Origin of the sequence: Deinococcus frigens DSM 12807 (assembly GCF_000701425.1) — a bacterium.
GTDB classification, from domain to species: Bacteria; Deinococcota; Deinococci; order Deinococcales; family Deinococcaceae; genus Deinococcus; species Deinococcus frigens.
Genome location: NZ_JNIW01000010.1, coordinates 1 through 57,671, shown reverse-complemented (window position 1 = coordinate 57,671; position 57,671 = coordinate 1). Strand labels below are relative to the sequence as shown.

Sequence of the window (57,671 nt, the reverse complement as noted above, 5' to 3'; positions counted from 1 at the left end):
CGCACCAGCACCTCGATCACGTACAGGCTGATCAGCGCGAAGGCCGAATACATCCAGTGTTCCAGATCACGGCTGGGATCGTAGGGCAGGCCGTACTTGGTCAGCCCGCCGCCCACATTGACTGCGCTGGGCACCTTTGCGCCGCCCAGGGCCAGGATCACGCCGGTCGCCACCGGAATCAGGGTCAGTACCCAGACGATCCGCAGCCACACCGTGAACGAATTGCTCACCATGCCCTTGATCGCTGGGGCGATGCTCCACAGCAGCAAAATCAGCGTGGACAGGGCGTAAGGGGTGGGAAACAGCAGGGCCAGCGAGGAGCCGAACTGGTAGCCGTGAATGGCGCGGAGCAGATCCATAGGCACAGAGGGTAGCGCGGCGGCGGGGCGCAGAACTGCAAGGGGAGACCAGCTCTGAGCAAACAAGCTCCATGCAGGCCAGTTCTGGGCGGAGTCTGACCGTTCCCGCTTTATTTGTCGTCGGGCAGGTCCACCAGGGTCAGGCCGGGCAGATAGCTGCCAGGTTGCAGCGGAGCCGACTCGCCGCTGCGGCGCAGGCGCAGGCCGTTTGGGACCTCTACCAGCAGGATGCGGGGACTGCTGACGGTCACCCTGAGGCCCTCTAGGGCGGGCGCGCCGAAGACCATGCCCAGGTCGCTGGGACCCGGCGGCAGGGTGACGGTGTGCTGGCCATAGGGTCCGGCGGCGCGCACACTGGCCGCGTCCTGGTGCAGGGTTTCGTGATGCACGGCTTCATGATGCAGGGTGAGGGGCTGGCCCAGCCCGGCCAGGGTGCCCAGCGCGGGTTGCGGAGCGCGGCCAGCGCGGCCCACCGCGACGCCCAGCAGCGTGCCGGGCCGCACCACGTCCCCGGCCACGATCAGCCGCGCGCCCTGGCTGACCTCTAGATCGGCGGGCACCCGCAGGATGCGCAGGCCGTCGCGGTGTTGCTCGGCGCGCAGGCCGCTCAGGTGCGGCACGCGCGCCAGTTGCCCCAGATCGAAGGGACCGCCCAGCGGGATCGGCACCGGGGTCACCTCGCCGCCCGCCGCCACCAGCGACAGCAGGCGGCCCCCGCTGTACTCGATGCCCTCCACCGCAGGCGGCTCGACCCGCAGTGCGGTCTGCATGCTCAGCGCGGGCCTCGGGCTGACGCTCGCCGCCGCCGATCCGCGCAGGAGCCGCCGCCCGCTGCCCGCCGCGCCGCTCTGCCCGCCCCCCCCACGCCTGCGCCGGGCCAGGAGCCAGAACACCGCGCCGCCGATCAGTGCCAGCAGCACCAGCGCCCGCAACCACTCCAGCCCGGCGATCAGGGTGGCCCAGCGGCCCACCCGGTCCTGCCGCTCCTGATCCTGCTGAGCCTGGACCGGTGACTGCGGCTCCTCTGGATTGGTCTGAGCTGTGGGTGCGGCAGCATCCGGCGCACGGCCCCCCGTATGGCACACAACGGCGGGCAGGGCCACCTCCACGCCGCCGGGCAGGGCCAGCAGCGGCGTGACTGTCTGACCCGGCCTCAGGGCAGCGTTGATGAACCGAACGGTAAATTCCCGCGATCCAGGCAGGCGCGAGATCACGGCCCGCAGCCCCGGCGGTAGGCCGTCCACCCTCAGGCCCTCCAGCTTCACGCCAGGGTCGGCCCGGTAGCGCAGCGCGGTTTCCTCGCCCTGGGCCAGCGCCCGGTCTGCACCGGGGTTGAGCAGCGTCAGGGGCGGCGTGGTGTTCAGGCGCAGCAGGACCTGCTGGGGCTTGGGGGCCACGCTGCCGGGCGTCGGCCCGCTCCCTGATGGAGAGGTATCGCCGGGCGCGCAGAGCAGCGCCGCCGCGCCGTAGGGGAGGTTGCCGCGTGCCGTCAGCCCCGCCCTGCCATTCTTGACCACGTCCGGGACCAACCGGAGGCCCAGATTGTCGGGGGCCGCCAGCCGGACCGGCGTGCCATCGGCGAAGGGCACCGGGACCGCCGTCAGATCGGTGACCCGCCGCAGCCCGCTGCTCAGGCCAGGGCCACCCAGCCGGGGCAGCTGACCCAGCGGCACGGTCTGGCCGTCGGCGTAGTCGCTGGCGCTGAGCGCGCGGCGGGCGTCGGCGGGAATCCCGGTGCCCAGCGCCAGGTAGTGCAGGCGGTCAAAGGGACCGCGCTCCGCGAAGGCTGCCAGTGCCTGGGCCGCCGTGAAGGGCCGCAGGTCGTCATTGTCAATGCCGTCGGTCAGCACGTACACGGTGGTCACGTACTCACTGCGGCCCGTCAGCGGTTCCAGGGCCGCGCGCAGGCTGCGGTACAGGTAGGTGTTGCTGCCGTCGGCCCTCAGCCGCTCCAGCGCGGCATTCCACTGCGGCGTTCCGGCGGGGCGGTCAAAGCCCCGGCGCGTTTGCAGGCCCGCGTCAAAGGTCAGCAGTTCCACCCGGTCCGGCTGCGCCTGCCGCACGTGGCGGTTTAACTCGGCCCGCACCCGCCCGAAGATGTCGGCCCGCCCGTCTCCGATGCCGCGCATGCTGCCGCTGGTGTCCAGTACGAACACCGCCCGCGTGCGCGTGGGCAGCGGGCCGGTGGGCAGGGCGCAGGCAGTGGGCGGTGCGGGCGGTGGTGGATTCGGAGTCGCTTCAGCCGCCGTACCGGAGGCGGCCACGCTGAGACCCAGTGCGAGAAGGAGGACGGTGACGGGCTGCATCTGGCCCCCATTGTGCCCCGACACGGGCCGTGGGGGGCCGCGCCGGTCTGTTCTGGGACAGGTCGGAAGCTGGAAAGTGAAGTTCAGGACGCCAGTTGCTCTTTCAGAAAGCCCATCAGCCCTTTGATGTGCTGGCGGTCAAAGCGGAAGTCCACGCCCGCCGCACGGTACAGCTCCGGCACGCCCGCCGCGTTGCCCAGGCGCAGGGCGGCCTTATAGCGCTCCAGCGCCCCTGCCGCGTCCTCCCTGGCCTCGCGCCAGATGCCCACCGCCGCCAGGGAGCACATGGCGTACTCGATGTAATAGAAGGGGGCCTGAAAAATATGGTAATACTGCCAGCCCTTGGCCCGGACGCCCTCGTCGATGCCGTCCCAGTCGAGAAACGGGTGGAAAGTCTGATCCAGTTCCAGCCACTTGGCGTCCAGCTCGGCGATGCCCACATCCTGCGGTGCATCGGCGTACAGCCAGTGCTGGAAGGTGTCCATCTGCGCCGCCCACGGCAAAAAGGCCACCACGCCCTGAAGCTGGCTGCGGCGGTAGCGGGCCAGTTCCTCAGCGTCAAACACGTGGCCCAGGTGGTCCAGGGTCAGGAATTCCATGGCCATGCTGGGAATTTCCACGAATTCGATGGGACTCCAGCGGTTCCAGACCAGCGGCTGCGCGTCGCCGCTGTAAAAGCCGTGGAAGGCGTGCCCGACCTCATGGAACAGCACCTGGAGGTCGTGCGCCGTGCCCACCACGTTCATCAGCACGAAGGGTTCGTTGTGGACCGGGAAGTACTGGCAGTAGGCGTGCGTCATCTTGCAAGGGCGCGATTCCAGGTCCAGCAGGCCGCCCGCGCGCATCTGCCCGAAGCGGGCGGCCAGATCGGCGTCCACCCCCGCAAAGGCCGTCTGTGCCAGTTCCTGCAACTCCTCGCCCGTCATGAACGGCCTGAGCGCCTCGCGGCCCGAGGGGTCCAGCAGGTTGCTGCGGGTGTAGTCCCAGGGGCGAATGCTCTGTAGCCCCAGCTCGCGCGCGATGCTCTCCATCAGCTCGGCGGCCAGCGGCACCACCTCCTCGCGCACCGCGTCGTGGAAGGCGCGGCAGTCGGCGGGGGTGTAATCCACGCGGTCCAGTTGCTTCCAGCGGAAGTTGCGGTAATTGCCTTCGTCGGCGTTGAGTGCCAGTTGCTGGCGGGTGTGGATCAGGTCCAGCATCACGGCGTCCAGCTCGGGGGCCACGGCCATGTTGCTGACCGTCAGCGCCCACCACGCATCCTCGCGCACGGCCCGGTCCGGGCTATCCAGGCGCTGTTTAGCCTGCGGGATGGTCAGGTCCTGGCCGTCCAGCATGACCTGCTGATTCCCCGTGATCACCGAGTGGCGGTTCTGCTGCTGCTGGTGCGTCACCTCCAGTTCCACGTTGGCCTCGCGGAATAGCGCGGCGGCGTCGCGGAACCGGCGGTAGTTCAGCGCGAAATCCGGTGCGGGCGCAAAGTCCGGCACGGCCAGCAACTGCTCGGTCAGCGCCTGCCCGGTGCGGCTGGCCGGGGGCATCACCTCGGCCACGAAGGTCTGGTAGCGCCCCTGCACGGCCTCGTCGTCGGTGTGGAGGTCCGCGTGGGTGGACAGCTTGGCCCCGGCCTCGTCCAGTTCGGCGTCCAGCGCGCTCCAGCGTTCCAGCCAGGCCGGGACATCCTTCGCCGTCAGTTTGGCCTCCAGCAGCGCCTCGTAGCGCGGGCGGTACATCTCCCAGCCTGCGGCAACTTCGGAAACCTGCAACTTGTTCTCAACCTGATCCAGTGATGCGGTCATGTTGTGAATTCTAGCGTGTGGCAGGCGTCAAATCGCCGTCCGAATGGCTGAGCGGCTGGCCGTCTGCCAGGGCACCATTACCGTCGTCACTCCGAGGCGTCGGCCCCGCGTTTGCCCGGCCCGCCCTGGCCCTCCGATTCGGAGGCGCGGCGCAACTCGCCTGCTGGAACATTCGTCAGCATGCCCTGATCGCTGTAGACATCCACGGTTCCAGTCAGCGGGTGCAGTTTGGTGACCTTGCCGCACGCGCCGCTGCCGGTGTGGCAGACCTTGGCGTTCTTGCGCGGCAGATCGCGCAGCAGGTCCTGGTACTGGCTGTGCTCGAATTGCAGGCAGCACAGTAGCCGCCCACACGGCCCCGACAGCTTTTCTGGATTCAGTGGAAGCTGCTGATCGCGCGCCATGCGGATGCTGACCGGCGCGAAGTCCTGAAGGTGGTTGGACGAGCAGTTCTCGCGCCCGCATGCGCCCAGCGCGCCGATCATCTGCGCCTGCTCGCGCGGGCCGATGGCCGCGAAGTTGACGCGGGCGGATGTCCGTTCGCGCACTTCGCCGATCAGGCCCGTCAGCTCGATGCGCTCGTCGGCGCTGTAGCTGACCGTGACCAGGCTCTCGTCCAGCGTGAATTCCACCGCCACCAGTTTGACCGCCAGCCCGCGCTCGCGCGCCCGCGCCCGCAGCAGCCATTTCAGGTCCTCGCCGGTGCGGTGCAGCTCGTCCCAGCGCGTCAGGTCTCCCGGCGTGGCCGCGCGCAGCACCGCGCCGTAGCGCTCGGTGTTCTTGGCCTGTCCCGGCCCGCCGCGCACGGTGGCCACCTCCGGCCCGCGTTTGCCCTGCACCACCACCCGCGTGCCCACGGCAAAGGTGTCTTCACTGAGCATGGGGTGAAGGCGGGGGCTGCGCTCGAAGCGGACGGGAAGGACGACCATTGGCCGCAGCATGCCACGCCGGGCGGCGGGGCGTCGGGAGTTGAGGCACAAATCTGAGCGCGGGAGAAGGCTGGGCGCGGAGGAAATCATTGTCCGGCCCACCCTCTGTGCACGGATTCCGTCTGGGTTTCTGGCCTGCCCGGTGGCCCGCTCACCCTGGTGCCCCCTAATCCAGTCGGTGGCCGCGCTGGTACTGCGGCACCATCTCCAGCGCCACATCCAGACGCTTGGCGGCGTGCTGGGACCAGTGGGGATCGCCCAGGAAGGGGCGGGCCAGGGCGATCAGATCGGCGTCGCCGTTTTGCAGGATGCGCTCGGCCTGCTCCGGGGACTCGATCATGCCCACGGCCATCACGTCCAGACCGGACACCGCCGTCTTGACCGCCGACGCGAAGGGCACCTGGTAGCCGGGGCCGGGGGTGATCTGCTGCTCGGTGGTCAGGCCGCCGCTGCTGACGTCCAGCACGTCCACGCCCTCGCGGCTCAGCAGGCCCGCGAGCTGCACGGTCTGCTTCAGATCCCAGCCGCCCTCGGCCCAGTCGGTGGCGCTGAGGCGCACGAACAGCGGTTTGTGCATGGGCCAGCCGCCGCGCACGGACCGCACCACGTCCAGCACGAAACGCGTGCGGTTTTCAAAGGAACCGCCGTACCCGTCGGTCCGCGAGTTGGACAGCGGCGACAGGAACTGGTGCAGCAGGTAGCCGTGCGCCGCGTGGACCTCGATCACGTCGAAACCCGCCATCTCGGCGCGCTGGGCGGCGGCCACAAAGTCCTGGGTCACGCGCCCGATGTCGGCCACCGTCATGGCGCTGGGCGTGGGAAAGCTGGGCGCGAAGGGCTGCGTATCCGGCCCGATCACCCCCCAGCCGCCGTACTCGTGCGCCACCACGCCCTTGCCGCGCCACGGGGCGTAGGTGCTGGCCTTGCGCCCGGCGTGCGCCAGTTGCGTGCCCACCAGCCCGCCGTGCGCGTGGATAAAGTCGGTCACGCGGCCCAGCGGCACAATGTGATCGTCGGACCACAGGCCCAGGTCCTCGGGGCTGATGCGGCCCTCCATCGATACGGCGGCGGCCTCGGTGAAGATCAGACCCGCCCCCGCCAGCGCAAACTGGCCCAGGTGAACCAGGTGAAAATCGTTGGCCAGACCGCTTTGCGCGCTGTACATGCACATGGGCGAGACCACGATCCGGTTGGGCAGCGTGAGGCGCTGAAGCTTGAGCGGCTGAAACAGCTTGGGTGAGGCGTCGGGCATGCGGTCAATCTAGAGGCGCGGCGCGGCCTGCGCCAGATGGCCGATGCTTAGCCTCCGCCCATGCTTCAGAGTGGTGAAAATGCAGATTCGGACGACGCTGAATGAAATCACGCCCGCCGCCCTGACCGGTTTTTTCGAGGGCTGGCCCAACCCGCCGATGCCGGAAACGCTGTGGCGCATCCTCTCCGGCTCGTCCCACATGGCCCTGGCCGTGGAGGACGGGCGGGTGATCGGCTTCACATACGCCATCAGCGACGGCGTGCTGAGCGCCTCCATTCCGCTGCTGGAGGTTCGGGCCGAGTGGCGGGGGGCCGGTGTGGCCTCGCAGTTGGTGGACAATCTGCTGGCGCAACTGGACGGCCTGTACATGATCGACACCGCCTGCGACGACGATCTGGTGCCGTTCTACGAACGCTTAGGCATGACGCGCGGCAACGCCATGATCCGCCGCGACTACGCCCGTCAGAACGGACGAGGGCAGTGAAAGTCTCCTGGCCTCACACCGGAGTGTAGGCAGGGCCGCTATCCTGCGGAGTCATGTTGAGCGTTCTCCCCGCCCTTACTCCATTCACCGTCCTGGCCCTCTATCAGTTCCGCGCCGTGCCGGACCCTGCTGCCCTGCGCGCCGAATTGCTGGAACGGGGTCAGGCTTCCAGGTTGTGCGGCACGCTGATCGTCGCCCCGGAAGGCATCAATGGCACGGTGGCCGGGTCATGCGCGGCAATTGACGGGCTGACCGCCTTCCTCCAATCAGCGGGTTTTAATCGGCTTGAAGCCAAGGAATCCAGCAGTTCCGAACAGCCGTTCAAACGTTTCAAAGTGCGCCTCAAGTCCGAGATCGTGACGCTGGGCCAGCCCGTCGAACCCACCTCCCAGGCCGGGCAGTACGTGGAGGCGGGCGACTGGAACGCCCTGATCGCTGACCCGGATGTGGTGGTGGTGGACACCCGCAACCGCTACGAGGTCAGCGCCGGAACCTTTGAGGGCGCGGTCAACCCCGAAATTGACAGCTTCCGCGAGTTCCCCGCGTGGTTGGACGCACACGCCGACGAGCTGGCGGGCAAACGCGTCGCCATGTTCTGCACGGGCGGCATCCGCTGCGAGAAAAGCACCAGCCTGCTGCGCGAGCGCGGATTTACAGATGTGCTGCATCTGCGCGGCGGCATCCTGAAATATCTGGAGGATGTTCCCGAAGAGAGCAGCCGCTGGCACGGCGAATGCTTTGTCTTTGATGGCCGCGTGACCGTGGGCCACGGCCTGCGCGAGGGCGGGTCCGCGATGTGCCACTCCTGCGGCTGGCCGCTGGGCGCGGATGAACGGGCGCACCCGGCCTACGAGGAAGGCGTGAGTTGCCCGCAGTGTGTGCAGGCGACGACGGAGGCCCAGAAGGCGGCGTTCAGGGATCGGCAGCGGATGTATGACGGGCTAAAACCAGTAGACAGATAAGACAGGTTTAGACTAAGCTAAACCCATGTTGCCTCTCGTTTACGTTCGCCATCCAGACAGATTGGCGGCGCGGCATCCCACTCTAATTAAGACGATGTTGGAAATGAATCGTGCTGGACACGCGCCAGCGGTGACAGAGTGCATCAGGATGTGCCGTGACTTACGCAACGAGGGCCGAGTCAGCCGCTATGCCAAGCCGCTCAAATATCTTCCTGGAGCCTGGGAACTCAAGCCCACCACCAGAGGCGGATTGAGGGGAGGAGCGCGGGTGTATTTTTTCTGGCTGACCGATGGACGACCTGTACTGGCCGCCGCAGAATACAAAGCCCCCGGAGCGTCGCCCAACGACAACCTGCTGGATGAACTACTTGAAATAGCCGAAGCCGTGAGAAAAGGAGTGTTGACCCCATGACCAGCCGAGCCAAAGAACGCGCCGCCCGTATGCAAGCCCTCTTGAATGACGATGGAACGATCACGCCCGCCGCCCAGCTTCCAGACGGCCTGCTGACCCAGGAAATCCAATTAGAAGCGGAGTATCTGGAAGCCCTAACCGCCGAGAGCGTAGGCGAGGGTCTGGGCGCAATTCGCCGTGAGAGTGGACTGACGGGCAGCGAGGCCGGGCAGAGACGGGGCCTGAGCAAAGGCCGCCTGTCACAACTCGAATCCGCCGCATCCAACCCGCAGCTTTCCACGATTACTGAGCAGGCTGCCGCATTGGATTACGACGTGACCATTGTGTTTACGCCACGGGAAAAGGGACGGCGAGAGGTGAAGGTTAAGGTGGGCCAGTAAGCGAATCTCACTCGAATCTCGATTTCACCTGTGATGTGCGCTGCCGGGGTTTTGGCTTGAGAATAAGGTCAACTTCACCAGGTTTTTTTGATTGGTCTCCATATAAACGTGTTTGCGTTTTCCCCAAAACGGGGCGCTTGACCTTCTTTATACTTTTCCCTGGAAAAGCTTCTTCTAAAGCCTTGATGGTAGATTCAAGAGTGAAAACACGCGCATCCGTGCGAACAACAACATGAGCGCGCTCATGCATTAGTTTTGCGGATTCGCCAAAAACCTTACTCAACAATTCTTGATATTGAATTTTATTATCGTAACGATCTTGATATTTACCGGCAGAATATTTTGGAAGCTCAGGTCCACCTAACATCCATCGCCTCAGCCATTGATCATAGTTATAATTTATGATTCCGTAATATGGAGGGGATGTAAGAAGTAAGTGAAATGGCCCTATTTCAGCAGTTTCTTTAAGTATAGATGTACTATCTCCATTTAAGGCCATTATTTTGGATTTATTTGAAAACAATCCATGCTTATAGCGCCATTCGATTTTTCGACGGAGAATAGCATAAGCATCTTTTTCAGCCGGATGCATATCCTTTGCTTTCCACCAGTTAATAGAATAGGCCGGGGCCATCGATTTGGTCTGCCTCATTTGATTTGAAAGACTATCTTCTACATTACCATGTAGATCTACAAGAATGATCGCCATTAAGGTACGATCAACGTGATCATCTTTCCATTTCAGTTCAGATCGAGCAATTAAAAGAAATCGAAGGACTTCATCACAGAAACACCATTTATAAAATTCAGGCATTTGCTGAAGTTTTGTGCCCTTACTTAATCTGTTAACTTCTTCAAGTCGTTCCAATAGCAGTAATTTATCGCACGGTTCAGTTTTGACTTTGGCATATACCCAGGCAACCGGATTTATTTCTACGCCTGCCGCATGCCTTTCAAGCATTTTTGCAGCAGCAAGTGTTGTTCCTCGCCCCATGAAAGGATCAAGGACGGCTTGTCCCGGCTTTGTATGTTGTTCAATAGAAGCCTGGGCGAATTCCAGCGGGAACATGGCATACCATGGGCCAAGTTTTACCCAACGCTGTAATTGTTTCCGCTGAAGCATAATTTCATGCAACATCTGACTCATATAGGTCTATCCAAATGTTCGCGAACGAGCTGTTCAAACATCCGGTCTCCCATCTGGACAGGAATAGCCGCATGTGCATGGGCAGCCAAAAGTGGCAGGACTGCATCGGGGTAGCGCATACTTATAAGGCCGTCGAGTAAATCTAATACGTCGGGCAATCTTGGGTACTGATCAGCGAGCGCCTGGGTACGATCCTCACAATGCTCTGAAGCCATAGGAACCATGCCAACGATCATCGCGCTATTCATAGTCTTATACAGGAAAGGACGCCCATAATATGAATGAATGCCGTGGATCGTTGATTCATCTCCCCTAGCAATATTTTGGCGAATATACTTATTATCCAGCAGCAGCACTTGGCCGGGCTGAATACGTCCTCTCAAGCGCTCAAGAGGATCAAGCTCATCGTCTGCCCAATCCATCTTTTTATCGTAGACATCTGGTTCACCAAAATTCATCTTACGAGATACCACATTTTTTCGCCGTGCCTCGTCGAGATGAAGCCAATGTTCAAAAAATTGACCAGTTTTTTCGATACCGATCACAAGCATGTCTTGTTTAACATGCTTTTGCGCGAGCTTGTTAAGGCGTTGCAGCTCTAATTTGATACGCTCACCAAACCACGCAGCATGTCCAAAAACGGCCAATGGCCCATCAAGAATAAAACCAGTATCTTTAAACGCTCCCCAATACTCTTTCTTTTCAATATATCTCAGATAGTTTAATAAGGTCAAATGTTCCATTAAGCTGCGAGTCTCACCAACACTTTCTCCATTAGGTGAATTATCGTAATATCGCTCGTGGATGCGAAGTTGATCAGTTGGATAAACTTTATATTTACCACAAGCACACACGCCAGAGGGAAGATTTGGTGTCTGGGTTTTGTCATCACAAATATCCATTAATGGACATGACAGGCGGTCAGAAGCAGGTTTTAGTGCAAGCACAGCAAGGTAAGTATCAAGGAGAGATTCGCCATCTTTAATAGGATTTCTTGTTCTTAGGAGTTCATGTAGCTCATACCGAAAAGAAGTACGAGCATCGGGTAAGCCCTTACGGAGAATATTCGATGTAGGCAGCACGCCAGTCATAGCGTATGCCTTCTCTATATCCGAGAAGGTTACAGGATTAATGCTCTCTGCACTCGTCTCTTTATAAAGCTTCTCCATATCAATCATGACAGTAGCAATACTCACAAAACCTGCACTTGCACCAGGATAACCATTAGTAACAGGCACAGGCCGATTAGAGCCGTCAATGGCAAAAACCTGCCCAGGCTTCCAATTCGCGCGCTCAACGTTAATAAGAGTTGGCGGTAGCACTACTTCATTTTCTCTTATTTCGCAATTAGCCAACATTTCCTTAATTAACTCATTCTCCGCAAAATCCATCAAAATGCCATGTTTGGCGAATTCACCATCATAGGGCATTACTCACCAGCCTCCTTACCGTCAGGAATGGAGAGTTGAAAGCGCTTTATCTGTACAGGGTTGATGTAAGGATTAGAAAGCGTTTTAACCCTCAGGAATCCACGGTCTTGCGCCCTGAGAATAGAATCCTCAAAGTTGGCGAAATCGTAGAACTTTTTCAACTCGCGAGTTTCGTCTGTATTGTTGAGATGCGCGATAAACCAGTTGGCAGTGTTTTTCAGAATATTTTTCTGTATAGAACTAACTTCTTGGGTAGCGTATATGAGTCCAATACGATATTTGCTTCCTTCTTTAGCAGTTCTGACCCATATATCACGCAGATCAGCATCACCACTACTTGGCAAAAGATTGTGAGCTTCTTCTACATAAATAAGGATGTCTGTTGGATGTTTTCCCGACGTAAACACTCTTTGATTGCCATAAAAAATCGCTTGCACTATTCGCCGCGCAGCGGCATCATTGAGTGGAGGATCACCAGCACTTTGATCGACGATTACAAGTTTACCATCCTGTAACTCTTCATAAATCTCTTGAGCATAGTCGCGTGTATTCGTCGGCTCATGATTCTCCGAAAGTCTAGCAATTGCTTTTATACCATTAGGATAGCGGAAAATCTCAAGGAGACGAGTCAAATTAGTATCCGCCCAATCTTCTCGCCCAGGCTTTTCCTTTACGTATTCAGCATTAAATGTACTGTAAGTATTGGCTTTATCACCGATAAATTCTCTTAGGGCCGCGAATGCTATCTGAAGCTGAGGCCAACTAAGTACACTTCCAGGCGCTGTCGATAAAATATTTGCCGCCCTCTCGTAAGAAGTATTACCTGATTTTTGCATGTATTCAATGAGCTTTTTGTTGAATAGACCAGTAAGAACAGCACCTGTCGGATTCTCAAGCGATTTGGGAGCAGCTAAACCAGCACTTCTGAGTAATGTCCTATAAACAAGAATGTTTCTCCGATATCGCGTCTGAGCGCTTCGTGAACGGATGTCTAATGGTACAGACAAATCTACTTCGAGAAAATTCTTAACATACAAAGAGGTGTATTCTGAAAGAATCTTTTCGAGAATTATTCTACCCGCCATGAGCATGTCTAAGTCTTCAGAAGTTTTCTCAAAATCATTCCAATCTCTTACGTCATTTCCAAAAGCATTAACTTGCAACAAACGCCGTCTTGGATCAGTATCAGGGCGAGTGAGTCCATAGGTGACAACATCGTCGATATTTCCATCGTGTTCTAAGTAAACATTCTTAAGTGCGTTTTCGGCAGCTCGCCCACTCCCTTGAGTATTTTCATTAGCATATTCACCGTTATAATCCATAATCAACTGCCCGACACGTACAGAGTTATTTGCATCAAGACGAAGACGATAAATAGCACGCGCAATGATTTTTGTCGTATTTGATTTACCAGTTCGACTCATTCCAAATAATGCCGTGCGCTGCGCCAGAAGATCAATAGGAGCGATTGAAACAGCTACGGTATCTACACCCTGCATTGTCCTATTAGAACTAGCATATCGAACATTTCCAATTTCAACAGAAAAATCTTGAAGCGGATGTTCGGGCGATAACGCAGTATCTCGGAAATTAACGATAGTACTTAGCGCCGATTCAATCGGTTTGTAAACTTTCATACCACTATTTGGGTAAAAATTACTAATATCTGTTCCAAAACGCAGATCACAACCGCCACTGTCGTTCTCACCAAGATAAAAAGTGCCAACAATTTCACAGTTCAAGCCTGCATAACTTAGTTCATTGCGAGTGTAACCGTCCATGACCTGCTGAGTATCCCAGTGATACTCACGCCCAGTCGCTCGCCTCGCTGCCTCAGCCCGAACGATGGTATCCATGTTATCGCTCGGCAATGGCGCAGCTCCAAGAACGCGCAACAGGATGACCGAGCTTGCCTCATCTTTCGGATCGAACATTTGACCTGGGGTAAGCCGAGAGGCGATCAAATATCCCAGGTGGGGGATGCCTCCGACAGTGCGACGCAAGTGGTCATGGATTAACACGGTGATATTGCGGTAATCCATCTTCAATGTTTCGCCAACGTACTGCCCCTCCTGAAGAAGATGGGCGAGTGGTGCGATGGAGACCTTCTGCGCTTCTGCCTGCTTCTCGGATCGTTTTTGCTCATAGCCAGCCATGGGAGATGTTTTAGTCATTCTGGAACCCCTAATGTGGATTTTTCAGGAGTGTATACGATCTACCAGATTCGCAGGTAAAGATTTGCGGAGCTGATCCCGTTTCAACTCCTCACCCAAAGTACCCCAGCAATTCAATAATCATCCGCGCGTAATCGTCCGGCTTGATGCCCCGTTTCTCCATCTTCACACTGGGTGGGAAGGTCTGCACCTCGGTCTTGTGGGGAAATCGCTTGAGTCCGGCGGCGTCGTAGTCCAGCGACTTGTAGGCGAACGTCACCTGCAACTCGGTCATGGTCTCGCCGATGCTCAGCACGCGCCGGGCGGCAGCCGTCAGCCTCAGCTTGGCGAGGTCAATGAAATTCTGTTCCTCCGGGTCGGGCGGGCCGTATTTCTTGCGGAGATCGCGCTCCACCCGGCTGATCGCCTGCAAGGTGCGTGCGTCCGAAAGGCGGCCATAGGTGGCAATCCGCGCCTCGTCGTCACCGCCGAAGTAGGCGGGCGTCAGGCGGGCGTTGATCGGCAGGTCAATGGAAATGTTGACCGGAGCCTGAATCTTCTCGCCCTTCAGCCGCGCCACCGCTTCAGAAAGCATCTCGGTGTACACGTCAATGGACACGGCCTGCACATGCCCGTGCTGTTCCTCGCCCAGAATGTTGCCCACGCCGCGAATTTCCATGTCCTTCTCGGCCAGCAGGTGTCCGCTGCCCAGGTCTTGCAAATCGGCAATGGCCCACAGGCGGCGCTGCGCGGTCTCGGTCATGCGCGGCGGGTAAAACAGGTAGGCGTAGGCGGTCTGCGCCCGGCGGCCCACCCGCCCGCGCAACTGGTAGAGCTGCGCCAGGCCCAGCCGGTCCGAACGCTCGATCAGGATGGTATTGGCCTCCGGGATGTCCAGCCCCGTCTCCACGATGGTGGTGGACACCAGCACGTCAAAGGCCCCTTCCTCAAAGCCCAGCATGATCTCCTCCAGCTCCTCCTCGTTCATGCGCCCGTGCGCCACGCCAATGCGGGCTTCCGGCACCAGATTGCGCAGATACAGGCTGCGTGCGCCGATGCTGGCAATCCGGTCATGGATGTAAAAGACCTTGCCGCCGCGCTCGATCTCGCTGATGATGGCGTCGCGCACGGTGCTGGGGTCAAAGGGGGCCAGCACCGTCTGGATGGGCTTGCGGCCCTTGGGCGGCGTCTGGATGCTGCTCATGTCGCGCAGGCCCACCATGCTCATGTAGAGGGTGCGCGGAATCGGGGTGGCCGAGAGTGCCAGGGTGTCTACAGCCTTGACGCCTTCGGGAATGTCCAGCTTGCCTGCCGCCACGTCGGGCATGCCGCGCAGGGCACGCAGTTTCTCCTTTTGCGACACGCCGAAGCGGTGTTCCTCGTCCACGATGATCAGGCCCAGATTCTTGAATTCAATGTCGCCGCTCAGCAGGCGGTGCGTGCCGATCAGGATGTCCACCTTGCCCGCCGCCAGATCGCGCAGGATGGCCTTTGAGGACTGCGGCGAGGTAAAGCGCGACAGCCCCTCCACCTGCACGGGCAGGTCTTTGAAGCGTTCCACAAAGGTGGTGGTGTGCTGCTCGGCCAGCAGCGTGGTGGGAACCAGAATCGCCACCTGCATCCCGTGGCCCACGACGCGGTGGGCGGCGCGCAGGGCCACTTCGGTCTTGCCGAAGCCCACGTCGCCGGAGATCAGGCGGTCAGCCGGGTTGGGTTTCTCCAGGTCCTTCAGCGTTTCCTTGAGGGAGGTGCGCTGATCGCTCGTCAGCTCAAACTGGAAGTTGTCCTCAATCTGTTTTTCCCACTCCGGCAGCGGGGCAAATTCGTTGCCAGGGGTGACCTGCCGGGCGGCGTACTGGACCAGCAGCTTGCCCGCCACCTCCTCCGCGTTCTTGCGGGCCTTGTCCTTGGCCCGCGCCCAGTCCTTCTTGTCGAAGCTGCTCAGCACGGGCGGATCGTCAGTGGTGCCAGGATGACGCCGCAGCACGGGCAACTGCTCGATGGGAACGCTCAGGCGTGCGCCCTTGCGGTATTCCAGATTCAGATAATCACGGGTAACGCCCAGCACCGTGCGCGTTTCCAGGCCCTGAAACTGGCCGATGCCGTGTTCGGGGTGAATCAGGTAATCGCCCACATGCAGGCCCAGTGCGTCCGTGACCGGGCGGCCCGACAGCCGCTTGCCCCGCAGCGCGGAGCCGCCCTGGAAGCCGTAGATCAGGTCTTCGGTAATGACCACGGTGCGGTGTTCGGGGATGACAAAACCGCCCTCTCCGCCGCCGCGCAGAAAGCCCAGGCTGCCCTCTTCCACACGCGGAAGTTTCAGCCAGGGAATCTCGTGGGTGTTCAGCAGTTTGTCGGCCAGATACGCCGCCGTGCGGTCATGGCGCACCAGAATCAGGACCCGGTAATCGGCCCCCCGCCACCCGGCCACATCGTTTTCCAGATCACCCAGGCGGGCGCGGTAGAAGGGCAGGGTCAGCAGGCCGGTGTCCAGATTGGGCAGGGGCAGCGGGGCGCGGCCAAACGACGTGACCTCGCGCCCGGCCAACTTGGGCCACAGCGTGTCGGTCAGCACGCCCAGGCTGGAGGCGTAGAACTCCGGGGAGTCCAGAAAGACGCGGCCTGGCAGCAGTTCCAGGCGGGTGGCGTCCCACTTCGTTTCCGTCAGGTAGTCGGCGGTGGGTTCCAGGGTGAAGGTCTGGGCCTTCTCGCCGGTCAGCTCGCCGGGGGCCAGCAGGCGCAGGGTGTCCAGCTCGTCCCCGAAGAATTCGGCCCGCACCCAGATGTCGCCCTCCGCATCGGCGGGGCGGCCTGCGCCGGGGGACAACCTGAGTTCCAGGGTGTCGCCGCGCAATTCGTAGCCGGGTTCCTCGCCGCGCTCGTAGCCCAGGCGTTCCAGGCGGGTCAGGAGTGCCTCGCGCGGGTAGTTGCGCCCCACGCGCAGGCTCAGGGCGTGGTCTTCGGGATGGGCGGGAAACAGGTCCAGCGCGGTGTTCACGTCCAGCACCACATGCTCGTGCATGCCGTCCCAGTCCCGCAGGCCCGGATTGACCGTCACCGGCGCACCCAGCGCCCCCGCCGAGGCGTAGTTGCCAATGCGGTCAGCGGTGGTCAGCAGCACCGCCGGGCCAGGAAAGGCCGCGAACAGCGCCGCCCGCGCCACCTGCGGGAGCAGCAGCAGATTGCCGGGCGGGGCGGCGGGCAGCAATTTGGAAAGGTTGGGCGCGGAGATGGTCACTGGAAGAGTTTACGCTTGTGGCCTGGGGTTAACCGGAAGCGAAATGGCTTATGGGGTCAGGGGGTTAGGATTTGCAATAACCTGTGCAAGACATGACCACGCCTACCAATTACGTCAATTACGCCGAATTGATACAGCGTTGGCAGAGCTTGCAGACTTGCGTCCCCGACTTGCTCACCCCATCATGAACGACGACTCTTTGCAGCGGGCAACGGCGGCACTCAAAGCACTGGACGCCGAGATGAGCGCCAGTAGTTTGCGCCCGCATCCACTTGAAGACCTGGCAAACACCGTCATGAACCGCATCGTCGCCTACGAGGCCATCCATTACCCCATCCCCGATGTGGACGCCGCCACCATCCTCAAAGTGTTTATGCAAGACCGCCACCTGACCCAGCAGCAACTCGCACGCGGCGCGGGCATCAGCCAAAGCACCATCAGCCCACTGCTGGGGCGCAGGCGGGCATTCACGCTGGAGCATCTACAGAAGCTGGCCGGGTACTTTGGGGTCAAGGTGGGGCTGTTTTTGCCGAATTAGCCGGGCTGTTTTAACCCGGATTGGCCGACAGCCAGACCTGTGCCAGCATCAGCAGGCCAAAAATCAGGAACAGCATCACGGGCATCCAACGCCGGAGCCAGGTGCGGGTGCTTTCTTTCATTCTCAGTCCACTCTACAACCCCTTGACGGCGTCACCCATCTTCATCGTCTTGCCGTCACGAAGGTGCTGGACGTCGCCGTGCCTGGATGCAGCCGTCTCTCCAGGCCGCCCATCTGTAGTCAGCCTGGCCGGATAGATCAGCACAAACCCCCTCCCAAGCTGAGAGAGGGAACTGAGGCCGCCGATGCTCTATTTGCCGCCCTGGCCCCACTCGACCGGCCCCTGATCGCCCTTAATCAGCAGCACTGGCACCGGGGCCTGCTGGGCCACCGCCTGCACCACACTGCCCAGTAGGGCGCGGCCCAGACCGCTGCGTCCGTGGGTGGTCATCACGATCATCTGCGCGCCTTCCTCGCGGGCCACGTCCAGAATGGCGCGGGACACATGGCGGCCCTGGGCGCGTTCCACCATGATCTTGCCGTCCGGCACGCGCTCGCGCAGGACGCGTTCCAGGCCCGCTTTCAGCTCGTCCATGCTTTCTTTGGGGTGGGCATGGCGTAGGCGTGCTCGCCGTAGGCGGCCACCAGCGGATCGGTCTGGATGCTCAGGACGGTCAGTTCGGCCCCCAGCGCCCCCGCCAGGCCCTGCGCATGGGTCAGGGCGTGCTGGCCCAGTTCGCTGCCGTCGGTGGTCACGAGAATTCTGTTCATCGGTAGGGTGGTCATGGTGGTGCCTTATGCCGCCAGCCTCGGCCCAGTACATTACGGGGGCATTACGGCGCACCGCTTCTGGAGCGGGTGCAGACGCTAGCCTGGGGCGCATGATCAAGCTGCTGTTCGTGGGAGACGTGTTCGGTCAGCCGGGCCGCCGGATGCTGGCGGCCCGGTTGCCGGACCTGCGCCGGGACGTGGATTTCGCCGTCGTGAACATGGAAAACGCCGCCGGAGGCTTCGGCATGCACCGTGAGGCAGCGGAAGGCGCACTCCGGGCCGGGGCCGACTGCATGACGCTGGGCAACCACGCCTGGCACCACCGCGACATCAACAAATTGATGCAGGACCCGGAGAATTACCCCATCGTGCGCCCGCTGAACTACGCCGATCCAGACACCCCTGGCGTCGGCTGGCGCACCTTCGATGTACAGACACATACGGGCCAGACTGAGCGCCTCACCGTGGTCAACCTGCTGGGCCGGGTGTTCATGGAGCAGGTGTCCAATCCGTTCAGCGCCATCGACACCTTGCTGGAGCGTGACGATCTGGGCAGCGTGTTCGTGGACTTCCACGCTGAGGCCAGCAGCGAGAAGGCGGGGCTGGCGTGGCATCTGGACGGGCGGGTGGCCGCCGTGATCGGCACGCACACCCATGTTCCCACCGCCGACTCGCGCATTCTGCCGCTGGGGACCGCCTTCCAGACCGACGCCGGATTCACCGGCCCACACGACAGCATTATCGGTTCGGACCCGGCTGGCCCGGTGGCCCGATTTGTCACCGAACGCCCCCACCGTTTCGCGGTGGCCGAGGGCCGCGCCGAACTGAACGCCGTGTATGTCCAGATAGAGGCGGGCCGGGCGGTGTCCATAGAACGCTACCGTGACGTCGAGGAAGCGCACGAGGAAGACGGGGTGTAGGGCCTGTGATCCCCCTTTGCCCACACCCGGCGCTGACCCAATTCCTGACCACCACCGGAGGCACCATGGGCATCAAGAGTGACGTGAACTTGCTGGGCCGCACGCTGGGCCAGGTGCTCAAGGAGCAGGAAGGCGAGGCGTTTTTCGATCTGGTAGAGCGTACCAGGGCATTGGTCCGCGAGGTCCGCGCTGGGGGGAGCGACGCGGAGTTGAGAACTATGCTGGCCGCCCTGTCCGGCGACGATGCGGGCCGGCTGGCGCGGGCCTTCACCTGGTACTTTCAACTGGTCAATCTGGCCGAGGAATACGAGCGGGTGCGTTCGCTGCGCGCGGGCGAGGGCGTGCGCTCGCAGAGCCTGGAAAGCGCGCTGGCTGCCCTCAAGGAACAGGGATTAAGTGCGGCGGATGTGGAGGCCCTGATCGAGCGCGTCAACCTGGGGCTGACCTTCACGGCCCACCCCACCGAGATGCGCCGCCGCACCATCCGCCAGCATCTGGAGGCGGTGGCGCGCGACATCCCGCGCCTGGATGACCCGGAGGCCCAGGACCGGGTGGCCGCCCATGTCGAGGCGATGTGGGCCACGCCGGAACTGCGGCACCTGAAACCCACCGTGCTGGACGAGGTCAAGGGCGGCCTGAACTACATCACGGCGATTGCCGGGGCGCTGCCCGAATTGCAACGTGATCTGGGCCGGGCCTTTGTGAATGTGTACGGCCAGGAGTCGGACGCCCGGCTGCCGCTGAGTTTCTCGTCGTGGATGGGCGGGGACCGCGACGGCAATCCCTTCGTGACGCCGCAGGCCACCCGCGAGACGCTGGAAGTCCACCGCCAGCGGGCGCGCGAGCTGCTGCTGAGCGGCCTGAAGCAGGCTTACGCCGACCTGTCGCAGGAGGACGGCGATCCGGCCCAGACGGCAGGCCTTGAACCGTACCGCACCGAACTGCGCCAGCTCCACAACGCCGTGCGCGACGGCGAGGGGGTGGAGTTGTTGCCCCGGCTGGAAGCCCTGGACATCCGCCTGCGTGGGGACGGCCAGCGCCGCACCGCCGATCAGTTGCTCACGCCGCTGCTGACCCTGGTGCGCGTGTTCGGGCAGCATCTGGTCAGTCTGGACGTGCGCGAACACTCCGGGCAGACCGGGGCGGCGGTGGCGGCCTTGCTGGCACAGGCCGGGGTGGAGGCGGATTATTTAAGTCTGTCCGAGGCGGACCGTCAGACGCTGCTGACCACTGAATTACGCTCCCGCCGCCCGCTGTGGCCTGCTGGGGAACCGTTGACCGACGAACTGGAAACGGTGATTGGCCCCATCCGCGAGGTGCAGGGCGCGGTTGCCCAGAGTGGGCCACGCGCTTTTGGCCGCTACATCATCAGCATGGCCGAGAGCGTCAGCGACGTGCTGGAGCCGCTGCTGCTGGCCCGCGAGGTGGGCCTGCGGGTGCTCACCGTGCCGCTGTTCGAGACGCTGGACGACCTGCAACGCGCCCCGCAGATCATGACCGATCTGCTGGCGTTGCCCGAGTACCGCGCGATTCTGGGGGGTGACGTGCAGGAGATCATGCTGGGTTACTCCGACAGCAACAAGGACGCCGGATTCCTGGCCGCCAACTGGGCGCTGCACGAGGCCCAGCGGCAGATCAGCGACGTGTGCCGGGCGGCGGGCGTGCGCTGGCGCTTCTTCCACGGGCGCGGCACCAGCATCGGGCGCGGGGGCGGGCCGGCGTCCCGCGCGATCCTGGGGCAGCCTGCCGGAACCATCGACGCCGGGCTGCGGATCACCGAACAGGGCGAGGCATTGGCCGACAAGTACAGCCATCCCGTCCTGGCGCGGCGCAATCTGGAGCAGGCGCTGTACGGGCTGCTGCTGTCTGCCGCGCGTCCGGCAGATTCGCTGAAAGAGGAATGGACGGCGGCGATGGACACGGCTGCCGCCGCCAGCGCCACGGCCTACCGCGCGCTGGTGCATGACGACGGTTTCCTGCCCTTCTTCGAGGCGGCCACCCCCATTCACGAGATCGCCCGCCTGAACATCGCCTCGCGCCCGGTGCGGCGACCCGGAGCGCCCACGCTGAGCAACCTGCGTGCCATTCCCTGGGTGATGAGCTGGACGCAGATTCGTTCCAACCTGCCCGGCTGGTACGGGCTGCGCGAGGGCCTCCAGAGCATCGGGCCGGACGGGGCGCGCGAGATGTACGCGCAGTGGCCGTTTTTCCGCACGGTGATCGACAACGCGCAGATGAGCCTGGCCAAAAGTGATCCGCTGATCTTCGAGGAATACCTGCGCCTGCTGGGGCCGCACCCGCTGGCCGGGCAGTTGCAGGCCGCCTTCCGCGAAACCGTGGAACTGGTGCAGGCCGTGGTTGGTGCGGAGTTGCTGGACAACGAACCCCGCCTGCGCGAGAGCATCGGCCTCCGCAATCCGTACATCGATCCCATCCACCGCATTCAGGTGGAGCTGCTGCGCCGCGCCCGTGCCGAGGACGGCGGCCTGGACACCTTCGAGCGCCCGCTGATGTTGAGCTTGCAGGGGATCGCGGCGGGGGTGCGGAACACCGGGTGAGGGTGGTGTACGGTCCGGAATCCAGGAGCCTCACCGAGAGTGGGGGGACTGAATTTACTTGAGTTGTCGGGGTGGGCGCAGCCGAGGCGTCTTCAGTGGCAGACCCCGCAGGTGTCCTTGGAGTGGCACTGAGTCAAATTGAGCCTTATACACGCACTTTTCCCCTACCCTTGTGGGACAGGGAGAGAAAGCTGCGCGGCAGACTTGTCAAGCTCTGCGGGCGAGGAGAGCAGCGGCAGAAGAGTGAGGGGTCCACGGGGCAGACCGCCACCCAATTTGAGGTGTCAGGTCTCCTCGGACCCCCAGACCCCTAAACCTTGACCAGATACGCGCTGTCGATCACGTCCAGATTACGGATGGCCCGGAGCTGCTCAGCGCTCAGCCCCTCGTCCAGCGTCAGGGTAAACAGCGCCTCGCCGCCGCGCTGGGAGCGGCCCAAAGCCATCCCGGCAATATTGATGCCCCAGGTGCCCAGCAGCGTGCTGAGCTGCGCCACCGCCCCCGGCTTGTCCTGGTTGCTGGCGATGAGAATGTAGCCTTCCGGTTCCAGCTCCACGCGGTAGTCGCGCAGGCGGGTCAGGCGCGGGCTGCGGCCAAACACCGTGCCGCCCACCGTGCGGGTGCGGGCCTTGTCCGGCCCCTGGGTGGGTCCCTGGGTGCTGACCTTGACGATCACCTCGGTCTGGTAGTCGGGGCTGTCGGTCTGCTCGCGGACGGCCAGATTCAGGCCGCGCTCCTTGGCTAGGGCGCGGGCGTTGATCATGTTGGGGCGCTCGTCGGTGCTGCCGGACAGGTAGCCCACCAGCACGCTGGACACCACCGGGGCCGGGTCCACCGGAAATTCGCCCCGGAAGGTCACTTCGATGTCATATGCGCCGGGCAGCAGTTGCGCCTGGATGCGGCCCAGTTTCTCGCCCAGATCCAGATAGCCGCCCAAAGCTTCAAGGGTCTTGGGGTCCAGCGCCGGGGCATTCACCGCGCCCTTGCTCACGTCGCCCTGCAGGGCGGCCAGCACGCGCGAGACGATCTCCGCGCCCACGCGTTCCTGCGCCTCGCGGGTGTTCGCGCCCAGGTGGGCGGTGATGCCCAGGTTCGGCGCGCCCAGAAAGATGTGGTCCGCCGTGGGCGGCTCGTCCACGAACACGTCCACCCCGGCCCCGAACAGGTGCCCGCTGTGCAGGGCGTCCACCAGCGCCTGCTCCTCGATGATGCCGCCGCGCGCCGCGTTGACCACGATGGAATCGGGCTTCATGCGTGCCAGCTCGCGCGCGCCGATCATCCCCGTCGTCTCCTCGGTCAGCGGGGTGTGGACGGTCAGGAACTCCACGGCGTCCAGCAGCTCGTCCAGGGTGGCGGCGCGGGTCACGCCCAGACGCTCGAATTTGCTCTCGGGGACGTAGGGATCGTAGGCCACCACGGTCATCCGCAGGCCCTGCGCGCGGTCCGCCACCATGCTGCCAATGCGGCCCAGGCCGACGATGCCCAGCGTGCGGTCCTTGAGTTCCAGACCCAGGAATTTGCGGTCCCATTCGCCCGCGCGCGTCTTGCGGTCCGAGCGGGTCAGGCCGCGCGCCGCCGACATCAGGTGCATTACGGCCAGCTCCGCCGCCGAGACATTGTTGCTCTCTGGCGCGTTCAGCACCAGTAGGCCGCGCAGGCTGGCGTAGTCCAGATCGATGTTGTCCACGCCCACGCCGCCGCGCCCGATGACCTTCAGGCGTGGCCCGGCGGCGTCGATCAGTTCGCGGTCCACCTTGGTGCGGCTCCTCGTGATCAGCGCGTCGTACTGGGACAGGCGGCGCAGCGTCTCGGCGCGGTCCATGTTGCCCTGGTAGTCGATCTGAAAGCCGTTGTGGTCCAGATTGCCGGGGTTCATCTCGTCGCAGATCAGCACGCGCAGCACTTGTGGGGATTGGGTGGCGGGCGCTTGATCGGTGGGGGCAGGGGAGGGGGCGCTCATGCCCGCAGGGTACGCGGCAAAGGGGGAGGCGGTGCGCGGTTGGTCTAGAGGGTTGTGGGAAAAGAGAGGGGACGTGGGGCGAGCTGGGCGTCACGCTGGAAGGCGAACCCCTCAGTCTGCTTCGCAGCCAGCTCCCCTCAAGGGGAGCCAAGAGGTGCAGTGGATCTAGCCACGCAGAAAACACCTTGCCTCCCTTCTAAGGGGAGGTCCCCTGCAGGGGCGGACTTGCAAAGCTGCGAAGCAGAGGGTTTAAACGGGCAGGGCAACCCCACAACCGGAATTTAAGACTTCACGCCGCCGCCCCAGCCCTACGGCAAAGGTGGCAGCCCCAGCTCGGCCAGAAAGCGGTTGTGGTCATCTCTGGCCTGCCCAATCTGTTGCTCGATCCCTTGCAGGCGGGCATTCACGCCGTCCAGGTCAATGTCGGCCTCGGCCAGCGCCGTGCTGATGTAGCGCGAGATGTTCAGGTTGTGGCCGTTCGCGGCAATTTCGCTCATGGGAACGCGGCGCGAATATCGTTCCTCCTCCCGGCGATACTGATAGGTGTCGATGATCCTGTCGATGTGTTCGGGCCGCAGGCGGTTTTGCCGCTTGACCTTTTCAAAATGCTCGGCGGCGTTGATAAACAGCACGTCGTCGGGCATCTTGCATTTCTTCAACACCAGGATGCATACCGGGATGCCCGTGGAATAAAACAGATTTGAAGGCAGGCCGATCACGGTGTCGATGTGACCGTCTTCGAGCAGCTTGCGCCGGATGCGTTCCTCGGCCCCGCCCCGGAACAGCACGCCGTGCGGCAGGATAATCGCCATCGTGCCTTCGCGCGACAGGTACTGAAACCCGTGCAGCAGAAAGGCAAAATCCGCCGCCGATTTGGGGGCCAGCCCGTAATTCTTGAAGCGCATGTCCTGGCCCAGCGCCTCGGTGGGTTCCCAGCGGTAACTGAAGGGCGGATTCGCCACCACCGCGTCGAACTGCGGTTTTTTCGCTGGATTCTGCTCGCGCAGCGTCTCCCACTCGTTGGGCAGCGTGTCGCCGTGGTAGATGTGGAATTCGGAGTCCTTGACGCCGTGCAGCAGCATGTTCATGCGGGCCAGGTTGTAGGTGGTGATGTTCTTTTCCTGACCGTAAATCTTGCCGATGCCGCCCTTGCCCATCCGCCCGCGCACGTTGAGCAGCAGTGACCCCGAACCACACGCGAAATCCAGCACGCTTTCCAGGTGCCTGCGCGGCCCGCTCGCCGGGTTCTGGCTGTCCAGCGTCACGATGCCCGACAGCACATCCGAAATCTGCTGGGGCGTGTAGAACTCCCCGGCCTTCTTGCCCGAACCCGCCGCGAATTGCCCGATCAGGTACTCGTAGGCGTCGCCCAGCGAATCGCTGTCGGTGGAAAACCCGCGCAGGCCCTCGGCAATCTTGCCAATGATCGTGTGCAGCTTGGCGTTGCGCTCCGTGTACGTTCTGCCCAGCTTCTCGGAGTTCAGGTTGATCTCGGAGAAAAGGCCGCCAAAGGTGCTGTCGAAGGACTCGTTCTCTATGTACTTGAAACCCGCCTCCAGCACATTCAGGAGTTCATTCGAGTGCGTGCGGGCCAGTTCCGCGATATGCCCCCACAGGTGCTGGGGCTGAATCACGTAATGCACCTTGCGCCGCATCAGCTTCTCAAATTCGGCGGTGTCCTGCGGGTTGGCCGCGTACCACGCTTGCAGGGGCGTGCTGACGGGCGCACCCTGTAAGTTCAGCGCCCGCGTGGGCAGCTCATCCCCCAGCTCCCGCGCCGCCGCCGCCTCGTAGTTGTCAGATAAGTAGCGCAAAAACAGGAATGAGAGCATGTAATCGCGGAAATCGTCGGCATTCATCGCGCCGCGCAATTGATCGGCAATGCCCCAGAGGGTTTTGCCGAGCTGGTCATGGTTGCTGTGTGTTGCTGAATTCTGGGTTGATGTGGTCTGCGCTGCTGTGGTCTGGGTCATCTTGAGTCCTCTGGTTTCGTAGTGCCGGAACTGCCGTCTGACCTGACGCGAACCCTCGGCGCGAAGTACCGAGAAACCCTCGGTGGTTCTTGAACCGTTCGGAATTTCCGAACACTTGCCGATCTATCCAACTCCTGGGATGAAAAAATATGTCCGATATGTTCGCTGACGTTGGCTTTGCTGGATGCGAACAGGTCAACCATCTGCGCCTGGGTCAGCCACACCGTCCCGTGCTGCACATCCAGGCGCACCTGTAATTCGCCCGTATCGGTCTGGTCCACCTGAAGCGCCTCACTCATTCTTCCCCCTCAACTGGCACGGGAAAAAGCTGTTGCATCAGCCCCCGCTTGAAGGTTTTGAGTTCGGCTCTTTTGTCGCTGTGGGCCGCGATGAGGGCATCTAAGGATGCAAGGCAGTCGGCTATGCGGGTTTGTTCTGGAAGAGTAGGCAGAGGAATCTGAATACTCTGAATTGTCGTTAGATTCATTCCCGCTTTAGTACCACTATCAGTTGATGTATCAAAAGAGCGTTGAGACTTGTCAGAGGCTAAAAAATAGCTTATAAATTTGCCGGACACTTGCGAAGATTTGAAACGTATCAGCGCAATGTGTTGGTTAATATATGCGGGGGTGGGAAAATTATTATCTATGTAGCCAATGATTCCAATATCAGCAGTGATTGAAACAAGAACATCATGCTCCATGAGCTGTGTTCGCACGCCTTCGCTGGCCTCTTGCGGGAGGTTTACATATTTTGGGTCACTTAAATTTGGGTATATTGAGCTTCTAGTAAGATTTGTAATGCGAACAAAAAGATCGCCGCTAGCAGAATAATAAGCTGCCCATCCACGCGAACCACTTGTAACAAATGGCTTTAAGTCGCTAATCCGCTTCTCCTCCCAATCCCCCGCATCCTCAAACTCTGGAAAGCGCAGTCTCGGCGTGCTTTCGCCTTCGGTGGGGAACAACTGCTGCATCAGCCCCCGCTTGTGGCTTCGCAGGGCGTCCAGTTTCTGCGTCTGCGCGGCCATCAGAGAATCCAGGGATGAGAGGCAGTCGGCTATGCGGGTCTGTTCCGCCAAAGCGTCGTTATGTGTTGGGATTGGAACGGGCAAACTTGCATATTCTTTGCCGTTGATGCCCGGTTGACCGCTGCGTGACGATGTGACAACCACCCATTCCAGATAATTCTCAGTGGAGAGAAAATTAAATAGAAAAATGGAATTCAGCTTCTTTTTGTTCGGCCTAACTCTTATCAAAAATCCTGCGAATACGAGTCTGCCATCCTCTTTTCTATATCTATACGATTTACCTACGCTTGCACCTGTTCGCGCCAGAGCAATATCACCTTCGGCCAAATAATTATCTTCCGTAGGGATAATGTCAACAGATGCCTTCTTTCCTTGGATGAAATAGCCATCTTCGGATATATCAGTAATTCGCAAATATGCGGGCAAATCTTTTGAAAAAGGTACGGCGGGCGCGTTCACTCCGTAACTGGGATGGCCTGATAACAGCGTTCCCAACGCTTTCTCCTCCCAACCTCGCGCATTCTCAAACTCTGGAAACCTCAGCCTGGGCCGCCGCTCCCCCTGTTTGCCGCCCCTAGTCTTCATAAGCCTTCAACCCCGAAATGTCGCGCCCGGCGGCCCGTTTCTTCAGGATCGGAATCAGATCGGTCATCAGCGCCTGCTCCCGTGCGGCGCGGGCCTTCCAGCCCAGATTCAGCGGGGCCAGCAACTCGCTCAGGTGTTCGCCGTCAAAGATCAGGCGTTGCAGGGTGGTGTCCACAAAGGCTTGCAGGCTTGCTGGGGTCAGCCCGTGCGCCCCGGCCAGCGCGTGCAGCTCCGTGGCGTCCTTCTGGGTGCGGAAGGCGTCGTACCCGGCCATGACCTCGGTTTGACTCAGACCCTCGCCCGCCTTCAGGGTGTCCATGTAGGCAAGGAGGTCTTTCTTCTGGCCCATGAACTTGGCGTCAGAGGCAATCGCGCCCGCCATTTCCTCGCGGGTCACGGTTTCCTTGCCGGGGGTCTGCGCCGAGAAGTCGGCCATCAGCTTCATGATGTAGTCGTAGTCGATCAGCGCCGAGGCAAACAGCACGAATTCAAAGTCCAGCGCCTGCACTTCGGGCGGCGGGTCTTTGGCCCGGTCCTGCCTGTCTTTCAGGCGCTGGGCGGTGTCCAGGTACACGCCCCGGAAGGCTTGCAGCTCGTCGGGCGGCAGGATGGCGGCAATGGTGGCGCGGTCCTCGTCGGTCAGATCGGTGTACTGCGAGAGTTGGGTGGTCAGGCGCTGCACGTCCTTGAAATGGTTGATGAAGATGCTGCGGGCGGCGTCGCCTTTCAGGTTCTGCACCTCGTCGGGGGTGCATTTGAGTTTCTGTGAGCGCATGAAGTAGGTCAGATTGGTCACGGCCTCTTCCAGTTGTCCAATGACCACGGGGGCGGGGTCCACCAGCCACATTTCCCTGGCCTTCTCGCGGCCCTCGCCGGAAAACAGTTTGATGGCGTCGTCCACCGCCGCCTGTTGCCCCCGGAAGTCCAGGATGTTGCCGTAGGGCTTGGTGTCGTTCAGCACGCGGTTGGTGCGCGAGAGCGCCTGAATCAGCCCGTGGTATTTCAGGTTCTTGTCCACGTACAGCGTGTTCAGGTACTTGGAATCAAAGCCCGTGAGCAGCATGTCCACCACGATCACCACGTCAATTTTCTGCGCGTGCGGCAGGTCGCGGTTGGGGTATTGCTGGTCTTTAATGCGCTTTTGCACGTCCTGGTAATACAGGTCAAACTCGCCCACACTGTGGTTGGTGCCGTACTGGACGTTGTAGGCGGCAATAATGCGGGCCAGCGCGTTTTTCTTGTCGTCGGGCTGCTGCTGGTTGTCGGCGTATTCCTGGGGCAGGTCTTCCTGAATCTGCTGCACGTCCCGGTTGCCGTAGGCGGGCGGCGAGAACACGCAGGCGATGTTCAGGGGGCGGTACTCGCTGCCATCTGCCTTTTCCTGGGCGTGGGCCTGTCGCTCGGCCTGCATCGTCCCAAACAGCCCAAAGTACTCGGTGGCGTCGGGGATGGAAGCGGTGGCGAGGATGGCGTTGAATTTGCGCCCGGCGGTGGCGGCGTCGTGCTTGTCCAGAATGGCCCCCACCACGGCCCGCTTTGCCAGCGTTCCTGTCGCGGTGCGCTCGCCCTCGCCCTTGAAATAGTCGATGTGAAAGCGCAGCACGTTGCCGTCTTCTATGGCGTGCGTGATCGTGTAGGCGTGAAGCTGCTTCTCAAAAATGTCCTGCGTGGTCACATAGGAGGCGTCCTTGCCGTCTATCTGCACATAACGCGAATTGTCCGGGAAGATGGGCGTCCCCGTAAAGCCGAACAGTTGCGAGTGGGGAAAGAAGTCCCGGATGGCGCGGTGGTTGTCCCCGAATTGAGAGCGGTGGCATTCATCAAAAATAATGACCATGCGCTTGCCTTGCAGCGGCTCCAGGCGCTGGCGGTAATCGCTGCCGCTCCCGCCGTCCAGCGCCAGCCCCAGCTTCTGGATGGTGGTCACGATGACTTTATCGGCGTGGTCCGTGGACAGCAGCCGCCGAACCAGGCTGTTGGTGTTGGTGTTTTCCTCGACGCAACCTTCCTGAAAGCGGTTGAACTCCTCGCGGGTCTGGCGGTCCAGGTCTTTGCGGTCCACCACAAACAGGCATTTGTCCACAGCGGGATTGTCCCGCAGCAGCGTGGACGCCTTGAACGAGGTCAGGGTCTTGCCGCTGCCGGTGGTGTGCCAGATGTAGCCGTTGCCGCTGCCCTGCCCGATGCAGTCCACGATGTTCTGCACGGCGTAAATCTGGTACGGGCGCATCATCAGCAGTTTCTGCTCGCTGCGGACCAGCACCATGTAGCGGCTGAGCATCTCGCCCAGGGTGCATTTTGCCAGGAACTTGCCCGCAAAATCGTCCAGGTGGGTGATTTTCTGGTTGTCCTCGGCGGCGTGGCGGTAGATGGGCAGGTGGCGCTCGTCGGCATCGAAGGTAAAATGGCGCGTGTTGTTGTTGGCAAAGTACCAGGTGTCGCTGCGGTTGCTGACGATGAACAGTTGCATGAAGCACAGCAGCGTGCGGCCATAGCCGTTGCCCGCGTCATTCTTATAGTCCACGATCTGCTGCATGGCGCGTCTGGGGCTGATGTCCAGCGATTTCAGCTCGATCTGCACCACGGGAACGCCGTTCATGAGCAGCAGCACGTCGTAGCGGTGGTGGCTGCTGTGGGTGTTCATGCGGAGCTGGTTGACCACTTCAAAGGTGTTCTTGCACCAGTCTTTGATGTTCAACAGCGTGAAGTGCAGCGGCGTGTCGTCGTCGCGCAGCAGGGTGCTGCGTTCCCGCAGGGTCTGCGCCGCCGCGAACACGTCCGGCGTGACGATCTGCTCCAGCAGGCGCGTGAATTCGCTGCCGGAAAGGTTCACGCGGTTCAGCGCCTCGAAGTGCGTGCGGAAATTGCCTTCCAGCGCGGCACGGTCCCGGATGTCCGGGCGGTAGGTGTATTTCAGGTCGCTCAATTTCTTGGTCAGGAGCCGCTCTATCTCTTGTTCCTTCATCGTCACGCTCACTCCTGGTGGGGTGATGGGGCTGAGTTGATGGGAGTGGACTGCTCTGGAGTGCGGGGTCTGGAATGTGGAGGCTACCGCAAAGTTCCAGAATACGGTTGCAAGTGTGCCATGCCCGCTTAACCTCTCTGCTCCGCAGCTTTGCAAGCCCCCCCCTTCGGGGCACCTCACCTTAAAAGGGAGGCAAGAGTCGCGGAATTGCCCGGCCAGTCGGGTTCCTTGGCTCCCTTTAAGGTGACCTGGCTGCGAAGCAGACTGAAAGGTTTCCCTTCTGCTCGCCGCACTTCCAAGCCCCTCACGCTGACTTTGCAGTGGTCCTGCTCTGAGGTGCGGGTCTACATTACAGCGCCGCGTCCACCTTCAGCGCCGCCGCCAGCAGTGGTGCATATGTCTGGTCATCCACCTCGTACACGCCCAGCGTTTCCAGGTGCGGATTCTGAATCTGGGCGTCCAGCAGGATGAAGCCCCTGACCCTCAGGTATTCGGCCAGGCGAATCACGGCCACTTTGCTGGCATTGGTGACGCGGTGAAACTTGCTCTCGGCGATGAACGCGCCGCCCAGCGCCAGCCCCAGGATGCCGCCTGCCAGCTCCCCGTTCTGCCAGATCTCGAAGGAATGGGCCAGCCCGGTGTCGTGCAGGTGCCCGTACAGGTCCGTCAGTTCCGGGCTGATCCACTCGCCGTCCCGCTCCGGCGCACCCGGAAGATGGCCCCGGCAGCCCTCCAGCACGTCGTCGAAAGCCGTGTCCACGCGGACCTCGAAGCGCGGCAGTTCGCGGCGCAATCGGCGGGCAATATGCAGCCCCGCCTCCTCGGTCAGCGGCACCAGGGCACGGCCCGGCACGCTGTACCACTGCACCCCGTCGCCGTTGTCCATCAGGAACGCGCCGCCCGCATACCCCCGCGCAACTTCGCGGGTCAGGGGGTCCGGGTGCTCCAGGAAGTGGGCGGCGGCGGGCATGTCAGCCCCTGCATAGAGAGTGGAGCACGTCTATCGCCGCATTCCGGCTACCTCGCATACAAAATCGCCTGCGTACACCGGAACAGCGCCATCACCTTGCCCGTCGGCCCGCGCACCTCGGCGTCCCAGACCTGGGTGGTGCGCCCGGCGTGGACGCTTCTGGCCTCGCAGGTGATCGTTCCCTCGCGCGCCGTACTCAGGTGGTTGCTCTTGAGTTCGATGGTGGTAAAGCCGGTGGCTCCCTCGGGCAGCAACACCCGCGTGCCGTAGCCGCAACTGGTGTCGGCCAGCGCCACCACGCTCGCCGCGTGCAAAAAACCGTTGGGGGCCAGCAGTTCAGGCCGCAGCGTCAGTTCTGAGCGCACCAGCCCACGCTCCATGTGCGTGAAGCGGATGCCGATCAAGCCGGGCAGCTTGCCCTCGCCCTGCCGGTTCAGCTCGTCCAGCGTGGGGATGGGGTGGGAGGCGGGTTCAGACATGACGGTGAGAGTAGCAGCTCATCTTCGGGGCCACTTTATTTGGGCCACAGCCGGTCCACCCAGTTCGCCGGATTGGTGCCCTCACCGCGCACGCGCATTTCCAGGTGCAGGTGCGGCCCGGCGCTGAGGCCGGTGTTGCCCACCTCGCCCACCTTCTGGCCGCGCTTGATCACCTGGCCGGGTTTGACCGCGACCTTGCTCTGATGGAAATACAGGCTGGTCACGCCCGCACCGTGGTCGATGACCACCAGGCCGCCGCGCACCGGGTATTTGCCCGCCAGGATGACCCTGCCGTCGTTGACGGCCAGCACGTCAGTTCCCACCGGTGCCGGGTAGTCGGTGCCGAAGTGGTAGGCCACCTCGCCGCCCGGCACGTAGGTGCGCGCCTGCCCAAAGCTGCTGCTGGTGGCCTTGCCCCTGGCCAGCGCCGGGGCGAAGGGCCGGGTCCAGACCTGCGGGGTCCGCAGCGTATACGCCTTGTTCACGGCGGCGTCCTCGGCGGCCTTGCCGGGGTCCTGTAACACGCCGCTGATGCGCGGGGGCAGGTTCAGGTGCTGAATGGGCTGGTCCAGCCCCACCACCGAGATGCGCCCCCGGATCAGCTCGCCGCCCAGGCTGACTTCATAGACCACGGGCGTCGTCTTGCCCAGCACCACGCGGCCCAGCGCCACAAATTCGCCCGCCGCGCCAATGGGCCTCAGAACCTCGTTGGGCATCCGCACGTCCTCGCCCACCTCGCTGGGAAAACGCACGGTGGCCTGCCCGGCCCGCGCGCCGGACAGTTGCACGATAAACGCCTCGCCCATTTGCAGGCTCTGCGGCACCCGCACATTCACGCCCGCGATGCTGGCGCTGGGCGCGGTGGGGGAGAGCTGATCGGCGGGCAGCGGCGCGGGCAGCGCAGGTTTGCTCGGTGTGCCTGAAACCGGAGCCACCCCCGGAATCCGCAGTTCCTGCCCAATTTCCAGATCGGGGCCACTGAGGTTGTTCAGGCGGATGACCGAATTGACACTGGTGTTGTTGGCCCGCGCAATCGAATACAGGGTGTCGCCCTTCTTGACGGTGTAGGCCCCCGCCGCACCGAACAGCAGGGAAAGGGAAAGCAGGACGGCGGCACGGGGATTCATGCCCGGCAGAATAAGGGGAAGGTGTGAGAAAGCTGGCACGGCGGCGAAGGGCGGCGGTCCATCTCATCTCATCTTCAGGCGGCCCGTCTCCGAGACGGCCTGTCAGCGGTACGCGTCGTGAGATCTGGGAGCACAGACGGCCCTTTCCTGTCTGTTCTGGAACTGAACGCGGCGCGTATCACTTCCCTTCAACTGCCGCGCCAATGGCTGAATTCCGATTCGTGCCGCGATTATCAACCCTGCCGCTCAGGCCCGTGCCGCTCGACCCGCAGGCGTCGGTCCTGTCGGCGTCGCCCATAACCGGAAGATGGGCGACGCGTTGAAATCAACACCCTGGTCAGTCCCGGTTCGACGCCAGCTAGCCCGCCCGGTGCGGCCTCGGCGGGTTTCATGACGCTGCGAATCCGGCCTTCACGTCTCCATCCCTGACCTGCGCTAGCCTGCGGGGCGATACCATGACGCCTTCAATTTCGCGCCGCGCGGCGCTGCTGACCCTCACGCTCATTCTCGGAACGGGCCTGGGTGGTCTGGGCGGCGCTCAGGAAACCGGCGTTCCCGCCCCGCCAGCTACCGCTCCCAAGCCGGACCCTCCGCCCGCACTGCCGCTCCCGGAGCCGCCGCCCGCACCCGGAGAACCCATTTCGCCGCTGCCAGAGCCGCCTCCGCCCCTGATGCCGGAGCCTCCTGTTCTGGAGCCGCCCGCGCCCGTTCAGCCGGGGCTGCTGCCGCTGCCTGCGCCGGTTCAACCCGCGCCCGTCCAACCCACACCACGCCAGCCCACACCCGCGCTGCCCACGCCGGCGGTGGGCAGCGGCGTGCGCGGGCTGTGGGTGGACGCCTTTGGGCCGGGCCTGAAAACGCGGGCGCAGATCACGCAGATGGTAGAGGACGCCGCGAATATGGGCGTCAACACGCTGTTCGTGCAGGCGATCCGGCGGGCCGACTGCCTGTGCCTCAGGGCCAGCGTGCCGCCGGCCACGGACCCCGATCTGGAAAAGGGGCTGGACCCGCTGGGGCTGGCGGTGCGGCTGGCCCACGCGCGCAGCATGCGGGTGATCGCCTGGGTCAGCGTGACCGGCATGGTCAACGCGGCTGCGCCCAACAGCAACCCGGCCCACATCTCGCGCACGCATGGGCCTACTTCCGGCGCAGCGTCGTGGATGGCCCGCCGCCCGGACGGAAGCTGGCAGGAGGGCAGCGACGGCTGGCTGGACCTGGGCATCCCCGAGGCCGCCGAGTACGTGACGCAGGGCATCGTGAGCCTGGTCAAGAATTACGCGGTGGACGGCGTGCAACTGGACCGCATCCGCTACCCGGATGGCGACACCTGGGGCTACGATCCCAAGGTGCTGGCCCGTTACCGCGCCGAGACGGGGCGCACCGGCAGGCCCGCCGCAGGCGATCCGGCGTGGCAGGACTGGAAACGCCAGCAGGTGACCAATCTGGTGCGGCGCGTGACCCTGGAGGTCAAGTCGCTGCGCCCCGACGCCTGGATCACGGCGGCCACCATCACCTACAATCAGCCGCCCGCGCCCGGGGACATGCCAGCCTTCCGGCGCACCCGCACCTACAGCGACGTGCTTCAGGACTGGCCCGCCTGGATGCAGGGCGGCCTGCTGGACCTGAACGTGCTGATGAACTACAAGCGCGACGCGGTGGGCGAGCAGGGCCAGTGGTTCGACGGCTGGAACGCCTTTGCCCGCAGCGTGCAGGCCAGGCCCGACGGCCAGAGTGCGGGGGTGGCCGCCGGAACCGCCATGTACTTGAACGGCGCTCCGGTCACGGCGGATCAGGCGGGGCGCAGCGTGGGCGCGGGCCTGGGCTGGGTGGGTTACTCCTACCGCACGCCCACCCTGGACGTCTACGGCGCAAAGGAAACCACCGCGCAGGGACTGAACAGCATCCAGACGCTGCTGACCGCCCCCGGCGCGGCGCTGTCGTCGCCCGCCCCGTGGAAGGAAAAGCCGCCCACCTCGCGCGGGCTGCTGGGACGCGTGACCGGCACGCCCGTTCCCGGTTTCCGGATGGTCGAGGCGCTGCAAGGCGGGCAGGTGGTGGCCTATTCCATGACCGACGGCAGCGGTTACTACGGCTTCGCGGCGCTGCCCCCCGGCAAGACCGAGGTGCGGGTCAGCGGTCAGCGCTGGGTGGACACGGTGCCTGGGCGCGGCGTGGTCCGCCTGCCCGATCTGACGGTGCGTGACCTGAAGCCCGTCAGCGCTGCGCCGGTGCCCGCGACTCCGGCCATTCTGACCCCTTCCAAACCCTGAGCGTCCCCGTTCTCAGGGGCGGGTAAACTCGTTTCATGCCCCCCACCGATTCTGACTCCAGCCCGCAGCCGGGCGTCACGCCCCTGGAATTTCGCGAGACGCTGGGAAGATTTGCCAGCGGCGTGACCGTCATCACCGCCACGGACGGCCAGACCCGCCGGGGCATGACCGCCAGCGCCTTTGTCTCGGTCAGCCTGACCCCGCCGCTGGTGCTGGTCAGCGTGGACCACCGCGCCCACATGTACGCCCTGCTCTCCGAGGACCGCGTGACCCACTTCGGCGTTAACGTCCTGAGCAGCACCCAGAAACACCTGAGTAACCACTTTGCCGGACGCCCCGGCCCCGAGGACGCCGTGCCGTGGTTTGCCCACGAGGGCCTGCCCCTGATCGGAGGCAGCGTGGCGCAACTGGTCTGCCGCAAACAGCAGGTCATCCCCGCCGGGGACCACACCCTGTACCTGGGTTTCGTGGAATACAGCCGCTACACCGACGACGATCCATTGCTGTACTTCCGGGGGCAGTACCACGAACTGGGCTGAAGAGAGGGGGCCGGATGTGGGTTGTTGGGATGATATTTCAGAACCCCAGCGCCGGGCGGCCTGACCCGCTTCTGTCCCACTTGCCACACCCCGCATTCCACAAGCCGAATAAAGACCTGCCTTACGCACTGCATGAAAGTGGTCAGAGTGGGTGGTCTAGACTTCTGGGCATGATTCGCCTCGCCATCCTCGCGGACCTGCACGCCAATCTGGCGGCCACGCTCGCGGTGCATCAGGACGCGGCGCGGCGCGGCATCACCGAGTTCTGGGTGCTGGGCGACGTGGTGGGCAAAGGCCCCCGCCCGCGCGAGGTCCTGGACTGGACCCAGGCCCACGCCAGCCGCGTGATCCAGGGCAACTGGGACGCCCGCGTCGCCGGGGCCAGCCACCGCCCGCAGGACCTGTGGCCGCGCAGCAAGCTGTCGCCCGATCAACTGAGTTACCTGGAGGCGCTCCCCTACGGCATTGAGGAACAGTTCGGCGGCGCGTGGTGGCGTTTTGTCCACGCCAGCAGCCGGGGCCTGTTTCACCGCCTATACCCGCACAGCAGCCTGTCGGACCAGATCGAGGCGTTCGCGCCCAACCCGCAGTTTGGCCTGACCCAATACGCCGACGCCCTGGTCTATGCCGACATGCACGAGGCCCTGCTGCTGGACGTGGAGGGCCGTCCGCTGATCAACTGCGGCTCTGTGGGCAACCCGCTGGACAGCACCCTGCCGTGTTATCTGATCCTGGAATTTGAAGAGACTGGCCCCGGCTACAGCGCCAGTTACGTGCGGCTGACCTACAACCGCGACGAGGAAATCGGCGCCGCCGAGGCCAGCGGCATGCCCTTTACCCGCGAGTACATCACGGAACTGCTGACTGGGGCCTTCCAGAAACGCCGGGCGCGCACGGGAGAGGTCTAGTGCGGGTAGCGGTCCGCCCTCTCTGCTGGCCGGCCCGCACGCGCTAGCCTGCCCGTATGGCCGACATCAGCCTCAGCGTCCTGAGCGCCATGATCACGCCCGCCGTGCTGATCAGCGGCGCGGGCACACTGCTGATGAGCACCAGCACGCGGGTGGGGCGGGCCACCGACCGGGTGCGCCACCTGACCGCGCGCTTCCGCTTTCTGGTGTCGGCGGAGGGCCAGCAGGAACCCCGCGCCCGCCAGGAAACGCAGCTCATCGTGCGCCAGTTGCCGCGCCTGGCCCGGCGCACCCGCCTGCTGGTGCGGGCCATGACCGCGCTGTATGTCGCCGTGGCCCTGCTGGTCCTGACCAGCATTCTGATCGGCGCGGCGGCCCTGCTCGGCGGAGCAGTGGGCGGGGTGACCGGCGCGCTGCCCGTGGTGCTGGCGGTGGGAGGGGCGGCGGCGCTGGCCTTCGCCGCCCTGCTGCTCAGCTTCGAGACCCGCCTGAGTGCCATCACCACCGGCGAGGAAATGGGCTTTCTGGTTGGCCTGGGCGAACATTACGCGGCCCTGTACGACCATGCCCATCCCGCAGAGGAACTGGCGGCCATGCGCACCTCGCCTGAATTGAAACGTCGCTCCTAAATAGGCGAAATCCCCGTCCTGGCCGCCTTTCTGACCGTTCGGTCTGGGACGCCTGCCCCGCTCCTCCGGCGCTAGACTGCGCCCGTGAGTCTGTTGCCCGTCTTCCTGAATCTGAGCAGCGAACGCGCTGTGGTCATCGGCGGCGGCGCGGTGGCCCTGCGCCGCACGCGCACCCTGCTGGACGCCGGGCTGAACGTGACCGTGATCGCGCCTGAAATCTGTGCGGAGTTGCTGACATTGCCTGTTTCGTTCGAGCAGCGCGGCTTTGGCGACGGCGATCTGACTGGTGCGCGCGTGGTCGTCGCGGCGACGGATTGCCTGGAGGTGAACAGCGCAGTTGTGGCCGCTGCCCGCGAGATCGGCGCGCTGATCAACCACGCTGGAGAGGCCGAACAGGGCAACCTGCGTTTCGCCGCCACGGCGCAGCGCGCTGGCGTGCAGGTGGCCGTCAACACCGGGCGCGAGTTGCCGATGCTGGCGCAGGCGCTGACCCGCCGCATCGCCGCCCTGCTGCCCAAACAGGAGCAGATCGACGGCTGGATCGCGGCGCGTGAACGGGCGCTGACGTTGGACGGGCCGGGACGCGAGGCCGCCATGCAGGGCCTGAAAACCGACATCCAGACCGCACTGGGCATTCCGGCATGACCCTGGCCTGCCCCACCGCCCGGCGTTTTGTGGCCGCCTCGCCGCTGCTCGCGTCTGATCCGCTGGCCCATCAACTGGACTTTGCGGTGGTGGGTCTGAACCACCACACCGCCCCGGTGGAGGTCCGCGAACGCGCCGCCGTGCGGGTGGGCGAGGAAGCCGCGCTGCTCTCGCACCTGTCCCGCCACGCCCGCGAGGTCATGTTGCTGTCCACCTGCAACCGCACCGAGGTTTATCTTGCCGGGCTGACTGGCGATCCGCTGGCCGCGTTCCAGGGGGCCTGGGGCCACGCGCTGGAGGATCACCTCTACAGTTACAGCGGCGAGGAAGCTGTGACCCACCTGTACCGCGTCGCCGCCGGGCTGGACAGCCTGGTGATCGGCGAGACCCAGATTCAGGGCCAGGTCAAACGCGCCTGGCAGGCCGCCAGCGCACGTGGCCTGAGCGGGGCGCTGCTGAATAAAGTCGCCCAGGGCGCGCTGGCCGCCGGAAAGCGGGTCCGCACCGAAACTGGCCTCAGCGACAGCGTGGTCAGCGTCTCCAGCGCCGCCGTGGAACTGGCGGAACTGGCGCTGGGCGGCTTGGCGGGCCGCACTGCCCTGATCATCGGTGCGGGCGAGACTGCCGAACTGACCCTGACGCACCTGCGCGCCGCCGGAATCGAGGACGTGATCGTGGTCAACCGCACCGCCGAGCGTGCCCGCCAGCTCGCCGCCAAGCTGGGGGGCCGCGTCTGCGCCGCCGAATACCTGCACGAGGCGTTGCCCGAGGCCGATGTGGTGATCGCCTCCAGTGCCGCGCCGCATTACGTCCTGAACGGCGAGGCGGTGGCCGCCGCCCTGGCCGGACGCCAGGGCCGCCCGATGTTCCTGATCGACATCAGTGTGCCGCGCATCCTTGACCCGGATATTGCCGGGGTACAGGGCGCGCACCTGCTCAATCTGGATGACCTGACTGCCGTGGTCCACCACAACCTGGCGGGCCGCCGCGCCGCGCTGCCGCAGGCCAGCGCCATCATCCGCGAGGCCGCCTCGGACCTGAGCCGCTGGCACCTGACGCGCGCGGCCCAGATCCACTCGGCCCAGATCCATTCAGCTCAGATCCATTCAGCTCAGATCTATTCGGCTCAGATCTATTCGGCTCAGGGCCAGCGGGAGCTGGCGGCAGCGAGCGACTGAGAAGGCGGTCTGAACGTCAAGCAGTCCGAACGCCCGGAGGCGATTGTGCTTTCAGATTCTAAAACGTTCTGACCCTCAGCCCTCCTACCCCCATTCCCCCCCCGCCGTTTCCCGTACCCTGAATTCCATGTGGACCCTTCTTTCTTCTGGCGGCCTGCGCGTGAGCGGCGCGGACCGCGTGGATTTCGTGCAGGGGCAGATGACCGGCGATCTGCGCGGCGCGGCGACGCCCGGCGTGGTGGCCTGCGCCTTTCTGAACGTGCGCGGCCAGATCGAGCAGTTCGCGCGGGCCTACAAGCGCGCGGATGACGTTTACCTGCACCTGGACGCCGGGCAGGCTGCGCCGCTGCTGGCCCGTCTCAAGCGTTACATCATCTTCGATCAGGTGGAGGTTAAAGACGTGTCGGACGACTTGCGGACGGTGCATGTCTGGCAGGCTGCGGGATTGCCCGGCTGGAACCCGGACGGCCCAGACGCACAGACCTTTGAACTGGGCGGCGGCGTGGTGCTGGCCGGGCGCGTGAACCGGACCGGAGCGCCCGGCGTGGACCTGCATTACCTCGCCCGTCACGGGGCAGAGGTGCTGCCCTTGCTGGGCGGCGACGAAGTTGCGATAGACACGCTGGACGCCGCCCGCATCCGCGCTGGGATTCCCGACATCGCCCACGACGGCTTTCTGGGCGTGCTGCCGCAGGAAGTCGGGCTGGACGTGGGCGGCCCGCTGCCGGCCATCAGCTACCGCAAGGGCTGTTATGTGGGCCAGGAAATCATGGCCCGGCTGGAGGCGCGCGGGAGTACCCGCTACCACCTCGCCCAACTGGCTGGAGACGGCTGGGACGTGGGCGCGGACGTGACCCATGCCGGGAAAGTGGTGGGTCAGGCGGGCCTGAATGAGGGTGGCCTGGGGCTGGCCCGCCTCCGCAAGGACCTGCCCGAAGGCGCGGAAGTGGAGGTGGGCGGCACCCCGGCCCGCCTGCAAGCCCTGATCGTCCGCTCCTGAAGCGCATGCTCGAAACCTTTGTGCGCGATGTGCGTGGGAGCCGTGACGGACTGATGCGCGCCGCCCGCCGCGCTTATCTGGCAGGGCTGCTGGCGCTGGCGTTGCCGGGCGTCGTGCTGGGCGCGGTGTTCGCGCTGACGGGTCCAGCACCAGTCCCGGTTTCTGCTCTGCTCGTTCTGGTGGGGCTGGCGCTGGTTCTCTCGCTGGGGGCGCTGCATTTTGCCCGCAAGGCCGCGCACACCACGGAGCAGCCTGCCCGTCAGGCGGCCCTGACCGGGGCGATTCAGGCGGCCACTGCGCCAGGGGTGCCGCTGCTGCTGGCCTGCGCCACCCTATCTCAGTGGCTGGCTGTGGCGCTGTTCGTGGTGTTGGCCGGAGCGATGCATGTGCTTGTGTGGGCGCAGTTGCCCGGCTGGGTGCGTGAGCCGGAGGCGGAGGGCTGAGGCTTCAGCCGATTTGCCCCAACTCCCAGCCCCCTCCCCCGGACTTGCAAAGCCCCGAAGCAGAGGGGCAGGGGTTCACGGGCGCGGCGGGTGGGGGAGAGGGGCAGCGTTCCTGCTCACATACACTGCTCCGTGACAGTGCGTCAAGTCCGTTCGCTGCGCGCCCGGCGGCCCTGCGGTTGCTGTGTCGTCGGCGTCTGTCAGGAAAGCCAGAGCTGGTGTCTTCTCAAATAGTCCCTCGCACTAAATCCCATACGCGCCTGAGCTGCGCTCCCGTGCCAGGCGCAACTCGGCTATCCTGACCCATGAATCCAGACATCATCGTGGTGGGCGCGGGGCTGGCCGGATTGACGGCGGCGCGGCGGCTAAGTGCGGCGGGGCGAACGGTGCGGGTGCTGGAGGCCCGTGGGCGCGTCGGCGGGCGCACCCAGACCATCCGGCTGCCGAAAACCGGTCTGAGCGTGGACGTGGGCGGCCAGTGGGTGGGTCCCAACCAGCCGCATGTGATGGCCCTGATCCACGAGCTGGGGCTGGAGGTCTACCCCACCCACGACGAGGGGCAGAATCTGGCCCTGCTGGGCGACAAGATTGTGCGTTACCGGGGCCTGATCCCGCCGCTCTCGCCGCTGGTGCTGGCCGATTACGCGCTGCTGTCGCACAGGTTCGAGGCGCTGGCCCGCAGCATTCCGCTGGACGCGCCGTGGACCGCCCCGGACGCTGCCGATCTGGACGCCCAGACCTTCGACACCTGGATCAGGAAGAACGCCCGCCGCCCGCAGACCCGCGCCCTGATGCGCGTGTACGCCGGGGCGGTCTTCAGCGCCGCGCCCGCCGAGATGAGCCTGCTGCACGCCCTGACCTACACCGCGCACGGCGGCGGCATCAACGGCCACACCCTGACGCGCGGCCACGCCCTGCAAGACCGCGTGCTGGGCGGCGCGGGCGGCATCTCGCAAAGATTGGCAGACGCTCTGGAGGATGTCAGGCTGAACAGTCCGGTGGTCCGTGTAGAACAGGATGAAACAGGGGTCACGCTGCACACGCCGGACGGCACGCACCGCGCCGAACACGCCGTCTTCGCCGTTCCCCCGGTCCTCCTCTGCGGTCTGCCCTTCGATCCGCCCCTGCCCGCCCGCCGCGCGCAGCTCCAGCAGCGGCTGCCGATGGGCGCAGTGATGAAATTCATGGCCGTCTACGAGCGTCCCTTCTGGCGCGAGGCGGGCCTGAGTGGCATGGCGATCAGCGACACCGGACCCGTCACTGTGGCTTTCGACAACAGCCCGCCGCAGGGCACCCCCGGCGTGCTCCTGGGCTTTATCGAGGGTGCGGAAGCCCGCGAACTGATGGACGTAGGCGAGCATGAGCGCCGCGACGCCGCCCTGAACAGCCTGGCCCGCATGTTTGGCGATGAGGCGTTGACACCTATTGAAACCGTGCAGCGCGACTGGACCGCCGAACCCTTCAGCGGCGGCTGTTACGGCGCGCTGTTCGGCCCCGGCGTCTGGACCGGCTACGGCGAGGCGTTGCGCGCCCCGGTGGGCCGGATTCACTGGGCGGGTGCGGAAACCGCCCGCGTGTGGATGAATTACATGGACGGCGCGGTAGAGAGCGGCGAGCGGGTGTCAGCGGAAATTCTGGGGGCGCAGGAAGGCTAGCCCAGCATGGTGACGATCTGGAGGGCCGTTTCCTGCGGGGTCAGCGCCGTGGCATTCAAGATGCGGCCCGGCCATTGCACCGTTTCCCGTCCCAGCCAGCGTTCCCAGCGCATTTCGGGCCATCCGTCCCCGGTCAGCACGTCGGGTTGCCAGTCCGGGTAGGCCTGATGGGCGCGCAGCCACGCCGCCCAGTTCAACGTGTCCTGGGTGACCTGACCCTCGCCACGCCCCCGCAGGCGGCGAATGCGTTCCACATCGTCCACGTCCAGCAGATGACGCACGCCGGGCAGTCTGGGGGCGGAGGGCGCGGCCAGAATCTCGCCGGGCGGACATTGACCCAGCAGGCCAAAATCCCCGCCTTCTTCCAGTGCGGTCCTGATCCAGCCCTCGGTCAGTTACTGGCGCTGGGCCTTGCCACTACCCGTCCAGCGTTCGTCAAAATTGTGCCAGCGCACATCTGGGCGGAATCGGCGCAGCAATGGCAGCACCGTGGATTTTCGAGCGCCAGACGCGCCGCCGATGACGTAGAACATCGGTCAAGCATAGAGCGGTGAATTGGAGGCCAGGCCATCTGGCCGATTTAGCGCAGCATCTGAACTTCCTCCAGGCCCACCAGAAATTCCCGCTCCGCGAACTTATCTCCGTCAAACGCCGGATCGCCCTGCGCCCCCGCCCCAGCGAAGTCGTACAACTCGCGGTCCAGCAGGTGACTGGGCGTCACGCGGCCCAGCGAGCGCAGGATGTTGGTCAACCGGCCTGGATGTTCGCGCTCCCACCCGGCCAGCATCTCGCCTACCACCACGCGCTGCAAATTGGGCTGAGAACCGCACAGCGTACACGGAATGATCGGAAAGGCGCGGGCGTCGGCGTAGCGCTGAATATCGGCCTCGGCCACGTAGGCCAGCGGGCGAATGACCACGTTGCTGCCGTCGTCGCTGGCTAATCTGGGGGCCATCGCCTTCAGGCGCGCGCCGAAGAACATGTTCATGAACAGCGTTTCCAGCAAGTCCTCGCGGTGGTGGCCCAGCGCAATTTTGGTGGCCCTTAACCGGCGCGCGTGCGCGTATAGGTGGCCCCGGCGCAGGCGGCTGCACAGCGTACAGGTGGTCTGGCCGGTTTTTGTTCTGGCCGTCACGGTGCTGTGGGTGTCGCGCTCCAGAATGCTGAATTCCACGCCCAGCGCCATGAGATACTTGGGCAGGATGTGCTTGGGGAAGCCCGGCTGCCCCTGGTCCAGATTGACCGCCACCAGCTCAAATTTCACCGGGGCGCGTTGCTGGAAGTGCAGCAGCACGTCCAGCAGCGTGTAGCTGTCCTTGCCGCCGCTCAGGCAGACCATCACGCGGTCCCCGTCCTCGATCATGGCGAAGTCGGCGATGGCCCGCGCGGACCCCCTGACGATGGGCTGGAACAGGTCTGTGGGCGGGGTGGCGGAGGGCAGGTGGCTCATGGGCGTGGGTGCATGGTAGCGCCCGCCTCCCCCTTATGGCGGACGGCTCTGCACGCTAGCCAGGTCAGAATGCGGCACGATGACTGGCCCGCACCCAGACCGTGACGCCCCTTTCGGCGTTTCGCGCCCCGCCCCGCTAGAGTGGGGGCAATGAGGGTTGTGCAGTGAGGTTTCTGGTTGGTCTGAGCCGCTTCGTGGCGATTGTGCTGCTGCTTGTGGCGCTCGGGGTTGTGGCCCTGTACTGGATGTGGGGCCGCAACCTGCCCAGCGTGACCGATCTGGACGTGCTGGAGGTCAGCGGGCAGACCCGCGTGTATGACCGCCAGAACGCGTTAATCGGCACGCTGACGCCTAGCCTGAGCAGCTCCGGCGGCACCAACCGCAACCTGCTCAAGCTGGGGCAGATCAGCCCGTGGCTGCAAAAGGCGGTAGTGACCAGCGAGGACCGCCGCTTCTACGAGCATCACGGTGTCGATTACATCGGCATTGCGCGCGGACTGCTCAAGGGGCTGCTGCAAAACGACCTGGAGGGCGGATCGAGCATTACCCAGCAGGTCGTGAAAAACACGCTGCTCTCCGATCTCCAGAGTGCGCGCACCGCCGAGCGCAAGTTCAAGGAAGCGGTGCTGGCCTACCAACTGGACCGCAACTACGACAAGGACCGGATTCTCAACGCGTACCTCAACATCATCTACTGGGGCGACGGGGGCCGCGACGACATCGTGGGGGCCGGGACGGCGGCGCGGGCGTACTTTGGCAAAGACGCCGCTGACCTGAACCTGGCCGAGAGCGTGTATCTGGCGACGATCATTCCCGCGCCCAACCGCCGCTACAAGCAGTTCGCCGCCTTTCGCCCGCTGATGAAGGACCTGCTGGACCGCATGGTGGAGGACGGGCGCGTGACCGGGGCCGAGGCCGACGCCGCCTGGAAAACCCCGATCTATCCGGCAGGCTGGCGCATCGGCTGGAATGCCGACGGGACCTTGCGGAGTGCCGTGCTGGAAAACATATACCGCCTCCAGGAAAATATGAACGCCCTGGAGGCCGCGCAGGGGACGGGGCGTTTCGCCTATCAGTACTACCTTCAGGCCGTCGAGAAGGAACTGGTGCCGATCATCGGGCGCAAGGCGCTGTACGGCGGCGGCAAGATCGTGACCGGCATGAGCCTGAGCGCGCAGCAGTCCGCCGAGCGGGCCAGCCTGGACGCCAGGCTGCCGGACGGCGCGACCCTGGGCATTGCGCTGGTCAGTCCGCAGGGCGGCGAGGTGCTGGCGCTGGTGGGCCAGAAGCTGACCAGCGGGCGGCCCAGCGACTGGGACAACGCCACGCAGGCGCGGCGGCAGGTGGGCAGCTCGATCAAACCGCTGCTGTACACCCTGGCGCTGGAAACCGGCTGGAAGCAGAGCGACACCGTGCTGGACTCGCCGCTGCCAAACACCTCTTACCAGCCGCAGAATTACGACGGGCGCTGGACCGGGCGTTACGTGACCATGCGTTACTCGCTGGACCACAGCCTGAATTTGCCCACCGTGCGGATCGCGCAGGAACTGGGCATCCAGAACTTCGAGGCCAAGCTCAGGCAACTGGGCCTGACCCCGCCGCCCGAGGCCGGACTGTCGCTGAGCATCGGTACGCTGGAGGCCAGCCCCCTTCAGATGGCCGCCGCCTACGCCACCTTCGCCAATGGCGGGCTGTATTACGCGCCCACGTTGGTCCGCAGCGTGGAGGACGCGCGCGGCGTTTCCCTGTATACCCGCCCGGCCCCCACCCCCAAACGGGTCTGGGACGCGCAGACGGCGTGGCTGGGGCTGGACATGATCCGGGGCGTGGTCAATGACCTGACCTCTTATCAGGGCGGTCTGGCCACCCGCGCGCAGATCGAGGGGCGGCAGGTAGGCGGCAAGACCGGCACCACCAACGAGATCAAGGACCTGTGGTTTGCGGGCGTCACGCCCACGGTGGCCGGGGCTGTCTGGGTGGGCAAGCAGGAGGGTGGGGCACTGCCGTACTGGGCCTACAGCGGCGAGATTCCCACGCCGATCTGGCAGCAGACGGTGAACGGCGCACTGGCCGGCCAGCCCGCACAGACCTTTGTGGAGCCAGGCGGCATCGCCTACCGGGTGGTCCGTCAGGTGGAGATGGCCTTCCTTACCGCCCAGGCCGACGACGAACCCACTGCCCGCGACGGCACCGGCAACAGCGGCAACAGCTTTTTCAGGCGCAACCGCCCGACGGCGCAACCAGAAGCGGCGCAGCCAGAAGCGGCGCAACCAGATACTGTGCAACCAGATACCGTGCAGCCGCAAACAGCGCAGCCAGAGACGGTCCAGCCCGCCTCACAGCCCGGAACGCCGCCAGAGTCCGCAGGGCCTGAGCCAGCGCCGGACTTTACGCCTGCGCCGGATGTTCAGGACATTCCTGCCGTCCCGGACGCTACGAATGGGGGACAGGCGGCCCCGCCCGAGCCGTTGCCCGACGCGCCGCCCGCTGACGCCTTCAACATTCCTGCCGAACCTGAGCCGTTGCCGGAGCTTGCGCCCAGCGATCCGAACAATCCGCCTGTCAATGAGATTGCGCCGGTGAACTAAGGACTATTCTCCCGCTGCGCCTGTGGGAGAGGCCGGGTTGAGGGGGGATTTCGCGGAGAACCCGCGCCACACGCACAAAAAAGCCCCCTCCATAGGGGAGAGGGCTGGGCAGCTCGCAGAGTTGCGGAGCAGAGGGCTTTCTTACGCCGCCCGCCGCGCCGCCCTGAATTTCAGAATCTGCGGCACCACCAGCGCGGCCAGGGCGCACAGCATCAGAAAGGCGGTGAAGGGCTGGGTCGCAAAGATGCTCATGTCGCCGTTGCTCTGCTGCAAAGCGGTGCGGAACTGCGATTCCGCCGTCGGCCCCAGCACCACGGCGATAATCGCGGGCGTGACCGGAAAATCGAAGCGGCGCATGCCGTAGCCGATCACGCCGAACAGCGCCAGCAGACCCAGGTCAAAGACGCTGTTGTTCAGCGAGTACACGCCCACCGTGCTGAACACCAGAATCCCGGCGTACAGAAAGGGGCGCGGGATCAGCAGCAGTCTGGCCCAGACCGGGGCCAGCGGCAGGTTCAGCGCCAGCAGCATGGCGTTGCCGATGTACAGACTGGCGATCAGTCCCCAGACCAGATCGCCGTTGGTAATGAACAGCAGTGGCCCCGGCTGGAGGCCGTACTGCTGGAAGGCGGCCAGCAGAATCGCGGCGGTGGCGCTGGTGGGCAGCCCCAGCGTCAGCAGCGGCACCAGCACCCCTGCCGCGCTGGCGTTGTTGGCAGCCTCCGGCCCGGCCACACCCTCGATTGCGCCGTTGCCGAATTCCTCCGGGTGCTTGGACAGGCGTTTTTCCAGCGTGTAGCTCAGGAACGTCGGGATCTCCGCGCCGCCCGCCGGAATCGCGCCGAAGGGAAAGCCCAGCGCCGTGCCGCGCAGCCACGGCCCCCAGCTTCTGCGCCAGTCCTCCTTGCTCATGACCGCGCCGCCCTCCAGCTTGATCACGTTGTCCTTGCCCTTGCGCAGGCGGCTGGCCACATACAGCGTCTCGCCGATGGCAAACAGCCCGATCACCACGGTAATGAAGTCGATGCCGTCCAGCAATTCCGGGCGGCCCAGCGTGAAGCGCGCCTGTCCACTCTGCAAATCCGTCCCCACCAGGCCAACCGCCAGGCCCAGAAACAGACTCAGCAATCCGCGCAACGGGCTGGCCCCGAAGGTGGCGCTGATGGTCACGAAGGCCAGCATGATCAGCGCGAACTTGGCCCCCGGCGTGATCTGCACGGCAATGTCGGCAATGGCCGGGGCGGCGAAGGTCAGCAGCAGCGTGCCAATCGTCCCGGCGATAAACGAGCCGATGGCGGCGGTGGCCAGCGCGGCGGCGGCCCGCCCCTTCTTCGCCATCTTGTTGCCCTCCAGCGCGGTGATGATGCTGGCCGATTCGCCGGGAGTATTGAGCAGGATCGAAGTCGTGGACCCCCCGAACATCCCGCCGTAGTAGATGCCCGCAAACATTATAAAGGCGCTCACGGGCGGCAGTTTGGCCGTCACTGGCAGCAGCAGCGCCACCGTCAGCGCCGGGCCGATGCCGGGCAGCACGCCCACCAGCGTTCCCAGCGTGACGCCCACCAAGGCCCACAGCAGGTTCAGCGGGCTGAGGGCCGTCTCAAAGCCTGCGAACAGTGAAGTCAGGGACTCCATTACAGAATCCCCTTGAGTACGCCAGCGGGCAAACTCAGGTCCAGACCGCGCGTAAAGGCCAGGTACGTGACCAGGGCCACCGCCAGCGCCACGAAGGCCATCAGCCCGATCCTGCGCTCACCAAAGGCCCAGGCCACGCTGAAATACATGATGGCCGTGCCGATCACGAAGCCCGCCGAGGTCAGCACCGCCGCGCCCAGCAAAAAACCGCCCAGGATGATGCCGGGGGCCGCCAGATTGACGGGGGCCTCCATGTCGGTGTCTTCCTCGGCGGCGGGTTCGGCGCGGTCCCCACGCAGCACGCTGACGGTCAGCAGCACGCCCAGCGCGGTCAGGCCCACGCTGACGATCAGCGGAAACACGCGCGGCCCCACCACCGCGTTCATGCCGAAAGGAATCTCGCGGCTGCCGATCAACAGGGCGATGCCCAGCGCGGTGATCGTCAGCGCCACCAGCAAGTCGGGAACGCTGACGCCGGGCCGGGCGGAAGAGGTGGGCGGGGGTTGGGTCATGGGGTCTCCTGTGGAGGGTCTGAGTTCTTCTTCCCCTCTCCCCCTGTGGGAGAGGGTGGAGCCGCGTAGCGGCGGGGGGGGAGGGGGTCACCGGGCAGGCCGTCACGTTCATCAATCAGCCGGGCCTCTTCTCCCCGGCCCCACAAAAGACCCCACAAAAGAAGTGAGGCGAAGGGCATGGATCTCCCCTCCGCCTCATCCCCTGTCCAGCGCTTACTTGACCAGGCCGATGCTTTGCAGCACTTCCTTGGTGCGGGCGGCTTCCAGCTTCAAGTACACGTCGAACTTGCTGCCGCTGAGGTACAGGTCCGTCCAGTTGCGGGTGGCCAGGGTGTCCTTCCACTGCTTGCTGGCGTGCATCTTGTCCAGCGCGGAGACCAGCGCGGCCTTGTCACTGGCGCTGATGCCGGGGGCGGCCACGATGCCGCGCCAGTTGGCCAGTTCCACGTTGATGCCCTGCGCCTTTAGCGTGGGAACATCGATGCCCGCCTGCGGTTTGCCCGAGCTGATGCCGATGGCGCGCAGTTTGCCCGCCTTGATCTGGGCCTCGAACTCGCCGTAGCCAGAGACGCCTGCCGCCACCTGGTTGCCCAGCAGCGCGGCCAGCACCTCGCCGCCGCCGCTGAACGGCACGTAGTTGATCTTCTTGGTATCCACGCCCGCTGCCTTGGCCATCAGGCCCACCAGCATGTGATCGGTGCCGCCCGCGCTGCCGCCCGCAAAAGCCGTCTTGCCGGGATCGGTCTTCCAGGCGGCCACCAGATCGGCCATGGTCTTGTAGGGGCTGGCGGCGGGCACCACGACCACCTCGTACTCGCCGGTCAGGCGGGCCAGCGGGGTCACGCGGCTCAGGTCCACCTTGGAGCCGTTGGTCTGGATCGCGCCCACCATCACCAGGCCCATGGTCATCATCAGGCTGCCGTCGCCCTTGGCGTTGGAAAGCTGCGCCAGACCGATCGTGCCGCCCGCGCCCGGGACGTTGAAGACCTGCACGGGCTTGGCGATGCCCTGTTCCTGCATCACGTTCTGGATGGCGCGGCTGGTCTGGTCCCAGCCGCCACCGGGGCTGGCCGGGGCCATGATCCGCAGGTTGTTGATGTTCTGGGCCAGGGTTGCGGGGGCAGCCAGCAGCAGGGCGGACAGGGTCAGGACAATACGTTTGGTCTTCATGGTGAAACCTCCATTGGGCTGCGCCGGGGGGGGGCGCGGGTGTGGATTGTGCGTGCTTTGCAGCCTAGCCTCTCACTCGATACTTAGCAAGAGGATTGGGCCGTCTGGCACGCGGTTTTTAATGAGCGCAATGCACAGCCATGAACACAATGCACGAAAGTAAGGTTAATCTGGCTGAGGAGATACAAGGTGTTTCCTGCCGTAGCGGCCTACCGCTGTGAGAGCCACTACACCTGCCAGTAGATACGTCATGGCGTCCACATTGATGATCTGAACCCCCAGCCTGTCGCCTAATACGCCTGAAACGGCCATGCCCAGAAACTGCGCCCCGCCAAACAGCGCGAAGTAACTGCCGAACACCCGTCCGCGCACCTCCGGGACCGATTCTTGCTGGAGGTTTAGCATTTGCGCCGTCCCCCAAGCGGTAAAGGGCAGGCCAGCCAGCGCCGTAAGGACTAGCGCAGGCCACAGAATGGGGTAGACCAGAGCGTAATTAAAAATAACGGCCAGCAGCAGACCGCTCAGGAGAGCGCTCCAGCCCAGCAGTTTGACTGTGGAAAAGCGCCCGGCGAATGTTGCCAGCAGTGCCCCCGCCAGTACGCCTCCCACCGCCTGCACCGACATTAAATATCCCAGTTCCAGCCCTCCTCCCCGTAAGGTGGTGCTGACCCAGGGGGCCATCAGGGCGGAGATGAAGCCCTCGCCGAAGCCCACCAGCGCGGCCAACCCAAAACTGAGCATAAGCAGCGGCTGCCCCTGGACGGCACGCAACCCGGCCAGCCATTCCTGTCCAAATGCGCCGGGCTGCCGAGTTGTCGCAGGCTGATGCGGCCCATCCTCCACCCGCATCAGCAGCAGCAGGCCCGCCGCCAGCACAAAACTCAGGGCGTCCATGATCACCACGCCTGCGAAACCACTGCGGGCGACCAGCACGCCGCCCAGGGCCGGGCCGATCAGGCGGGCGAGGTTGTTGTTCAGCGCATTGAGGCTATTGGCTGCTGGGAGCAAATGCTCGCCCACCAGTGTGGGCAGCAGGGCGTTCTCGGCTGGCCCCAGAAACTGCGATAAGGCCGCTTGCGCTAGGGCCACTGGCAGAATGGTCCACCACGGCAGGTTCAGCCCTATCAGAAACGCCAGCGTGACCACCGCCAGGGCCAGATTGACCCAGATCAGGGTCCGGCGGTGGTGCCAGCGGTCCACAAATACACCTGCTACCTGCCCCAGTACAGTGGTGGCGAATGCGCCGGTCATCACGCTCAGGGCCGTCGCCACCGTGGAATCTGTGCGCGAGTAGACGTAGACTGGCAGGGCAATAAACATCGCGCCGTTGCCGATCCACGAGATCAATCCTGCCCACCAGGCCAGCATGAAATTCTGGTGACGCAGCAGAATTTGCAGAGGCGAAGTGGTCATGCCAGGTAACATCGACGCTAGGCTGCTGCAAATGAAAGGGCCAGATTCAGGTAGGGCGCATGTGATTCAGGATGTGGGACAGGCCCACCTGCTGAGCGATCCGCGCAGCCTGACCTATTTCAAACCGTTCTTAGCCGAGGAGCGCACAGTCAGCGCGGCGGCGCAGGAACTGGGGTGTAACCTCAACACCCTGCTTTACCGCGTCCGGGTGATGCTGGATGCCGGGCTGCTGCGGGTCACGCGCACCGAACGCCGGGCGGGCCGGGCGATCAAGCATTACCGGAGCGTCCACGATGCCTATTTCGTTCCTTTCGGCCTGACCGCCTACCACACCCTCGAAGATCGGCTGGCCGCGCAAGGTGCGCCCCTTTTCGGAACGCTAATCCGGGCATATGGGGAGGTATTGCGGAGCAGCGAACACTCGGGCCGCTTCCTGCTGCGTGACGAGCGGGGTGCGGTGCTGACCACCGATTTTCCACCCCAACAGACGCCAGGTGGCCTGCCCATCGTCTTCTACGACACTACCCTGACCCTCGATGTTGCCGACGCCCGCGCGTTGGGGGAAAACTTGCAAAGCGCTTTTGGGCAGGGGGTCAGTGCCAGGGCATCCGCATCCAGTGGCCCGGCAGGTCAGCGATATTTGCTGATGGTGGCGCTGCTGCCGCTGGCGGAGGTGGATCAGGTCACACGTCCGGGGCAGGACACGGAAGCATAGAAGACGAAGGTTCTACAATGACCTTATCTGATGAGAGTTCTCCGCCGTTTCCTCCCCAGTAGAGGGCTGCAAGGCCGCCTGGTGCGCTGGCATCTGGCCGTGCTGTGCGCCATGACCGCGCTGCTGGTGGGCGTGCAGACCGCGCAACTGTACGGCGAGGCCCGCGAGCGGCTGGGCGAGCGGGCCATGACCACCAGCCGTCTGGTGGCCCGGCTGCCGGAGGTGGTGGGGGGCGCGGCGTCGGGCCAGCCCAATCCGGCGCTGAACGCCCGCGTCAATTCACTGCGCGGCGCGGCAGAGGCCGATTTCATCGTGGTGGGGGACCGCTCGGGGATCCGGCTGGCGCATCCGGTGCCCGGGCGTCTGGGCCAGCCGATGGAAGGCGGCGACAACATCGAACCCTTCGCGGGCCGCGAGATCGTCAGTGTGGCGCGCGGCAGCCTGGGCGTCAGCGTGCGCGGCAAGGTGCCGGTCTGGGAGGACGGCGAGGTGGTGGGCGTGGTCAGCACCGGCTACCTGATGCCGCAGGTGTGGTCCCTGGTGGGCGAGGCCCTGACCGGGCTTGCGCCGTGGTTCGTGCTGGCGCTGGGTCTGGGCACGCTGGGCGCGGTGTGGGCCGCCCGCCGCCTGCGCGCCGAGATCCTGAACCTAGAGCCGGAGGAAATCGCCGCCCTGGCCCGGCAGCAACGCGCCGTGCTGGCCGCCCTGCGTGAGGGGGTGATCGCGGTGGACGCCGCTGGTCAGGTCACGCTGGTCAGTGACCGCGCCGCCGAGCTGCTGGGCGAGCGGACCACGCCCTTCCGGCTGGAAGAGGTCTGGCCCGAACTGGCCCAACTAACGCGCGGCGGCGTGGCGGCCCGGCAGCAGAACCTGGAACTGACCCTGCGCGCCGAACCACTGCTGGCAAACATAGAACCGCTGGAGGGCGGGGGCTTCGTCTGCGGCTTCCGGGACCGCGCGCAGGCGCTGGCACTGGCCGAGGAACTGACCCATGCACGCGGCTTCGTGGACGTGCTGCGCGCCCAGACCCACGAGTACCAGAACCGCCTGCACGTCATCTCTGGACTGCTGCAACTGGGCCGCCCGGACGAGGCCCTGCGGGTGCTGAACGCCGAGATCAGGGCCGACGCCGAGTTCCGGCAACTGCTGCGCGACGTGCAGGTGCCGCGTCTGGTGGCCCTGCTGGCGGGCAAGCGTGAGCGGGCGCAGGAGCTGGGCATCGACTTTGCGGTGGTCAGGGGCAGCAGCCTGTCGCCCGTCTGGGAGCGGCACGCCGATACCCTGGTCACGGCGGTGGGCAACCTGACCGAGAACGCTTTCGAGGCGCTGGCGGGGCAGCCGGGCCGCGTCACCGTGTCCATCGGCGAGGACCCCGACGGCCTGCAAATCGAGCTCGAGGACAGCGGCCCCGGCGTGAGCGTTGCCCTGAGCGGAAGTCTGTTCGTGCGCGGCGTGAGCAGCAAGGGCGAGGGCCGGGGGCATGGCCTGGCCGGGGTCCTGGCCCGTGTGGGCGCGCTGGGCGGGCAGCTTCGGCATCACCGGCGCGGTCAGGTCACGGTGTTCGAGGTCAGCCTGCCTGCGCCACTTCCTGCGCTCTCCGTATCTCTTGCAGCGTCCGAACAGGTGGGCGGGTGAATCCTGCGCCGCCCTCCGTGCGCGTGCTGCTCGTCGAGGACGACGTGCGCGTGGCCCGTGTCAACCGCGATCTGCTGGAGCGGGACCCCGGCGTGCATGTGGTGGGCAGCGCCGCCACCTGCGCCCAGGGCGATTCGCTGGCCCGCGCCCTCGCGCCGGACCTGATCCTGCTGGACGTGCATCTGCCCGACGGCAGCGGTCTGGGCCTGCTGCACCACTGGCGCGCGGCGGGCCTGCTGACCGACGTGGCCCTGATCACCGCCGCCGACGACGAATCCAGCGTGAGACTGGCGCTGGCGCACGGGGCCTTCGATTACCTGATCAAGCCCTTTACTGGCGCGCGGCTGGCCGAACTGGTGGCCCGGCACCGCTCCCGTCGCCCCACGGGAGAGGGCGGTCCCCATCTGGCCCAGGCCGAACTGGACCGCGTGCTGGGCGTGACCCCCAGCGCAGTGGAGAGCCTGCCGCGCGGCATCGATCCGCACACGCTGGAGCGGGTGGCCGCCGCGCTGCGTGAGGCGCAGAGCAGCGTCAGCGCCGAGGACCTGGGTGAACGCGTGGGCCTGAGCCGCGTGACGGCCTGGCGTTACCTGGAACATCTGGTGCGGGTGGGCGAGGCTGCGCTGGACCACCAGTACGGTCAGTCGGGGCGGCCCGCCAAGCTCTACCGACTTCAGCAGGAACCAGGGTGAATTGATGTGACCCTTCTACCCGTACGGGAGACGCTGTAGAGGCGGCGGGGGTCAGGGGGTCACCTGGCAGGTCCCAGAGCATTTGTCAGAAGAGTTCTCCACTTTTGACCGAACGGAGTGAGTGAATGTTGCCGAGTATTTGGGACTGGCACAGCTCTGTAGGAGAGAATGGAAGCACCGGGAGTCTCCCTTCCCAATGCTGTCATTCGGACCAATGCTCTAACCAAGCACAAGATGGAGGTATCTCCCTGGCGTCCCCATGTGCCCCGCGCCCTGCCTGCGCCATCGCCCGGTCAGCCGCTATGCTGCGGGCCATTAATCTGTACTGGGTTCAAGGGGAGGACCAATGGCGCGACGTGGATCGGTGTTACATGGGGTGGCGGGCATAGGCTGGGGGCTGCTGTGGCTGCTGCTGTTCGTGCTGGTGGCGGTACTGGGGGTGGTGTGGTGGGCCAGGGCAATGTCTGTGCCGCAGGTCAGTGGAGACGTGACATCAAGCGGGCTGACCACCCCGGTGTCGGTCACCCGAGACGCCTGGGGCGTGCCGCACATCCGCGCACAGTCCGACGAGGACGCCGTGTATGCGCTGGGTTTTGTCCACTGGCAGGACCGCGCGTGGCAGATGGACTTCCAGCGCCGCGTGGTGGCGGGCCGCCTGGCTGAAGTGCTGGGCGAACCCGCGCTGGCCCAGGACAAATTCCTGCGGACCTGGGGATTCCAGCAGGCCGCCGAGTCGATCTTGCCCGCTCTCTCGGGGCGCTCGCGCCGTCTGGTCAGCGCCTACACGGCAGGGGTGAACGCGGCCATGCAGCAGGGCAAGGTGGCTCCCGAGTTCCGCATCCTGGGCTACACCCCCGCACCCTGGCAGGAGGTGGACAGCGTGTCCTGGAGCAAGCTGATGGCCTATGACCTGGGCGGCAACATGGAGGGCGAGGTGCTGAACACCCGCGTCATGCAGCGCCTGGGCCAGCAGGGTCTGAATGAGGTTGTCGCCCCCTACCCGGCAAACGGCCCCACCATCCTCAGCGGCGATGAACTGGCGACAACGGGGAGGAGGCCAGGGGCCGATCCGAACACGGCCACCCTCTCCTCATCAGCTCTGGCTTCCCTGCAAACCCACCTGAACGCGGCCCGCGAGCTGGGTCTGCAAGCCGTTCCCGGCAAAGGGAGCAACGACTGGGTGATCGCGGGAAGCCGCACCGCCAGCGGCAAGCCGATCCTGGCCGACGATCCCCACCTGTCGCTGACCAGTCCGATGCTGTGGTATCTGGCCGACATCCAGGGGCCTGGCCTCAAGGCCATCGGGGCCAGCATTCCGGGGTTGCCCGCCATCGTGATCGGGCGCAACGAGCAGGTGGCCTGGGGCGTGACCAACACCAATCCAGACGTGCAGGACCTGTATATCGAAGCTGCCGACGCCTCGTTTACCCAGCGCCAGGAAGTCATTACAGTCAAGGGCGGCGACGACGTGACTCTGACCGTGCGCCAGAGCAAGCACGGCCCGGTGGTCAGCGACGCGGGCGCAGCCGACGTGGGGCCGCGCGTGGCCCTCAGGTGGACGGCGCTGCAACCGGGCGACACCACCATGGACGCCTTCATGGGCCTGAATTACGCGCAAAACTGGGACGACTTCAAGACGGCCCTGACCAGTTACGTGGCCCCCAGTCAGAACTTCGTCTACGCCGATGTGGATGGCAATACCGGCTATTACGCGCCGGGGAAAGTGCCAATACGCGACGGCTGGGACGGCAGCCTGCCGGTCAGCGGCGACGGCAGCCGCGAGTGGACCGGTTACATTCCCTTCGCTGCGCTGCCCCACACCTACAACCCCGCCGACGGGCTGGTGGTCACGGCGAACAACAAAGTCGTGCCGGACAGCTACGCCTACAACCTGGGCAATGAGCGCAACTGGGCCGAGCCGTACCGCGCCCAGCGCATCACCGAACTGCTGACTGCCAGGCCCGACGGCCTGACCGTGCAGGACGTGAAAGCGGTGCAACTCGATACCGTCAGTCTGGTATGGCAGGACATGAAAGGCGCGCTGCTCGCCACCCAGCCCGACGGTGACCCCAGCCGTCAGGCGCTGGAACTGCTGCGCGGCTGGGACGGCAACGAGCGCGTGGATGGGGTCGCCCCCAGCATCTTCGAGGCGTGGCTGATGGGGTTGCAGACCATGGCCCAGGACGAACTGGGCAACAGCACCACCCTGAACAGTCTGAGCGTGTTGAAGCAGCTCCAGACCGACGGCGAACTGTGCCGCGACGAGGCCGCGAAGCTCCAGAACTGCGCTGCCCAGCTCAGCGCCAGCCTGAAGCGGGCGGTGGAGGATCTGAGCGCCCGTCTGGGAGCCGATCCCTCGGGCTGGACCTACGGCAAGCTGCACCACGTCGCCAGCAACCACCGCGCGTTTGGCAACGTCAGCGCGCTGGCGTGGCTGTTCAACCACGGCGCGCCCACGGGCGGCGGGACCAACACCGTGAACGTTGCCCGCCCGGAGCAGGGGACCTTCCGGCAGACGCACGGGGCCAGCTACCGCCAGATCGTTGACCTGAGTGACCTGAACAAGAGTGTCTTTGTCGGCAGCCTGGGCCAGGGCGGCAATCCGCTGGGCGGCCATGTCAGCGACCAGCAGCCCCTGTGGATCGCCGGAGAATACCTGCCCATGAGTACCGACGAGAAGGACTGGGGCAAGGTCCAGAAGCTGACCCTGACGCCGGGGCTGTCAGGCAACAAATCCGAAACCCGCCCTTAGACTTTTGGACCCTCAGACCTTTAGACTTCGCAGCATGCCTGAATTTGACCGCGTGCGCGAAGCCCTCCGCGCCAGCATGAGTGCCTGGGCCACCCTGGAAGTGCGGGGAGATCAGGCGCGCGTGATTCCCGCGCCTGACCTGGACCAGATGGCCCTGCACCTGGAGAGTGCCGATCCACAGTGGAGCCTGGCCTGGGCCTGCGACAGCGTGCAGCCCCCGGTGGTCCGCGCCCGCCTGACCCTGCTGGGCGTGACCCGCGAGGGCCTGTCCGGCGGCCATACCCTCAGCGACGCCAAATGGGCCGCCCTGGCCGACGCCGCCCGCACCTTTGGTGTCGCGCCTGCCGGGGAAATTCCCTGGGTGGAATACGACGCCGAGGACGGTCCCAATACCTCCGATCTGGACGAGGTGACGCCGCTGCCCAGCTCGCCTGCTGTTGCGCCACTTCCCCCGGAGCCGCCCCGCGATCCGCAGATGGAAAAGGCGCGCAACCACATCGACGATCTCCTCGATCAACTCAAGGCCGCAGGCCGTGGGGGAGAGGCCGCCCGCATCCTGATGCGCGGTTACGGTGAGACCGTGGAGGAAAGCCGCGCCATCTACAAGGAATTGCAGGTGGTGCTGAAGGGCTGACTGGGACTCCGACCGAAAGGTGTTGGAACCACCTGGAATTTCGAGCGGGCGTCCAAGTGTCCTTGTGGGCGCTTCTGCGGTCCAGTCCGTCAAAAAGCCCCTCGTCCAGCACGGGCCAGGGGCCTTCTTTTTAAGTTCCAGTGCCAGCGCCTGGCGGCCTGACAAATTTTATGAGTGCGGACGAAAAACGAGTTGCCAGCCGACTTCAAGGGTGGTTTGAGGGGGGGCATGAAGGCGTTTCCGCTGACCTGGTGGTTCAGGGTCAGGCCCGCCCTGGAGCGTCAGGTGAGAGAAGATTGCCTGACCACGGCTCAGCGCGTAATGAACCGCCCGGAGACCGATCTTGAGGTAGCTCAGCGCCCGCCGCCAGTGGGGATCGACGTGTCGTCGATCCCCACGCTGCACCACCTCGATACCTTCGGAGACGAGCAGCAAGGTCGCCACCGACAGCACCAGGATCAGGCGCTCCAGACTGGCGGCGTCG

The 57,671-nt window shown here is 64.2% G+C and carries 47 protein-coding genes and 1 pseudogene (1 of these 48 running past the window's edge); 22 read left to right on the top strand and 26 right to left on the bottom strand.

Annotated features, from left to right (window positions below; genetic code table 11):
• From Q322_RS0105560 to Q322_RS0105540, 5 genes are all read right to left on the bottom strand, one after another.
• Positions 1-359, bottom strand: partial view of a hypothetical protein gene (locus Q322_RS0105560; RefSeq protein ID WP_029476740.1) — the 5' portion only. Its footprint begins 124 nt before the window's first position; only the first 359 of its 483 coding nucleotides appear in the window; it begins with the start codon at positions 357-359; the stop codon falls past the left edge of the window.
• A 110-nt stretch (positions 360-469) separates the two neighbouring features.
• On the bottom strand, positions 470-2,665 hold the full coding sequence (locus Q322_RS0105555; RefSeq protein WP_029476736.1) for a vWA domain-containing protein: 2,196 nt from the start codon (positions 2,663-2,665) through the stop codon (positions 470-472).
• A gap of 83 nt (positions 2,666-2,748) precedes the next feature.
• Positions 2,749-4,461 (bottom strand): M3 family oligoendopeptidase, encoded by a 1,713-nt coding sequence (locus Q322_RS0105550; protein WP_029476733.1) that lies wholly within the window; start codon positions 4,459-4,461, stop codon positions 2,749-2,751.
• A gap of 86 nt (positions 4,462-4,547) precedes the next feature.
• A complete protein-coding gene (locus Q322_RS0105545; RefSeq protein ID WP_034417725.1) occupies positions 4,548-5,390 on the bottom strand; it encodes a PSP1 domain-containing protein in 843 nt (280 codons plus the stop codon).
• A gap of 166 nt (positions 5,391-5,556) precedes the next feature.
• Positions 5,557-6,642: an NADH:flavin oxidoreductase/NADH oxidase gene (locus Q322_RS0105540; RefSeq protein ID WP_029476729.1), complete on the bottom strand. Its 1,086-nt coding sequence runs from the start codon at positions 6,640-6,642 to the stop codon at positions 5,557-5,559.
• A 79-nt stretch (positions 6,643-6,721) separates the two neighbouring features.
• Between Q322_RS0105540 and Q322_RS0105535 the strand changes: the two genes are divergently transcribed.
• The 4 genes from Q322_RS0105535 to Q322_RS0105525 are packed head-to-tail and all read left to right on the top strand — an operon-like array spanning position 6,722 to position 8,880.
• On the top strand, positions 6,722-7,126 hold the full coding sequence (locus Q322_RS0105535) for a GNAT family N-acetyltransferase (RefSeq protein ID WP_029476727.1): 405 nt from the start codon (positions 6,722-6,724) through the stop codon (positions 7,124-7,126).
• A gap of 53 nt (positions 7,127-7,179) precedes the next feature.
• Complete coding sequence (gene trhO / locus Q322_RS0105530) at positions 7,180-8,088, top strand: oxygen-dependent tRNA uridine(34) hydroxylase TrhO (protein ID WP_029476726.1); 909 nt, start codon at positions 7,180-7,182, stop codon at positions 8,086-8,088.
• A gap of 25 nt (positions 8,089-8,113) precedes the next feature.
• Positions 8,114-8,500 (top strand): hypothetical protein, encoded by a 387-nt coding sequence (locus Q322_RS23120; RefSeq protein ID WP_156952901.1) that lies wholly within the window; start codon positions 8,114-8,116, stop codon positions 8,498-8,500.
• On the top strand, positions 8,497-8,880 hold the full coding sequence (locus Q322_RS0105525; RefSeq protein ID WP_029476725.1) for a helix-turn-helix domain-containing protein: 384 nt from the start codon (positions 8,497-8,499) through the stop codon (positions 8,878-8,880). The genes Q322_RS23120 and Q322_RS0105525 overlap by 4 nt, the downstream gene beginning before the upstream one ends.
• Positions 8,881-8,887: 7 nt before the next feature.
• On the opposite strand, the gene Q322_RS22275 is transcribed toward Q322_RS0105525, so the two are convergent.
• From Q322_RS22275 to Q322_RS0105500, 4 genes are all read right to left on the bottom strand, one after another.
• The gene (locus Q322_RS22275) at positions 8,888-10,027 is read right to left on the bottom strand and encodes a DNA methyltransferase (protein WP_084147822.1); all 1,140 of its coding nucleotides are present in this window, start codon (positions 10,025-10,027) and stop codon (positions 8,888-8,890) included.
• Positions 10,024-11,457 (bottom strand): hypothetical protein, encoded by a 1,434-nt coding sequence (locus Q322_RS23115; protein WP_156952900.1) that lies wholly within the window; start codon positions 11,455-11,457, stop codon positions 10,024-10,026. The genes Q322_RS22275 and Q322_RS23115 overlap by 4 nt, the downstream gene beginning before the upstream one ends.
• Entirely contained in the window at positions 11,457-13,631 is a 2,175-nt protein-coding gene (locus tag Q322_RS22270; protein WP_084147821.1) for a helicase HerA domain-containing protein, read from the bottom strand. The genes Q322_RS23115 and Q322_RS22270 overlap by 1 nt, the downstream gene beginning before the upstream one ends.
• Before the next feature lie 91 nt (positions 13,632-13,722).
• Positions 13,723-16,848, bottom strand: a complete 3,126-nt coding sequence (locus tag Q322_RS0105500) for a DEAD/DEAH box helicase (RefSeq protein WP_029476719.1) — start codon at positions 16,846-16,848, stop codon at positions 13,723-13,725.
• Positions 16,849-17,032: 184 nt separating this feature from the next.
• Here Q322_RS0105500 and Q322_RS23815 point away from each other — a divergent pair, with 184 nt between their 5' ends.
• On the top strand, positions 17,033-17,386 hold the full coding sequence (locus Q322_RS23815) for a helix-turn-helix domain-containing protein (RefSeq protein ID WP_029476718.1): 354 nt from the start codon (positions 17,033-17,035) through the stop codon (positions 17,384-17,386).
• A gap of 310 nt (positions 17,387-17,696) precedes the next feature.
• Here Q322_RS23815 and Q322_RS24770 read toward each other — a convergent pair whose 3' ends face one another.
• Complete coding sequence (locus Q322_RS24770) at positions 17,697-17,981, bottom strand: universal stress protein (RefSeq protein ID WP_051668265.1); 285 nt, start codon at positions 17,979-17,981, stop codon at positions 17,697-17,699.
• Positions 17,969-18,157: a universal stress protein gene (locus Q322_RS24765; RefSeq protein WP_051668264.1), complete on the bottom strand. Its 189-nt coding sequence runs from the start codon at positions 18,155-18,157 to the stop codon at positions 17,969-17,971. The genes Q322_RS24770 and Q322_RS24765 overlap by 13 nt, the downstream gene beginning before the upstream one ends.
• Before the next feature lie 110 nt (positions 18,158-18,267).
• Between Q322_RS24765 and Q322_RS0105480 the strand changes: the two genes are divergently transcribed.
• The gene (locus Q322_RS0105480; RefSeq protein ID WP_029476717.1) at positions 18,268-19,077 is read left to right on the top strand and encodes a TIGR00282 family metallophosphoesterase; all 810 of its coding nucleotides are present in this window, start codon (positions 18,268-18,270) and stop codon (positions 19,075-19,077) included.
• Between the two features lie 65 nt (positions 19,078-19,142).
• On the top strand, positions 19,143-21,635 hold the full coding sequence (locus Q322_RS0105475; RefSeq protein ID WP_029476716.1) for a phosphoenolpyruvate carboxylase: 2,493 nt from the start codon (positions 19,143-19,145) through the stop codon (positions 21,633-21,635).
• A 310-nt stretch (positions 21,636-21,945) separates the two neighbouring features.
• Here Q322_RS0105475 and serA read toward each other — a convergent pair whose 3' ends face one another.
• The 7 genes from serA to Q322_RS0105440 all read right to left on the bottom strand — a co-directional run bounded on the left by serA (position 21,946) and on the right by Q322_RS0105440 (position 32,724).
• Positions 21,946-23,595 (bottom strand): phosphoglycerate dehydrogenase, encoded by a 1,650-nt coding sequence (serA, locus tag Q322_RS0105470; protein ID WP_029476715.1) that lies wholly within the window; start codon positions 23,593-23,595, stop codon positions 21,946-21,948.
• Positions 23,596-23,903: 308 nt separating this feature from the next.
• Entirely contained in the window at positions 23,904-25,568 is a 1,665-nt protein-coding gene (locus Q322_RS0105465; RefSeq protein WP_084147819.1) for a type I restriction-modification system subunit M, read from the bottom strand.
• Positions 25,569-25,863: 295 nt separating this feature from the next.
• The gene (locus Q322_RS22255; RefSeq protein WP_162176591.1) at positions 25,864-27,057 is read right to left on the bottom strand and encodes a restriction endonuclease subunit S; all 1,194 of its coding nucleotides are present in this window, start codon (positions 27,055-27,057) and stop codon (positions 25,864-25,866) included.
• A gap of 115 nt (positions 27,058-27,172) precedes the next feature.
• Positions 27,173-30,148, bottom strand: a complete 2,976-nt coding sequence (locus tag Q322_RS0105455; RefSeq protein WP_029476708.1) for a type I restriction endonuclease subunit R — start codon at positions 30,146-30,148, stop codon at positions 27,173-27,175.
• Positions 30,149-30,497: 349 nt separating this feature from the next.
• Positions 30,498-31,118, bottom strand: coding sequence for a leucyl/phenylalanyl-tRNA--protein transferase (aat, locus tag Q322_RS0105450; RefSeq protein ID WP_029476706.1), 621 nt, complete (start codon positions 31,116-31,118; stop codon positions 30,498-30,500).
• Between the two features lie 47 nt (positions 31,119-31,165).
• The gene (locus tag Q322_RS0105445) at positions 31,166-31,597 is read right to left on the bottom strand and encodes a PaaI family thioesterase (protein ID WP_029476705.1); all 432 of its coding nucleotides are present in this window, start codon (positions 31,595-31,597) and stop codon (positions 31,166-31,168) included.
• 35 nt (positions 31,598-31,632) lie between these two features.
• Positions 31,633-32,724, bottom strand: a complete 1,092-nt coding sequence (locus tag Q322_RS0105440) for a peptidoglycan DD-metalloendopeptidase family protein (RefSeq protein ID WP_029476704.1) — start codon at positions 32,722-32,724, stop codon at positions 31,633-31,635.
• A 455-nt stretch (positions 32,725-33,179) separates the two neighbouring features.
• Between Q322_RS0105440 and Q322_RS0105435 the strand changes: the two genes are divergently transcribed.
• From Q322_RS0105435 to Q322_RS0105390, 9 genes are all read left to right on the top strand, one after another.
• Positions 33,180-34,994 carry a glycoside hydrolase family 10-like protein gene (locus Q322_RS0105435; protein ID WP_245593149.1) on the top strand — a complete coding sequence of 605 codons (1,815 nt, stop codon included), beginning with the start codon at positions 33,180-33,182 and terminating at the stop codon, positions 34,992-34,994.
• Between the two features lie 35 nt (positions 34,995-35,029).
• Positions 35,030-35,533, top strand: coding sequence for a flavin reductase family protein (locus Q322_RS0105430; protein ID WP_029476702.1), 504 nt, complete (start codon positions 35,030-35,032; stop codon positions 35,531-35,533).
• Between the two features lie 170 nt (positions 35,534-35,703).
• Positions 35,704-36,441 (top strand): metallophosphoesterase family protein, encoded by a 738-nt coding sequence (locus Q322_RS0105425; RefSeq protein WP_029476701.1) that lies wholly within the window; start codon positions 35,704-35,706, stop codon positions 36,439-36,441.
• A gap of 56 nt (positions 36,442-36,497) precedes the next feature.
• A complete protein-coding gene (locus Q322_RS0105420; protein WP_051668263.1) occupies positions 36,498-37,070 on the top strand; it encodes a DUF2721 domain-containing protein in 573 nt (190 codons plus the stop codon).
• 84 nt (positions 37,071-37,154) lie between these two features.
• Complete coding sequence (locus Q322_RS0105415) at positions 37,155-37,715, top strand: precorrin-2 dehydrogenase/sirohydrochlorin ferrochelatase family protein (protein WP_029476697.1); 561 nt, start codon at positions 37,155-37,157, stop codon at positions 37,713-37,715.
• Positions 37,712-38,893, top strand: a complete 1,182-nt coding sequence (gene hemA / locus Q322_RS0105410; protein ID WP_084147817.1) for a glutamyl-tRNA reductase — start codon at positions 37,712-37,714, stop codon at positions 38,891-38,893. The genes Q322_RS0105415 and hemA overlap by 4 nt, the downstream gene beginning before the upstream one ends.
• A 127-nt stretch (positions 38,894-39,020) precedes the next feature.
• On the top strand, positions 39,021-39,893 hold the full coding sequence (ygfZ, locus tag Q322_RS0105405; protein WP_029476693.1) for a CAF17-like 4Fe-4S cluster assembly/insertion protein YgfZ: 873 nt from the start codon (positions 39,021-39,023) through the stop codon (positions 39,891-39,893).
• A gap of 5 nt (positions 39,894-39,898) precedes the next feature.
• Positions 39,899-40,336, top strand: a complete 438-nt coding sequence (locus Q322_RS0105400) for a hypothetical protein (protein WP_029476691.1) — start codon at positions 39,899-39,901, stop codon at positions 40,334-40,336.
• Positions 40,337-40,641: 305 nt separating this feature from the next.
• Positions 40,642-41,991 (top strand): flavin monoamine oxidase family protein, encoded by a 1,350-nt coding sequence (locus tag Q322_RS0105390; protein WP_029476689.1) that lies wholly within the window; start codon positions 40,642-40,644, stop codon positions 41,989-41,991.
• Here the strand turns inward: Q322_RS0105390 and Q322_RS0105385 are convergent.
• The 3 genes from Q322_RS0105385 to ttcA all read right to left on the bottom strand — a co-directional run bounded on the left by Q322_RS0105385 (position 41,988) and on the right by ttcA (position 43,441).
• Positions 41,988-42,272, bottom strand: a complete 285-nt coding sequence (locus Q322_RS0105385; RefSeq protein ID WP_051668262.1) for a hypothetical protein — start codon at positions 42,270-42,272, stop codon at positions 41,988-41,990. The genes Q322_RS0105390 and Q322_RS0105385 overlap by 4 nt on opposite strands.
• 114 nt (positions 42,273-42,386) lie before the next feature.
• The gene (locus tag Q322_RS23110; RefSeq protein ID WP_156952899.1) at positions 42,387-42,524 is read right to left on the bottom strand and encodes a hypothetical protein; all 138 of its coding nucleotides are present in this window, start codon (positions 42,522-42,524) and stop codon (positions 42,387-42,389) included.
• Between the two features lie 47 nt (positions 42,525-42,571).
• Positions 42,572-43,441, bottom strand: a complete 870-nt coding sequence (gene ttcA / locus Q322_RS0105380) for a tRNA 2-thiocytidine(32) synthetase TtcA (protein WP_029476686.1) — start codon at positions 43,439-43,441, stop codon at positions 42,572-42,574.
• Positions 43,442-43,605: 164 nt separating this feature from the next.
• Between ttcA and Q322_RS0105375 the strand changes: the two genes are divergently transcribed.
• Positions 43,606-46,029 (top strand): transglycosylase domain-containing protein, encoded by a 2,424-nt coding sequence (locus Q322_RS0105375; RefSeq protein WP_034417717.1) that lies wholly within the window; start codon positions 43,606-43,608, stop codon positions 46,027-46,029.
• Positions 46,030-46,170: 141 nt separating this feature from the next.
• Here Q322_RS0105375 and Q322_RS0105370 read toward each other — a convergent pair whose 3' ends face one another.
• The 4 genes from Q322_RS0105370 to Q322_RS0105355 all read right to left on the bottom strand — a co-directional run bounded on the left by Q322_RS0105370 (position 46,171) and on the right by Q322_RS0105355 (position 50,759).
• Positions 46,171-47,664, bottom strand: a complete 1,494-nt coding sequence (locus tag Q322_RS0105370; RefSeq protein ID WP_029476683.1) for a tripartite tricarboxylate transporter permease — start codon at positions 47,662-47,664, stop codon at positions 46,171-46,173.
• Positions 47,664-48,176: a tripartite tricarboxylate transporter TctB family protein gene (locus Q322_RS0105365; protein WP_029476681.1), complete on the bottom strand. Its 513-nt coding sequence runs from the start codon at positions 48,174-48,176 to the stop codon at positions 47,664-47,666. Before Q322_RS0105365 ends, Q322_RS0105370 begins: the two co-directional genes overlap by 1 nt.
• 213 nt (positions 48,177-48,389) lie before the next feature.
• Entirely contained in the window at positions 48,390-49,346 is a 957-nt protein-coding gene (locus Q322_RS0105360; protein WP_029476679.1) for a Bug family tripartite tricarboxylate transporter substrate binding protein, read from the bottom strand.
• A 165-nt stretch (positions 49,347-49,511) separates the two neighbouring features.
• A complete protein-coding gene (locus tag Q322_RS0105355; protein WP_051668261.1) occupies positions 49,512-50,759 on the bottom strand; it encodes an MFS transporter in 1,248 nt (415 codons plus the stop codon).
• A 31-nt stretch (positions 50,760-50,790) separates the two neighbouring features.
• Between Q322_RS0105355 and Q322_RS21585 the strand changes: the two genes are divergently transcribed.
• The 5 genes from Q322_RS21585 to Q322_RS0105330 all read left to right on the top strand — a co-directional run bounded on the left by Q322_RS21585 (position 50,791) and on the right by Q322_RS0105330 (position 57,187).
• Entirely contained in the window at positions 50,791-51,474 is a 684-nt protein-coding gene (locus tag Q322_RS21585; RefSeq protein ID WP_162176590.1) for an ArsR/SmtB family transcription factor, read from the top strand.
• A 30-nt stretch (positions 51,475-51,504) separates the two neighbouring features.
• Positions 51,505-53,109 carry an ATP-binding protein gene (locus Q322_RS0105345; protein WP_051668259.1) on the top strand — a complete coding sequence of 535 codons (1,605 nt, stop codon included), beginning with the start codon at positions 51,505-51,507 and terminating at the stop codon, positions 53,107-53,109.
• A complete protein-coding gene (locus tag Q322_RS0105340) occupies positions 53,106-53,801 on the top strand; it encodes a response regulator (protein ID WP_029476672.1) in 696 nt (231 codons plus the stop codon). The genes Q322_RS0105345 and Q322_RS0105340 overlap by 4 nt, the downstream gene beginning before the upstream one ends.
• Positions 53,802-54,147: 346 nt before the next feature.
• Positions 54,148-56,553, top strand: coding sequence for a penicillin acylase family protein (locus Q322_RS0105335; protein WP_051668258.1), 2,406 nt, complete (start codon positions 54,148-54,150; stop codon positions 56,551-56,553).
• A 34-nt stretch (positions 56,554-56,587) separates the two neighbouring features.
• Positions 56,588-57,187, top strand: coding sequence for a hypothetical protein (locus Q322_RS0105330; protein WP_029476669.1), 600 nt, complete (start codon positions 56,588-56,590; stop codon positions 57,185-57,187).
• Between the two features lie 168 nt (positions 57,188-57,355).
• On the opposite strand, the pseudogene Q322_RS23810 reads toward Q322_RS0105330, so the two are convergent.
• Positions 57,356-57,671: pseudogene (locus Q322_RS23810) on the bottom strand (transposase); the annotation flags it as partial.

Bases quoted from the DNA above. Each gene is read 5' to 3' on its own strand.
- Q322_RS0105555 (WP_029476736.1), bottom strand. From the start codon at position 2,665: ATGCAGCCCGTCACCGTCCTCCTTCTCGCACTGGGTCTCAGCGTGGCC.
- Q322_RS0105550 (WP_029476733.1), bottom strand. From the start codon at position 4,461: ATGACCGCATCACTGGATCAGGTTGAGAACAAGTTGCAGGTTTCCGAA.
- Q322_RS0105545 (WP_034417725.1), bottom strand. From the start codon at position 5,390: ATGGTCGTCCTTCCCGTCCGCTTCGAGCGCAGCCCCCGCCTTCACCCC.
- Q322_RS0105540 (WP_029476729.1), bottom strand. From the start codon at position 6,642: ATGCCCGACGCCTCACCCAAGCTGTTTCAGCCGCTCAAGCTTCAGCGC.
- Q322_RS0105535 (WP_029476727.1), top strand. From the start codon at position 6,722: ATGCAGATTCGGACGACGCTGAATGAAATCACGCCCGCCGCCCTGACC.
- trhO (WP_029476726.1), top strand. From the start codon at position 7,180: ATGTTGAGCGTTCTCCCCGCCCTTACTCCATTCACCGTCCTGGCCCTC.
- Q322_RS23120 (WP_156952901.1), top strand. From the start codon at position 8,114: ATGTTGCCTCTCGTTTACGTTCGCCATCCAGACAGATTGGCGGCGCGG.
- Q322_RS0105525 (WP_029476725.1), top strand. From the start codon at position 8,497: ATGACCAGCCGAGCCAAAGAACGCGCCGCCCGTATGCAAGCCCTCTTG.
- Q322_RS22275 (WP_084147822.1), bottom strand. From the start codon at position 10,027: ATGAGTCAGATGTTGCATGAAATTATGCTTCAGCGGAAACAATTACAG.
- Q322_RS23115 (WP_156952900.1), bottom strand. From the start codon at position 11,457: ATGCCCTATGATGGTGAATTCGCCAAACATGGCATTTTGATGGATTTT.
- Q322_RS22270 (WP_084147821.1), bottom strand. From the start codon at position 13,631: ATGACTAAAACATCTCCCATGGCTGGCTATGAGCAAAAACGATCCGAG.
- Q322_RS23815 (WP_029476718.1), top strand. From the start codon at position 17,033: ATGAACGACGACTCTTTGCAGCGGGCAACGGCGGCACTCAAAGCACTG.
- Q322_RS24770 (WP_051668265.1), bottom strand. From the start codon at position 17,981: ATGGACGAGCTGAAAGCGGGCCTGGAACGCGTCCTGCGCGAGCGCGTG.
- Q322_RS24765 (WP_051668264.1), bottom strand. From the start codon at position 18,157: ATGAACAGAATTCTCGTGACCACCGACGGCAGCGAACTGGGCCAGCAC.
- Q322_RS0105480 (WP_029476717.1), top strand. From the start codon at position 18,268: ATGATCAAGCTGCTGTTCGTGGGAGACGTGTTCGGTCAGCCGGGCCGC.
- Q322_RS0105475 (WP_029476716.1), top strand. From the start codon at position 19,143: ATGGGCATCAAGAGTGACGTGAACTTGCTGGGCCGCACGCTGGGCCAG.
- serA (WP_029476715.1), bottom strand. From the start codon at position 23,595: ATGAGCGCCCCCTCCCCTGCCCCCACCGATCAAGCGCCCGCCACCCAA.
- Q322_RS0105465 (WP_084147819.1), bottom strand. From the start codon at position 25,568: ATGACCCAGACCACAGCAGCGCAGACCACATCAACCCAGAATTCAGCA.
- Q322_RS0105455 (WP_029476708.1), bottom strand. From the start codon at position 30,148: ATGAAGGAACAAGAGATAGAGCGGCTCCTGACCAAGAAATTGAGCGAC.
- aat (WP_029476706.1), bottom strand. From the start codon at position 31,118: ATGCCCGCCGCCGCCCACTTCCTGGAGCACCCGGACCCCCTGACCCGC.
- Q322_RS0105445 (WP_029476705.1), bottom strand. From the start codon at position 31,597: ATGTCTGAACCCGCCTCCCACCCCATCCCCACGCTGGACGAGCTGAAC.
- Q322_RS0105440 (WP_029476704.1), bottom strand. From the start codon at position 32,724: ATGAATCCCCGTGCCGCCGTCCTGCTTTCCCTTTCCCTGCTGTTCGGT.
- Q322_RS0105435 (WP_245593149.1), top strand. From the start codon at position 33,180: ATGACGCCTTCAATTTCGCGCCGCGCGGCGCTGCTGACCCTCACGCTC.
- Q322_RS0105430 (WP_029476702.1), top strand. From the start codon at position 35,030: ATGCCCCCCACCGATTCTGACTCCAGCCCGCAGCCGGGCGTCACGCCC.
- Q322_RS0105425 (WP_029476701.1), top strand. From the start codon at position 35,704: ATGATTCGCCTCGCCATCCTCGCGGACCTGCACGCCAATCTGGCGGCC.
- Q322_RS0105420 (WP_051668263.1), top strand. From the start codon at position 36,498: ATGGCCGACATCAGCCTCAGCGTCCTGAGCGCCATGATCACGCCCGCC.
- hemA (WP_084147817.1), top strand. From the start codon at position 37,712: ATGACCCTGGCCTGCCCCACCGCCCGGCGTTTTGTGGCCGCCTCGCCG.
- ygfZ (WP_029476693.1), top strand. From the start codon at position 39,021: ATGTGGACCCTTCTTTCTTCTGGCGGCCTGCGCGTGAGCGGCGCGGAC.
- Q322_RS0105400 (WP_029476691.1), top strand. From the start codon at position 39,899: ATGCTCGAAACCTTTGTGCGCGATGTGCGTGGGAGCCGTGACGGACTG.
- Q322_RS0105390 (WP_029476689.1), top strand. From the start codon at position 40,642: ATGAATCCAGACATCATCGTGGTGGGCGCGGGGCTGGCCGGATTGACG.
- Q322_RS23110 (WP_156952899.1), bottom strand. From the start codon at position 42,524: ATGTTCTACGTCATCGGCGGCGCGTCTGGCGCTCGAAAATCCACGGTG.
- ttcA (WP_029476686.1), bottom strand. From the start codon at position 43,441: ATGAGCCACCTGCCCTCCGCCACCCCGCCCACAGACCTGTTCCAGCCC.
- Q322_RS0105370 (WP_029476683.1), bottom strand. From the start codon at position 47,664: ATGGAGTCCCTGACTTCACTGTTCGCAGGCTTTGAGACGGCCCTCAGC.
- Q322_RS0105365 (WP_029476681.1), bottom strand. From the start codon at position 48,176: ATGACCCAACCCCCGCCCACCTCTTCCGCCCGGCCCGGCGTCAGCGTT.
- Q322_RS0105360 (WP_029476679.1), bottom strand. From the start codon at position 49,346: ATGAAGACCAAACGTATTGTCCTGACCCTGTCCGCCCTGCTGCTGGCT.
- Q322_RS0105355 (WP_051668261.1), bottom strand. From the start codon at position 50,759: ATGACCACTTCGCCTCTGCAAATTCTGCTGCGTCACCAGAATTTCATG.
- Q322_RS21585 (WP_162176590.1), top strand. From the start codon at position 50,791: ATGAAAGGGCCAGATTCAGGTAGGGCGCATGTGATTCAGGATGTGGGA.
- Q322_RS0105345 (WP_051668259.1), top strand. From the start codon at position 51,505: ATGAGAGTTCTCCGCCGTTTCCTCCCCAGTAGAGGGCTGCAAGGCCGC.
- Q322_RS0105335 (WP_051668258.1), top strand. From the start codon at position 54,148: ATGGCGCGACGTGGATCGGTGTTACATGGGGTGGCGGGCATAGGCTGG.
- Q322_RS0105330 (WP_029476669.1), top strand. From the start codon at position 56,588: ATGCCTGAATTTGACCGCGTGCGCGAAGCCCTCCGCGCCAGCATGAGT.